The 49,984-nt window shown below is 33.0% G+C and carries 50 protein-coding genes; 14 read left to right on the top strand and 36 right to left on the bottom strand.

All coding sequences use genetic code 11. From position 1 onward, the window contains the following. The first annotated feature begins 244 nt into the window (after window positions 1–244). Window positions 245–1,309 carry an archaeosine biosynthesis radical SAM protein RaSEA gene (locus tag ASJ80_RS13075; protein WP_069581824.1) on the top strand — a complete coding sequence of 355 codons (1,065 nt, stop codon included), beginning with the start codon at window positions 245–247 and terminating at the stop codon, window positions 1,307–1,309. A 134-nt stretch (window positions 1,310–1,443) separates the two neighbouring features. Here ASJ80_RS13075 and ASJ80_RS13070 read toward each other — a convergent pair whose 3' ends face one another. The 8 genes from ASJ80_RS13070 to ASJ80_RS13035 all read right to left on the bottom strand — a co-directional run bounded on the left by ASJ80_RS13070 (window position 1,444) and on the right by ASJ80_RS13035 (window position 14,724). Next, window positions 1,444–1,623, bottom strand: coding sequence for a GNAT family N-acetyltransferase (locus ASJ80_RS13070; protein ID WP_069581822.1), 180 nt, complete (start codon window positions 1,621–1,623; stop codon window positions 1,444–1,446). A 287-nt stretch (window positions 1,624–1,910) separates the two neighbouring features. Beyond that, on the bottom strand, window positions 1,911–3,236 hold the full coding sequence (locus ASJ80_RS13065) for a sensor histidine kinase (protein ID WP_069581820.1): 1,326 nt from the start codon (window positions 3,234–3,236) through the stop codon (window positions 1,911–1,913). Between the two features lie 175 nt (window positions 3,237–3,411). After that, window positions 3,412–8,070, bottom strand: a complete 4,659-nt coding sequence (locus tag ASJ80_RS13060) for a PAS domain S-box protein (protein ID WP_069581818.1) — start codon at window positions 8,068–8,070, stop codon at window positions 3,412–3,414. A 299-nt stretch (window positions 8,071–8,369) separates the two neighbouring features. After that, window positions 8,370–10,385: a PAS domain-containing sensor histidine kinase gene (locus ASJ80_RS13055; RefSeq protein WP_176720164.1), complete on the bottom strand. Its 2,016-nt coding sequence runs from the start codon at window positions 10,383–10,385 to the stop codon at window positions 8,370–8,372. Between the two features lie 65 nt (window positions 10,386–10,450). After that, a complete protein-coding gene (locus ASJ80_RS13050; protein ID WP_069581815.1) occupies window positions 10,451–12,139 on the bottom strand; it encodes an alpha-keto acid decarboxylase family protein in 1,689 nt (562 codons plus the stop codon). Between the two features lie 336 nt (window positions 12,140–12,475). Next, window positions 12,476–12,799 carry a tetratricopeptide repeat protein gene (locus ASJ80_RS13045; RefSeq protein ID WP_069581813.1) on the bottom strand — a complete coding sequence of 108 codons (324 nt, stop codon included), beginning with the start codon at window positions 12,797–12,799 and terminating at the stop codon, window positions 12,476–12,478. Window positions 12,800–12,981: 182 nt separating this feature from the next. Beyond that, window positions 12,982–14,079, bottom strand: coding sequence for a hypothetical protein (locus ASJ80_RS13040; protein ID WP_069581811.1), 1,098 nt, complete (start codon window positions 14,077–14,079; stop codon window positions 12,982–12,984). Window positions 14,080–14,100: 21 nt separating this feature from the next. Further along, window positions 14,101–14,724, bottom strand: a complete 624-nt coding sequence (locus tag ASJ80_RS13035; protein ID WP_069581810.1) for a TetR/AcrR family transcriptional regulator — start codon at window positions 14,722–14,724, stop codon at window positions 14,101–14,103. An 895-nt stretch (window positions 14,725–15,619) separates the two neighbouring features. Here ASJ80_RS13035 and ASJ80_RS13030 point away from each other — a divergent pair. Further along, window positions 15,620–16,906 (top strand): nucleotidyl transferase family protein, encoded by a 1,287-nt coding sequence (locus tag ASJ80_RS13030; protein WP_069581807.1) that lies wholly within the window; start codon window positions 15,620–15,622, stop codon window positions 16,904–16,906. Between the two features lie 18 nt (window positions 16,907–16,924). On the opposite strand, the gene otsB is transcribed toward ASJ80_RS13030, so the two are convergent. From otsB to ASJ80_RS13010, 4 genes are all read right to left on the bottom strand, one after another. Next, entirely contained in the window at window positions 16,925–17,731 is an 807-nt protein-coding gene (gene otsB, locus ASJ80_RS13025; RefSeq protein ID WP_069581805.1) for a trehalose-phosphatase, read from the bottom strand. 254 nt (window positions 17,732–17,985) lie between these two features. After that, complete coding sequence (gene rnc, locus ASJ80_RS13020; protein WP_069581802.1) at window positions 17,986–18,639, bottom strand: ribonuclease III; 654 nt, start codon at window positions 18,637–18,639, stop codon at window positions 17,986–17,988. Window positions 18,640–18,809: 170 nt separating this feature from the next. Beyond that, window positions 18,810–19,016, bottom strand: a complete 207-nt coding sequence (locus tag ASJ80_RS13015) for a hypothetical protein (protein WP_069581800.1) — start codon at window positions 19,014–19,016, stop codon at window positions 18,810–18,812. A 298-nt stretch (window positions 19,017–19,314) separates the two neighbouring features. Then, window positions 19,315–19,539, bottom strand: a complete 225-nt coding sequence (locus tag ASJ80_RS13010) for a hypothetical protein (RefSeq protein WP_069581798.1) — start codon at window positions 19,537–19,539, stop codon at window positions 19,315–19,317. Window positions 19,540–19,822: 283 nt separating this feature from the next. Between ASJ80_RS13010 and ASJ80_RS13005 the strand changes: the two genes are divergently transcribed. Next, window positions 19,823–22,021, top strand: a complete 2,199-nt coding sequence (locus ASJ80_RS13005; RefSeq protein ID WP_069581796.1) for a PAS domain-containing sensor histidine kinase — start codon at window positions 19,823–19,825, stop codon at window positions 22,019–22,021. 3 nt (window positions 22,022–22,024) lie between these two features. On the opposite strand, the gene ASJ80_RS13000 is transcribed toward ASJ80_RS13005, so the two are convergent. The 7 genes from ASJ80_RS13000 to ASJ80_RS12970 all read right to left on the bottom strand — a co-directional run bounded on the left by ASJ80_RS13000 (window position 22,025) and on the right by ASJ80_RS12970 (window position 28,550). Further along, on the bottom strand, window positions 22,025–22,864 hold the full coding sequence (locus tag ASJ80_RS13000) for a DUF1932 domain-containing protein (protein ID WP_069581793.1): 840 nt from the start codon (window positions 22,862–22,864) through the stop codon (window positions 22,025–22,027). Between the two features lie 36 nt (window positions 22,865–22,900). Beyond that, on the bottom strand, window positions 22,901–23,761 hold the full coding sequence (locus tag ASJ80_RS12995) for a damage-control phosphatase ARMT1 family protein (RefSeq protein WP_069581790.1): 861 nt from the start codon (window positions 23,759–23,761) through the stop codon (window positions 22,901–22,903). An 89-nt stretch (window positions 23,762–23,850) separates the two neighbouring features. After that, entirely contained in the window at window positions 23,851–24,864 is a 1,014-nt protein-coding gene (locus ASJ80_RS12990) for a site-2 protease family protein (RefSeq protein WP_069581788.1), read from the bottom strand. A 135-nt stretch (window positions 24,865–24,999) separates the two neighbouring features. Next, on the bottom strand, window positions 25,000–25,200 hold the full coding sequence (gene thiS / locus ASJ80_RS12985; protein ID WP_069581785.1) for a sulfur carrier protein ThiS: 201 nt from the start codon (window positions 25,198–25,200) through the stop codon (window positions 25,000–25,002). A 1-nt stretch (window position 25,201) separates the two neighbouring features. Then, window positions 25,202–26,134 carry a TIGR00269 family protein gene (locus ASJ80_RS12980; protein WP_069581783.1) on the bottom strand — a complete coding sequence of 311 codons (933 nt, stop codon included), beginning with the start codon at window positions 26,132–26,134 and terminating at the stop codon, window positions 25,202–25,204. 67 nt (window positions 26,135–26,201) lie between these two features. Further along, the gene (locus tag ASJ80_RS12975) at window positions 26,202–27,770 is read right to left on the bottom strand and encodes a dihydropteroate synthase-like protein (protein WP_069581781.1); all 1,569 of its coding nucleotides are present in this window, start codon (window positions 27,768–27,770) and stop codon (window positions 26,202–26,204) included. A gap of 261 nt (window positions 27,771–28,031) precedes the next feature. After that, a complete protein-coding gene (locus ASJ80_RS12970) occupies window positions 28,032–28,550 on the bottom strand; it encodes a hypothetical protein (RefSeq protein WP_069581779.1) in 519 nt (172 codons plus the stop codon). Between the two features lie 511 nt (window positions 28,551–29,061). Here ASJ80_RS12970 and porC point away from each other — a divergent pair. The 7 genes from porC (at window position 29,062) to ASJ80_RS12935 (ending at window position 33,622) form a co-directional block, all read left to right on the top strand. Beyond that, a complete protein-coding gene (gene porC, locus ASJ80_RS12965) occupies window positions 29,062–29,592 on the top strand; it encodes a pyruvate synthase subunit PorC (protein ID WP_069581777.1) in 531 nt (176 codons plus the stop codon). Between the two features lie 8 nt (window positions 29,593–29,600). Then, window positions 29,601–29,843 (top strand): pyruvate synthase subunit PorD, encoded by a 243-nt coding sequence (porD, locus tag ASJ80_RS12960; protein WP_048082852.1) that lies wholly within the window; start codon window positions 29,601–29,603, stop codon window positions 29,841–29,843. A gap of 1 nt (window position 29,844) precedes the next feature. Continuing rightward, entirely contained in the window at window positions 29,845–30,996 is a 1,152-nt protein-coding gene (gene porA / locus ASJ80_RS12955; protein WP_069581775.1) for a pyruvate synthase subunit PorA, read from the top strand. A gap of 1 nt (window position 30,997) precedes the next feature. After that, window positions 30,998–31,864: a pyruvate synthase subunit PorB gene (gene porB / locus ASJ80_RS12950; protein ID WP_069581773.1), complete on the top strand. Its 867-nt coding sequence runs from the start codon at window positions 30,998–31,000 to the stop codon at window positions 31,862–31,864. Between the two features lie 12 nt (window positions 31,865–31,876). Further along, a complete protein-coding gene (locus ASJ80_RS12945; RefSeq protein ID WP_069581771.1) occupies window positions 31,877–32,368 on the top strand; it encodes a 4Fe-4S dicluster domain-containing protein in 492 nt (163 codons plus the stop codon). 10 nt (window positions 32,369–32,378) lie between these two features. Continuing rightward, a complete protein-coding gene (locus tag ASJ80_RS12940; RefSeq protein WP_048082856.1) occupies window positions 32,379–32,810 on the top strand; it encodes a 4Fe-4S dicluster domain-containing protein in 432 nt (143 codons plus the stop codon). A 233-nt stretch (window positions 32,811–33,043) separates the two neighbouring features. Continuing rightward, the gene (locus ASJ80_RS12935; protein ID WP_069581769.1) at window positions 33,044–33,622 is read left to right on the top strand and encodes an MEDS domain-containing protein; all 579 of its coding nucleotides are present in this window, start codon (window positions 33,044–33,046) and stop codon (window positions 33,620–33,622) included. Between the two features lie 100 nt (window positions 33,623–33,722). Here ASJ80_RS12935 and ASJ80_RS12930 read toward each other — a convergent pair whose 3' ends face one another. Continuing rightward, entirely contained in the window at window positions 33,723–33,977 is a 255-nt protein-coding gene (locus tag ASJ80_RS12930; protein WP_176720163.1) for a hypothetical protein, read from the bottom strand. 521 nt (window positions 33,978–34,498) lie between these two features. Then, window positions 34,499–35,578: an acyltransferase family protein gene (locus ASJ80_RS12925; protein ID WP_069584166.1), complete on the bottom strand. Its 1,080-nt coding sequence runs from the start codon at window positions 35,576–35,578 to the stop codon at window positions 34,499–34,501. A gap of 383 nt (window positions 35,579–35,961) precedes the next feature. On the opposite strand from ASJ80_RS12925, the gene ASJ80_RS12920 reads away from it, so the two are divergent. Then, a complete protein-coding gene (locus tag ASJ80_RS12920; RefSeq protein WP_069584167.1) occupies window positions 35,962–36,801 on the top strand; it encodes a fumarate hydratase in 840 nt (279 codons plus the stop codon). Window positions 36,802–37,203: 402 nt separating this feature from the next. On the opposite strand, the gene ASJ80_RS12915 is transcribed toward ASJ80_RS12920, so the two are convergent. From ASJ80_RS12915 to ASJ80_RS12895, 5 genes are read right to left on the bottom strand one after another with little or no spacing between them, the layout of a single operon-like run. Further along, the gene (locus ASJ80_RS12915; protein ID WP_069584168.1) at window positions 37,204–37,590 is read right to left on the bottom strand and encodes a roadblock/LC7 domain-containing protein; all 387 of its coding nucleotides are present in this window, start codon (window positions 37,588–37,590) and stop codon (window positions 37,204–37,206) included. A 45-nt stretch (window positions 37,591–37,635) separates the two neighbouring features. Next, the gene (locus ASJ80_RS12910; RefSeq protein ID WP_069584169.1) at window positions 37,636–37,986 is read right to left on the bottom strand and encodes a roadblock/LC7 domain-containing protein; all 351 of its coding nucleotides are present in this window, start codon (window positions 37,984–37,986) and stop codon (window positions 37,636–37,638) included. Further along, a complete protein-coding gene (locus tag ASJ80_RS12905; RefSeq protein ID WP_069584170.1) occupies window positions 37,976–38,497 on the bottom strand; it encodes a GTP-binding protein in 522 nt (173 codons plus the stop codon). The genes ASJ80_RS12910 and ASJ80_RS12905 overlap by 11 nt, the downstream gene beginning before the upstream one ends. A gap of 55 nt (window positions 38,498–38,552) precedes the next feature. Further along, window positions 38,553–39,062, bottom strand: a complete 510-nt coding sequence (locus ASJ80_RS12900) for a hypothetical protein (protein ID WP_069584171.1) — start codon at window positions 39,060–39,062, stop codon at window positions 38,553–38,555. A gap of 13 nt (window positions 39,063–39,075) precedes the next feature. After that, window positions 39,076–39,450: a roadblock/LC7 domain-containing protein gene (locus ASJ80_RS12895; protein WP_052376113.1), complete on the bottom strand. Its 375-nt coding sequence runs from the start codon at window positions 39,448–39,450 to the stop codon at window positions 39,076–39,078. Window positions 39,451–39,864: 414 nt separating this feature from the next. Here ASJ80_RS12895 and ASJ80_RS12890 point away from each other — a divergent pair, with 414 nt between their 5' ends. Then, entirely contained in the window at window positions 39,865–40,407 is a 543-nt protein-coding gene (locus tag ASJ80_RS12890; RefSeq protein ID WP_069584172.1) for a hypothetical protein, read from the top strand. Between the two features lie 64 nt (window positions 40,408–40,471). On the opposite strand, the gene ASJ80_RS12885 is transcribed toward ASJ80_RS12890, so the two are convergent. The 10 genes from ASJ80_RS12885 to ASJ80_RS12840 form a co-directional block, all read right to left on the bottom strand. Continuing rightward, window positions 40,472–40,717, bottom strand: a complete 246-nt coding sequence (locus ASJ80_RS12885; protein ID WP_069584173.1) for a PRC-barrel domain-containing protein — start codon at window positions 40,715–40,717, stop codon at window positions 40,472–40,474. Window positions 40,718–41,000: 283 nt separating this feature from the next. Then, entirely contained in the window at window positions 41,001–41,291 is a 291-nt protein-coding gene (locus ASJ80_RS12880; RefSeq protein ID WP_245837578.1) for a MarR family transcriptional regulator, read from the bottom strand. A gap of 512 nt (window positions 41,292–41,803) precedes the next feature. After that, window positions 41,804–42,487, bottom strand: a complete 684-nt coding sequence (phoU, locus tag ASJ80_RS12875; protein WP_069584174.1) for a phosphate signaling complex protein PhoU — start codon at window positions 42,485–42,487, stop codon at window positions 41,804–41,806. A 2-nt stretch (window positions 42,488–42,489) separates the two neighbouring features. Continuing rightward, the gene (locus ASJ80_RS12870; protein ID WP_069584175.1) at window positions 42,490–42,942 is read right to left on the bottom strand and encodes a DUF2226 domain-containing protein; all 453 of its coding nucleotides are present in this window, start codon (window positions 42,940–42,942) and stop codon (window positions 42,490–42,492) included. 45 nt (window positions 42,943–42,987) lie between these two features. Next, window positions 42,988–43,656, bottom strand: a complete 669-nt coding sequence (locus ASJ80_RS12865) for a phosphate signaling complex PhoU family protein (RefSeq protein ID WP_069584176.1) — start codon at window positions 43,654–43,656, stop codon at window positions 42,988–42,990. A gap of 63 nt (window positions 43,657–43,719) precedes the next feature. Then, a complete protein-coding gene (gene pstB, locus ASJ80_RS12860; protein WP_069584177.1) occupies window positions 43,720–44,475 on the bottom strand; it encodes a phosphate ABC transporter ATP-binding protein PstB in 756 nt (251 codons plus the stop codon). Window position 44,476: 1 nt separating this feature from the next. Beyond that, window positions 44,477–45,331 (bottom strand): phosphate ABC transporter permease PstA, encoded by an 855-nt coding sequence (gene pstA / locus ASJ80_RS12855; RefSeq protein WP_069584178.1) that lies wholly within the window; start codon window positions 45,329–45,331, stop codon window positions 44,477–44,479. Between the two features lie 39 nt (window positions 45,332–45,370). After that, the gene (gene pstC / locus ASJ80_RS12850) at window positions 45,371–46,243 is read right to left on the bottom strand and encodes a phosphate ABC transporter permease subunit PstC (protein ID WP_069584179.1); all 873 of its coding nucleotides are present in this window, start codon (window positions 46,241–46,243) and stop codon (window positions 45,371–45,373) included. A 409-nt stretch (window positions 46,244–46,652) separates the two neighbouring features. Further along, entirely contained in the window at window positions 46,653–47,468 is an 816-nt protein-coding gene (locus tag ASJ80_RS12845) for a phosphate ABC transporter substrate-binding protein (protein ID WP_369802126.1), read from the bottom strand. A 135-nt stretch (window positions 47,469–47,603) separates the two neighbouring features. Beyond that, the gene (locus ASJ80_RS12840) at window positions 47,604–48,428 is read right to left on the bottom strand and encodes a phosphate ABC transporter substrate-binding protein (RefSeq protein ID WP_069584181.1); all 825 of its coding nucleotides are present in this window, start codon (window positions 48,426–48,428) and stop codon (window positions 47,604–47,606) included. 190 nt (window positions 48,429–48,618) lie between these two features. Between ASJ80_RS12840 and ASJ80_RS12835 the strand changes: the two genes are divergently transcribed. Continuing rightward, window positions 48,619–49,404, top strand: a complete 786-nt coding sequence (locus ASJ80_RS12835) for a citryl-CoA lyase (RefSeq protein ID WP_069584182.1) — start codon at window positions 48,619–48,621, stop codon at window positions 49,402–49,404. Window positions 49,405–49,678: 274 nt separating this feature from the next. Beyond that, entirely contained in the window at window positions 49,679–49,954 is a 276-nt protein-coding gene (locus tag ASJ80_RS12830) for a 2TM domain-containing protein (RefSeq protein WP_338036876.1), read from the top strand. Window positions 49,955–49,984: the final 30 nt, after the last annotated feature.

Below are 49,984 nucleotides of genomic sequence, written 5' to 3'. Positions count from 1 at the left end.
GACCTGACAAAGAAAAATCCATAAAATTACTTGGAGACGTAATTAGCTCATTCTAATTCTCCATACTTATTTTATTTTTAATTTTTAAGTCATTAAAGCTATTTTTTAAGTGTGCTATTTTTCAACAAATTAATACTATACTTCAACATATTTAATTCAAGTACAACAAATTCAATGTTATCTACTTATTTTATGATAAGTTACACAACTTCAAAAATTTTTTAAATTTACAAACGTGAAAATTATGGAAATTCAAAACTTAATGTCAGACATCAGAAAAAATGCCATTAAAAGAATGGATAAACAATCACCATCTGATCTTGCAGTAACCTGGACCTCAGAAGACCTGCTCTACTCTGGAAAAGGAAACGCTGTTTTTATAATTATACCAACTTCAGGATGTGCCCATGCACTTTCAGAATCTGGCGGATGCACGATGTGCAGTTATATTGCAGATTCACCTCTTGAAGAGGTATCTTCAGAGGAGTCGGCTAGAATATTCAAAAATCTCATGGAAAGACATGAAATAAAGCCAAAAACTGCTGTTAAAATCTTTGTATCAGGAAGTTTTTTAAATGAAGAGGAATTACCTAAAGAAGCACGTGATGAAATTCTCAAAATCCTGAATAATGAAGAGAATGTAGAAGAAGTTATAGTTGAATCCCGTCCAGAGTATGTAACTGAAGAAGTAATCAGGGAGTGCTGCAGTCTCCTGCCGGATAAAATATTTGAGGTAAGTATGGGGCTTGAAAGCAGCAGCGACTACATTAAAAAATACAGGATAAATAAAGGCTTTTCAAATGAAGACTTCAAAAGAGCCGTTGGTGTCATTAAAAAGATGAAAAATAATTACAAAGTTACATCCAAAGCCTATCTTTTTGTTAAGCCAATTTTAACATCTGAAAAAGAAGCCATTGACGACGCAGTTGCTTCAGCACAATATGCAGAAAAAGTTGGTGTTGACAGGATATCATTCTGCCCAGCAACAATTCACAAAGGAACTCTTATGGAACTTCTATGGCGCAGAGGTTCATACCAGCCGCCGTGGATATGGAGTGTGCTTGAAATCATAAAAAGAGTTCGTAGTTCATCTAAAATTCCTGTGATAATGGATACTTCTGGTTTTGGAACACGGCGAGGGCCTTTTAACTGTAAAAAATGCAATAAGAAACTCAAAAGTTTAATAATTGAATCCAATCTTAACCAGACCATTCCTGAAGAATTTGAATGTGAATGTAAAAACAGATGGGCTGCAAATGTTGAATTTTGTGATGTGACCAGATCAACATGCAATATAACAAATAAATGATTAAATTTTTTAAATTACTTTCTTCATTTTATAGTTAACAAAATCAACACCATTACAATTTTTAACTTATTTTTTATTACTTTAAAACCCTGCTCTTCAAAAAAGGTTTAGCTGTTATACTCGCTTCAGTAAAATTAAGTTTTCTGGCTTTTAATGAGACATTCCAGTAACATTTTCCCTATTTTTTGCCTTAAATAATCCATATGGACATAAATCATATCAATACAGCCTAAAAGAAATAATTCAGCGAAGCCTACAATTTTATTTTTATATTCTCCCATAATTACAAAGTTATTTTTAATTCTATTTTCCATTTTTCAATTTCGATTTGCAGAGGGGCCCCATGTATCCAGCTGGTTCTTTGTATAATCATCTGCATTTACTTCCCAAAAAGACGGGTTAAATCTGAAAAATACTCCCCACCAATTCTCTAATTTTAATTTTCATCTTATCCCCACCTATATAAATTCCACGAGAAAACAATAACAAGAATATATAATACAAAAATAGTTATAGCCACTTTTAAAAACCATGTATCTGCAGATAATATAATAAATACAATTAACGTTAATCCAGCTGTTCCTGTTAAATATTTATTCTATTAAATCCTTTCCCTGTATTTTAACTCCTCAAACTCAATTTTAAATTCAGTTCCAGTTTCTGAGTTAAGTTCTATAGATCCATCTACCTGATTTATTAAGAGATTAACTAGTTGTAGGCCTAAAGATTCAGTATTTTTAAAATTTAAGCCTTCAGGAAATCCAATGCCATTATCTTTTATTATAATGCGGAATTTTCCATTATCAGAGTATAATTTTATCCAAATTTTGCTTTTTTCATTTTTTTCTGTATCTAGAACTGTAAATCCTTCAAATCCATACGTCCTCAAAACTGGAGATTTTGACACTTCAGAAATACAATTTCCTTTTGTTCTGGAGTCATAATCTTGTTTTTGTTGTAAGTGCTGAATTTCATTTCTGGACCGCAAATCAGAGATCTGCAGACCACCATTTCCAAATTCACTTTTTTCAGTTGTTGAAATAGTAGATTCTGAACATGACCCATAATCTGTTGGAAATGCGTGCTTAATCGAATTAGTTACAAGTTCCGTTATAATAAGACCGCATGGAATAGAAGTTTCAATGTTAAGTTCTATACTATCCAAATTCAAATCATATTCAATTAAATTTTGATTTACATCATAGGTCTGAAATAAATTAGTTACAATATTAGAAATATAACTACCAAAATCAATTTTATCAAGATTTTTGGACTGATAAAGTTTTTCATGAACCATTGAAATAGATTTAACCCTATTTTGGCTTTCTTTAAAAAATTCAACCGATTGTTCATCTTTAATATAAGGAATCTGGAGATTAAGAAGACTGCTTATTATCTGCAGGTTATTCTTAACACGATGATGAATCTCCCGCAGAAGCAGTTCCTTCTCTTGAAGCGTTGCTAAAAGTTCACTGGTCCGTTCCTGAACTTTAACTTCCAGTTCATCGTGTGCATTTCTTAAATATTGTTCAGCTTTTTTCTGTTCTGTAATATCCGTTGTAAGTGTTACATACAAATCATTAGCAGGTGCAAAAGCTGAAAATGAAAAATAACTATCTATAGTTGGAGAATAAGTCTCATACTTTTTAATTTTCCCAGTGGAGACTATTTCATTCACTTCCATTATCAAAGAAGAAACAGCATTAGATCCATAGAGTTTAGTAATGCTTTTACCTCTAAAATTTTTATTAATGAACACTCTACTGGTTGAAGACGCAGGATTAGCGTACTTAATAATTAAATCAACTACATTTCCATTTCTATCATACACTATCCTGTAAACAGTTATGCCTTCCTGCATATTTTCAAATATTGTATAATAATCTTCACTGGTAAGTGAAAATATATCTAAACCCGTATTTTTCATAAAAATCATTGTAATTTATTCATATTATTTTCTAAATATGTATTAGAAGAAGGTATAAAAAAAGTTTTCTTTAAGAAGTTTTGGAGAACATAACTAATAGCTCAAAATACACTAAAAATATTTAATAACAACTCAATTATTTCACTTTAAATTGTTATTCTAAAATAGATCTTGATTAAAAACTAGATATTTCAGCCAATCTAATGGGCAAAGTGAAATAAAACGTAGATCCTCTATCTAATTCGGATTCAACCCAAATCCTGCCCCCATGACGTTCAATAATTCTTTTACTGATTGCAAGACCTATCCCCGCTCCTTTATATTCATCCATAGTGTGCAGCCTTTTGAATACCTCAAATATTTTGTCTTTATACTGAGATTCTAATCCGATTCCATTATCTGAAACCGAAAATATAAATTCTCCTTTTTTTTCATCCTTTCTTGCAGATATATGAATTTTTGGAGTAACATCATTCTTTTTAAATTTAATGGCATTTGATATCATATTCTGGAATAGTTGAATTAACTGGTTTCTATCAGCAATAACTGTTGGAAGTTTATCATAAGTAATTTTAGCTCCACTTTCAACAATTGCGGCATGGAGATTAGATAAAACGATCGTTAATACCTCTTCAATATCTGTAAAATTAAATTCACCTCCCCTTGTGCCTATTCTAGAATAATCAAGCAATCCTTGAATCATCTCTTTCATTCGTGTTGCAGCATCAATTATAAACTCAATAAATTCATCGGCATCAGTATCAAGTTTGTTTTTATAACGTCTTTCTAAAAGCTGTGTGAAACTTGCAATGGTTCTAAGCGGTTCCTGTAAATCATGGGAAGTAATATAAGCAAATTGTTGTAATTCCTCATTGGAACGTTTCAATTCATGTATTGTTTCTTTTAATTTTTCCTCGGATCTTTTACGCTCGCTTATATCTCTGGCCATTCCCAGAACTAATTTTTGACCCCTTATTTCTATTGGATATCCAGTTATCTCAACTGGTAATTTTTTACCGTCTTTTCTAGTGAGAATAAATTCTTCAGGACCAGTAGCACGACCTTTAATGTTCTTACTCAATAAATCAAATGCTTTAACTATTTGTTCTCCAGTAATTAAGCCTAATTCAACAAGATTTTTACCTATAATTTTCTCCTTTTTAAAATTTACAAGTCTTTCAGCAGCTTTATTGCCATCTAAAAAGTTTCCTTTCATGTCAGTGAGGAAGTATGGATCAGGAGCATATTCAAATAATATTTTAAACCTTTCTTCACTTTCTTTAAGTGCTCCTTCAGCATTTTTACGTTCAGTAATATCTTCACATACAACATAAACTATTATCTTCCCATTAGGCCCTTTAACAGCGTGTGAAATCTCTTTTACCCACATTAAACTGCCGTCTCTATGGATTTTACGGATTTCCCAGTAAAACACCTTTCCATAGTTTTCTATACTGTATCTCAAATTACGTGCTGCATATTTCCTGTCTTTCTCGTAGAATACCATTGATATCAATGACTTACCAGTTAATTCCGAGACAGTGTAACCAAGTCGTTCAGCTCCAAACGGGTTCACAGATAGTATAGTGCCCTCAGTATCCACTGTAAAATACATAGAGGGATTATCATCATATAAAGCACGATAACGCTTTTCACTTTCCCTTAGCGCTTCTTCTGCCTTTTTACTCTCAGTAATATCCCTTGAAATTACAGATATTCCAGTAACTTTTCCCTCAACGTTTTTGACAGAGAATAGATTCATAGATACATATATCTCAATACCGTCTTTTCTCAGCCGTTTGGCTTCATAATGTATTATATTTTTTCCTTCTTTAAGTTCAGATATATATTCATCTACTTTTTTAAACTGAGAAGGATCAAATAAAAGAGAATATCCTTTTCCAACCATTTCTTCGGCAGAATAACCATATACTTTTTCAGCTCCCCTGTTCCAGCTTGTTATAATCCCATCAAGTGTTAAACTAATTATTGCATCATCTGAAGATTCAACAATATTTGCCAATCTCAGGATCTTCTCATCTGCTTTTTTACTTTCAGTAATATCCTCTCCAGAAATAAGTGCATTTATGAAATTACCATCATCATCTCTAAGTACAGCAATATTCCATGAAATAAGTCTTTCTTCACCATTTTTTGCCAAAATAGGACCTTCATAATGCTTAAATTCTTTTAAATCGCCAGATATTATACCGATAGCAATATCTGTTAATTCAGACTTAAATCTTTCTGGAATAAAGTCAATAAAGCTCTTTCCTATAATTTCATCAGCACAGTACCCTACAATTTCAATACCCTTCTTATTTATTAAAGATACAGTTAAATCCCTATTTATCGCGACCAGAACAACCCCTGCGATATCAAGATATGTCTGCGCTCTTACTTTTTCCCTATATAACGCCTTTTCTGCATTTTTACGCTCTTCTATTTCCTGTCTTAATTGCTTATTAGACTCGTTAAGTTCTTTTGTTCGTTCCTGAACTTTAAGCTCCAGAGTATCGTGTGCGTCTTTTAACTCACCTTGAGCCTTTTTCTGTTCAGTTATATCAGCTGCAACTGAAAGTACTGATTTTACATTTCCATTTTTATCAAATTCAGGGATATTCCGAGAATCATAATATTTTAACCCTTTATGACCCCGTATTATAAATTCTAGATTTTCAGGCTTTCCAGTTTCAAAAATTCTTTTTAAGAGGGATTCAATAGTTTTGGATAGCTCTTCAGGTATTCCAATTTCTGCAGGAGTTTTACCAATATAATCTTCCTGTGGTAATCCCATTACTTCAGCCCCAGCAGGATTAATGAAAACATGCCTTAAATTCTGGTCGTACCTTGTTATACCTAAAGGTGAATTTTCAATCAGGGTTTTGAATTCCTCCCTACTATCTTTCAGGGCATTTTCAATTTTTTTACGACCTGTAATATCTAAAAATGATGCTATACTCATTTTAGAGCCATGAATCATAGATACAGTACCAAAAACGTTTCTAATATTCCCTTTTTTATTAACAGCATGAAATTCATATTCTTTGGGGGCAGATTCTGGATTCTCCCTACGAAGTTGATGGTACATTTTCATTCGTTTTAAGTCATCATCACTGGCTACAAATTCTGTCCATTTCTTTTTACCCTCTACTTCTTCCTTTAAAAAGCCGAAAATTTTCTCAACTTCTTCATTTATCAAAGATATGGTCATATCTTCTTCAATAAGCATGAATGCAATGCCTGTATTTTCAAAAATAGTACGATACCTGGCTTCTGACTCCTTCAAAGCCCTTTCAATATTTTTACGATCTGTATTATCTAAAAAGGATGCTATAGTCTTTTTTGTACCAGGAATCATAGAAATAGTGATGATTATGTCTTTAATACTGCCCCCTTTAGTAACAGCTTGAAACTCATATTTTTTGGGCGCTGCATCAGGATCAGCTCTCCGGAGCCTGTGATATTCTTCCATTTTATTTAAATCATCCTTTTTAGATATAAATTCCGTCCATTTTCTTTTTCTTTCTATTTCATCCTTGGAATATCCCATAATTTTTTCAGCTTCAGTATTCATTAAAGATATTGTTGTATCCTCTTCCATAATTGCAAAAGCAATTCCTGTATTTTCAAAAATAGTACGATATTTAGCTTCCGATTCCATTAATGCATTTTCCGCTTCTATACGTTCAGTTATATCTTTAGCTATACCAAAAAGGCCCGCTATCTTTCCATTATGATCCCTGTAAACTCCTTTAGTTGACAGATAAATTGTTTTTTTCCCACCAGAAATGGTAAATTCGTCATAAGTTTTTGTCTGCCCACTTTCGATAACTTCTCTATCATCTTTGATAATATTTTCAGCAGTCCCAGATGAAAATAATGCCCGATCGTCCTTACCAATGATTTCTTCTATAGATTTATTAACTAATTTAGCTCCTGCAGAGTTAATCATCAAATAATTACCATTTAAATCTTTTAAAAAGATAGCATCAGTGGTATTTTCAATAATTGAATTAAAAATATTATAATTATCTTTTAATTCTTTTTCAGCTTTTTTACTTTGGGTAATGTCGGTGTTAATTTCCATAAAATTCAGGAGTTTATTATTTTCATCCTTTTGCAGCGCCCACCTGCTTGCGACAATGATCTTTTCACCACTGCGCTTTGTATGAATTAATTCACCTTCCCAGTATCCATTCTTAATGAATTTTTCACAGGTTTCTTTTAGTGAATCTGGAAATTCAGTTTTAAGTAGATCATGAGTAATTTTTCCCAAAACCTCTTTTTCACGCCACCCATATCTCTTCTCAGCTCCACGATTCCAAAAAGTAATTTTATCATCCATATCATGGACGATGATCGCATCACGGGTAAGATTAAGTAAATCGGCCTGTTTCTTTAATTGCATTTCAGTTTCTTTTTTTCGTGTAATATCTACGTCTATAGTTACACACAGGTTTTTATGTGGAGAAAAAGCAGTTATTAAATAGTGTTTATTAAATTGTTGAAAGTGAAATTCATACTGCATGCTTTTTCCTGTTAAAACCACATCTTCAGCCATTTTCAAATAAGATGAAACATTATCAATTCCACATAGTTCAATTAATGTTTTATCAATAATTTCCTCGCGAGATCCAAATTTATTAAATATAGAGGAAAGATTTAGGTATATAAAGCGTAAATCAGAAATTTTATCTTCCTTGTTTAATATTACTTCAAAAATAGAAACTCCTTCACCCATATTTTCAAATATATTACAGTAACCATTAGTTAAATTACATATAGGTGGTGTAAATATGCTTTTTTCTTTTTTTTGTTCTTTGTCTCCCATAAAATGCTTCCTTTACTTTTTAAATTTAAGATAGAAGCTCACAAAGATCGATTATTCCAGATATAAGTATTATTACTTTATTTAGTTAATTTATTATAAATATTTATTTTAAAATTAAGAACTATTCCCGATTGTAGTTTAAGCTTTTAAAAAAAAATAGATTATCAAAAATTCAAGATTTTAAATTATCAGGATATAACAAATTATTAAAGTTACACATTCATAGCTGCATATCTCATATAAAATCGCGTTTAATCAAGTATTTTCATTATCTAGAGAATTTAATTTAAGACAGACATTTATTGTTTCACATTGTTAATTGGTAAAGTGAAATAGAAAGTCGATCCAACGTCTGGCTCTGATTCAACCCATATTCGTCCACCATGGCGTTCAACGATCCTTTTAACCACTGATAATCCAATACCAGTTCCTTTATACAGTTCCATTGTATGCAGTCTTTGAAATATTACAAAAATACGTTCCATATACTGTTCTTCAATTCCAATACCGTTATCCTCAATGGAAAACATGTATTCTTCTTTATTTTCACGTGCCGAAATATCAATTATAGGATAAATATCCTGTTTTCTAAATTTAATTGCATTCCCAAGCAGATTCTGGAAAACTCTTCTAAGCTGATCATAATCCCCCATTACAGTAGGAAGAGGACTATGATTAATCACAGCCCCATTTTCTTCAATTAAAGATCTTAAGTTTTCAATTACTTGACTTAAAACAGTACCCAAATTTACAGGTTGAAATCCACTTTGATCTGTTTTAACCTTAGAATATTCAAGAAGGCCCTCAATTTGCTTCTTCATTCTAAAAGATGCACCTATAACATAATCCATAAACTCATCTGCATCTTTATCAAATTTACCCTTATAACGACGTTCTAAAAGCTGAGTAAAGCTTGCAATAGTTCTAAGAGGTTCCTGAAGGTCATGAGAAGCCACATAAGCAAACTTTTCTAATTCTTCATTGGAACGCTTCAAATCTTTAACAAGTTTTTCAAGTTCTTCCTCATGCTGTTTGCGTTCAGTAATATCCCTTGAAATAGCAAGGGATACCTTTTTCCCTCTTAAGGTGAAAACGTGATTAACAACCTCAACAGGTATTCTTTTACCTTTTTTGGTTTTATGGACTATTTCAAATCTTACACAGTCATTTTCGATCAGTTTAGCTGCATTTTCTGGGATTTCCATTAACTTTTCAGGGGCAACTATATCTGCAGGAGTCATATCCATAAATTCTTCCCTTGTATAACCTAATCTTTGACTTGCAACATTATTTACCTCAATAAATCTACCTGGAATTCCTTTTTCATTCAATTCTACCAGAGTAATCATATCATCTGCCTTGTTAAATAATTCACGGAACTTTTCTTCACTCTCAACCAATGCCTTGTTGACCTCTTCAAGTTCTTCTGTTCTTTTTTCTACAATCTCTTCAAGATGAGTCCTATATTTCTCTAATTCTGCTTCATCTTTCTTAATTTCTGTTATGTCCATAAATGAGACTATACTCCTATTTCTTTCTGAAATAAGCCCAATAGTCATATAAACATCCATTATTTCTCCATTTTTATGTACTAAATGGGCCTCATATCTTCTTGGAGCAGCATCTGGGTTTATCCTTCTTAAACAGTGATATTTCATCATCATGCCAATATCTTCTGTAGCTATCATTTCAGTCCAGTTAGTACCTTCTATTTCTTTTTTTAGATAACCTGAAACTCTTTCAAATTCATCATTTACCATGGATATAGTCATATCTTCTTCAATTATCATGGTGGGATTTATTGTATTTTCAAAAATAGTCCTGTATTTTTCTTCACTTTCTTTTAAATCATGTTCTAATTTTTTTCTTTCACTAATATCATGGAAATAAACAGATGCACCGTCTTCAAAAGGGTGAATATGCATTTCAAACCATTTATTTGAAATAGGAGAATACGCCTCAAATTTTATATGTTTCTTTTCCTGTTGGGCCCTACGAAAATTATCCCAAATTGGCTTGTTTGGAGGAAATTCATTCCAAAAAACTTTTCCAATTAATTCTTCCTTTTTTTTATCAAATTCAATCTCTGCATTATGATTTAAATCTAGAATATGCCACTTGTTATCCATTTCAAAATAGGATTCCATTATATTTTCAAGAATTTGTTTAATTCTTCTTTTAGATTCTTTTTCAGTTGTTATATAATACCTGAATTCACTAACTAAAGTTTCATTAACTTCTTCAAGCTTTTCCACTTCTTTAAGTAAATCCTTTTCTTTAATTTCCACCACGCCATATTCTAATTTTATATTCATTAAACTGGATTTATTCATGCTAATCCATTTAGTCTTCAAGTTTAACCTGTAATAAAAAAATTACATTAATGCATGGGCGGGCGTTGATTTGCAATGCCTACCTTAGTTCCCCATTCCAAAAGTTCACGGCTGCAGTCTTCATGTTCAATCTGGCACTCTATTAATACAGAACCGCCTTTATGGGCCTTCGCCTTTTTAATTGCCTCAGCAAGTTCACCACCAGTACTGGCAGTTAATCCTAACCCATGACCATCATCAGCGTTCAATACTTCAATTAGTCCTGCATAATCCCAATTTTTGAAGTAATTGTATGGGCCCTCGTGGATTTCAGATTCAACAACGTAACCATGATTATTAACTACAAAAAGAATCACATTGTCAAGTTCATAGCGGATCATGTTAGCAACTTCCTGTGCAGTAAACTGAAATGAACCATCCCCAATTAAAGACAACACCTGTTGATCTGGTTCAACAGCTAAAGCATAACCAAATGTAGACGCAACTGACCACCCAATGGATCCCCACTGCATTTCAATCTCAAAGCTCGCATTTTCGGGTAGCTCCATGAACATTCCATTGAACCAGGAATCCCCACTTTCAACAAATAATGTCGTTTTTGGGCTGAGTAAATCTTGAATTTGCCTTATCATTTCCATACGTGTCAGAGGTTTCTTGGGATTAGCCGGTTTAATTGGTTTTTGATCACGGCGAGTTTTATTAAATTTCATCAATGAAAAATCATTCTTCTTAACCTGTTTAGCAATGGCATAAAGAAAATCATGTAAATTTAGTCCATTATGATCAGAATTAGGAGAACGTACTCTATTGGGCTCAATATTAATTGTTTTTCCATCAGGCGGCTGTGCAGTCCAGCCAACAGTGGAGTAATCTGTGTATACTGCACCTGCAGCAATAATCAAATCCGCCCAGTCTACAATCTCTTCGCAGCCCGGACTGCTTACTGAACCCCAGTAAATGCCAATGAATTGGGGGTGATTTTCAGGGAAAAAACTTTTTGCACTTGGTTGAACTGCAACAGCACAACCTAATGCTTCAGCTAGTTCTCTAAATGCATTGATTGCCCCATATGATCTTAAGTTTGGCCCTGCAAGAAGAATAGGCTTATTTGCATTATTTATTGCCTCAGCGGCAGAATTAACTGCTGCTTCAAGTACCTTTGGATCACTGGCAGGAGGTTTAAATAATGTTTCAAAAGGCGCTGGATCAAGGCACGGAGCATCTGCTATATTACATGGGATCTCGATATATCCAGGTAAACGGCGGCTTAGTGCGTTTAGTATGACCCTATCTATTAAATAAGGAGCATCCGCCTCATGAGTAATTTGTACTGCATCACATGTCACTTTACTGATCATTTCACACTGATAATTCAAATCTTGAATACCTAAACTATGATGAGGAATGTGACCTGCACTTGGATCATTTGTATTATAACTTCCGGAAACAAATATTACAGGTAAGCGCTCGGCATAAGCACCTGCAATACCATTAATAGCAGAAAATGCACCAACATTAAATGTAATAATTACTGCACCTGCACCCTTTGCCCTTGCGTATCCTTCAGCGGCATAAGCTGCATCCAACTCATTACAACAACCTACCTGTTCTAAATTCTTATTTTTTAGAAGCTCATCCAGCAGAACAAGATTGAAATCACCAGGAACAATAAAATTATGCTCAATTCCCATTTGTTCAAAACGTTTTGCAAGATAGCTTCCTACGGTATATCCCATTTTATAAACACCTTCCGAATTAATACATTTGATTATAAATATTGGTTTTTTAAATAATAATATTTTTATATTAAAAATTATTAAAATTAGACATAATAATTAAACTAGTTTTTAACTGTAAAAAATAGAATTATAACAGTATTTTTCTCCACACACCACATTATTCCAAAAAACGTAAAAACCGCACCATATAGCACGCCTTAAAATATTAATTAATGAGGACATTCAGTCCTTTTTTGAGGAATACACAAATAACACACCCCATGCCACCATTCATTTTTAATTAGGGGAGTATAACAGATTTAATTATAATAATTAAAAAATAATTAAATTAAGTTAAACTAAAGTATCTTCATCCTCCGTTAACAATGAACCCGTTGGAGTATTTGCAAACTGTGCTGCAAGATATGGATCAAGATCTTTAAGTTTTTCGTAGTATTCACGAGCAGTACCTAAATCCATTACACCCGAATAAGCAATACATAAACCAACATATGCTTTAGCTTCCTCTGGATCTTCTTCAATGCATCTTTTAAAAGATTCTATAGCAGGTTGAAAATCTTGATTTTCAACATATTCCTTACCTTTACCAAAATATTTTTCAATATCCGGATTCTTTTTATTATCTTCTTTAATTTTACCTAGCAGTTTATCTAACATTTCAACACTCCTCACAACAATCATTCATAATATGTTTTTATTACTAATTATTACTTATTAAAATTATCTCCCAATAACCTCTGTAAATTGCAAATTATTCAAAAACACCTAATTAATATTTTAATTAAAAATAAAGAGAATATAATGCTCTAATTTTAAAAATAAAAAAATTAGCTAATAATTTATCTAATGCGTTCCCATGTACCAGACATAGCGATTTTTTCTCCAAGTTCAATTATACTCTTCCATCTGTAAGTTGTAGGCCAATTACGGAATGAACTGACCAATCGAGTAAAAATTCTGAAACTAAGTGGTAGATTAGATGGTTTCCAACAGTCGTTGACGTCAATTTCAATATTTATTTTATCCCCATCCCTTAGTAAGTTATAAGAACCCCCAGTCATATTTTCTCCAGATATTCGATATTTCCAACGACCATTTTCGTTTTCTCCATCTTTTAGGTCAAGCAAATTTGGAAAACTTGGTATAAACTCTACTTCAGCTTTGTTAACTCTTTCTCCTGCACTTATTTTGTTAATTTTACTATCTTGATCAACACTTATCTTCATACCATCAATTTCAATTTCTCCGGGTAATTCCATGTTGAATACAAAAGGTTCGGATATTGGGGGGTTAAATGTACCTATTACTGGTTGTGCAGAATAGCGGGTTAATAAAACCCTTCGATTATTACGAGGAATCGGAAATGATTTTGGATTAAGAATTCTATCACCTATTTTAGCGAAAAATTCTGTTCCAGATCTATAAACAAAGTCAAATTCATGCATATTAACAAGGAATAAACGCAGAGGATTCTCTATGTTAGTTCCTACAGGGGCAAGTAACGACATTCTGGAGTTATTACTAGTATCTTCTTGAATTTTAAGCTCTACTTCACGACCTTGGGCATCGGTAAACACAAAATGAACGTCTACACCACGTTCTGTAACTTCAAAATGTGCTGGTTCAATAATTGTTTCTTCAAAGTCTCCAATTCCTGCACCAATTGTGATAGTACTTGGATCTACATGGACACCTGGTTCCCAGTATACATCTACTCTGTTATCTTTTCTATAACGCAGTATTCTCATTCCTTTTCCATTTATAGGATCATCAAAAATTTGAGGCTCTAACTCTGTAAATTCAGGATCATTTTTGAAGCTTGCTACTAAAAGGCCTTCCATTGGGTCAATTTCAACTTTAAGTGGAAATACTATTTTATTAACGCTTTGATTTGGAGTAAAATTTTCATCCACATTTTTTTTACTTTCAATTTGCATTTAATCATCTCTTTAAAAATACTACTTTAATGAATGTATCATCATGTCCATAGTGTACTCAATTAGTTCTTCATGAGTTAGATCATTATTTTTCATATGCATCTCAATTGTTGGGGGAAGATTGAACGCGTTTTGCATAGATGAAACTAAAACAAGATTTGATTTTACTGGATCTATATTATATCTAATGGATTTATCTTCTATACCTTCTTGAAGTGCTTTTTTAAACAATGAAAAACCTTCTATCCTGATTTTCTTTATTTCTTCAATTTTAGATGCATCATAATCAAGTGAAACCTTATATGAAGACCAGTTCACATCATAATAATCAGGGTATTCTTTATAAAACTTATAAAATGCATTCATAAGCATTTTGACCTTTTCAATACCTGTTTCACCTTTCTTATAATATTCCTTAAACATTCTGTTTAGAATTTCTGTACCCCTAAAAGATATTGCCAAATATATCTCTTTTTTATTTTTAAAATAGAGGTATAGCGTACTTCTAGCCAATTCAGCTTTTTCAGCTATATCAGCCATAGTGATGTTTTCATAGCCATTTTTAAAGAATAATTTCTCGGCTGTGTCGATTATATCCTTTCGACGCCTTTCTTTTTCTCTTTCTTTTCTATTTGATATTGTCACTTCATTCACACCATGATGACGTATTATCATTAATTGTCATTAAATATACATTTTCATAATAATGTTATATAATGACATTATATTATAAAATGTCCGAATTATTATTTAAAGGTTTTCATTTAATAAAAATAAAATAATTAAAAAAAATACTTGAATTATACAATAACTCACGTTGAATCAATATTTAATAAATAGTAGCAATGCGTAAAGGTGAAACTTTCAGGCTTGATTGTATTGGACAGAGTAAGATTTCAAATATTAAAAAATAAAAATAAGAAGCATTAGTATTTTAAGAGTTAACATTCTCCATATAATTAAGTATAGCTTCAAATTCTTCTTTATGAGCACTATAATCTTTAATGAGGTTTAAAAACTCAATAGCTTCTTCTCCTTCTATCACCCGAGCTACTTTAGACTCATTATCATCTTCAATAATGCTACCTCATTTGTATTCAAATAGTAATTCTCCTTCTTTAGGATCCTCATTTATATTTAATACACCCTTTTTATTACCGATTTTATTTTTTAATTCTTTTAACATGGTATTGGTCTCCTTCTTTAGGAGGATAAATAAGACCTTTTATTGTAAGATTTTCCCTATTAAGACTTTCAAGATGTTCAGCATAGTCTAAGAGATAACCGTTTATTTTTCTATAAAGAGATCAATTCCTTCTTCTTCCCTTTCAGCTTCTTCAATGAATTCGGAGGGTGTTTTGTTGATGAAATTACTATAATATTTTATTCAATATAGGTACCTTTTTATGCTGCTATCCCGTAAATCTCTTGATCTTAAGAAATCCTTAACGCATAAATCATTTTTTATGTCATCAAAATCCATATGCATATAAGCACTAATTATATACGGTATCATAAAAGTGTGCATTAAGGTGATATTATGATTGGAATAAGCGCTGATTTTGACCCAGTACATAACGGACACGCTAAACTCATAGAAAAAGGAAGAGACATTGCAGAGAAAACAGGAGATGAAGTTGTAATTTATTTAAATAAGGGTTACAGTGCTAATCATGCCCCATTTTTTGCAAGTTACGAAGCAAGACGTGAAATGGCACTTAAAGCTGGTGCTGATAGAGTCGTGCCCATTGAAGGGCTGCACCACAGGTTGACCCTCGCATACACCGTTCCAATCAGGATAGCAATGATGATTGAAGATGGTGTTGTGGACTACGTTGATGCAGCCAATGTTTCAACCAGTAAAATCCAGAAATACGCAGCATCATTTGCAAAACGAGGTATATTCAGCGGGATTCCACGGAGCCTCCCAAACCGTAACGTTATAAGATGGTTTGCAGTGAATGATTTCCTCTACAAAAAGTATAAACGAAAAATGAAGTTCCATATAATTCCTGAACTGCAGATGGACGGTAAAATATCAGGCAGGGAAATCAGGGCAAAGATAATTGAGAACAACTTCGAAATACCTGAAGATGTAAAAGAAGTCCTCCCTGACTCCACAGTAAAGATCCTTCAAAAAGAGATAAAAAAAGGAAATATTCCGGGAAAACGGGACATTGGAGCCATTACAAAACGGCTTAATAAATATTCAAGGGCAAAATTGCTTAATATAGCTAATATAAACGCTGACGCTGCAGAGGCCATCATTAAAGGCAGACAATACCGAAACGAAGATCAGATTTGGGCAGCACTAAGAATGGCAGGATACGGCCCAGTTCTCACAAGGCTTGCAATAAGTTCAGTTGAGCAGGATGTGACACGTGAAGAGGTATTTGATCTTATTAAACATTATGAAGCAGAAGGAATTATTCCTCCAGATCAGACTGTAGAAAGCGTAATTGAAAGGGCATGGTTTGTATCGTCTAATGTTGAAAAAGGAGTTAAATCCTCCGATGCCCATGAAATGTTTAGAAAAGGGAAAAGAGGTGTAAAACCCCAATACACTATTGATGCAGGGCTTCACCTTAGAAGTTTTGAGGTTGAAGATTTAAAAGAAGGGATTGAGGCTTCTTTATTTGTTGATAAAAGGGAAAAATTAGCCTGCCAGATACGTACAGAAAACCGTAAAATAAAAAGTCCCCTGAAGTTGCCTGCCCAATCTGCAACATACCTGAGGCTTCTTATTGATTCTCATTTTATTCCATTAAGCGCAAAGTTAGTGCATAAAAAAGAAGGTTGGCGGGTCAGGATATTTATTGGAAAATGAAAATATTTTAATTGTAATTTAATTTTCCAGAAGCCAGTTAAAGAACTTCTGTACCTCATCAACTCCATTAACATAAAAAGATGCATTTTCTTTAACAAATTCAGGGACTTCCTCCGAAACTACGACTATTCCTGCACCATTGACTTTACCATTTTCTTTGAGTTCATTTAGTTTGTTAAATGCATCAACATCAGTTACATCATCGCCTAAGTAAATGATCTTTTCAACATCATTTTCAAAAATGAGTTTTTCAAGTATGGTTCCTTTGTCATGACCAATTTTAGGCCTTATTTCCACAACTTTACGTCCTTCTGTAACTTTAAACCTTTCCAGTCCTTCCAGTCCATTAATGACATCTAAAATTTTTCTGTGCGTTCCTTGAGGGTCTTCACATTTCCGGTAATGGACTGTAAAACAAAGCCCCTTTTCCTGGAATAGAATATTTTTGATATTACATAGTTCTTCTTCAGCCTGGATATTTTGAGCAATTTTCTGTATGAGAGGCAAATATTCCTCTACTTCGCCTTCAATATGAATTTCATCATCCTTTAAATATTCAAGCCCATGGCTCCCGATATAAAGCAACCCACCTACTTCAAGCATCTCTTTAGCGTTTTTAACGTTTCTTCCAGTTATAATGCCAACTAACTGGAACTTATCTACAAGTTTTTCAAGTGTAGCCCTCATGATCTGAGTTATAGTGGCTTCATATGGATCTAAAACTATTTTACTTATAGTACCATCTATATCTGTTATAATTGCTGTTTTTTCATCTTCCCGGAAGTCTTCAAATTCATTTAAGTAATCAAAAAGGTATTTCGGCAAGTTTTTCCTCCATCAAACATAATCATATTGCATCCCCCATATAGTATTATTATTTGATTAAAAATTATTTACAATTTTTCTTTTTAAAAACAGACCATCCCCAAAGATTAAACTAATTTGAAAATTATCTATATAAATACTGATAATTAAAAAAATAAATAATATAAAACACTTTTATCTATCAAATTAAATCAAATACACACATATTATATAAAAATAAACAATATTACGCAGGACAACATAAATATAATAATTTAAAGATTATCCAGTGCAATTTTGGCAGCGTTTTGCTGGGCTTCTTTTTTACTTCCACCGGTACCTGTTCCATAGTTCTTACCGTTGATAACTGCAGCCATACCAAATGTCTTATCATGAGGTTCCCCTTCCTCCAGTATTAACTCATAAACCACATCGACACCACTTTGATCACATAACTGCTTTAATTTAGATTTATAATCACAAAAAAAGATGTCCTTATTTTCTATATGCGGCATAACTGTTTTGGAGAGGAATTCCCTCACAGTACCCAGGCCTAAATCAAGATATAAAGCCCCTATAAATGATTCAAATACATCGCTGATAATTGAATCAACTTCACGACGGGTTAATTCTTGACCAGCCCCTAATTTTATGTACTGATCCAGGCCCAGTTCCATAGAATAAACATGAAGTGCTTTTTTACATACATAATTTGAACGTAAACTGGTTAATTCACCTTCAGTTAAATTAGAATCCATATTGTATAAAAATTCAGAAACCGCTATCTCAAGAACAGCATCACCTAAAAATTCTAACCTTTCATAACATTCATCGATGCCGTTTTCATTTGAATAAGACTCATGAAGAAAAGCCAGCTCATAAAGGCTGGTGTTAACAGGTTCAATTGAAAATGTTTCTAGTAATTGCATATTATCTTAATTAATATTAAGACATGATAAAATTTTAGTTATCCACTTTTATAGAAAAAACGTAGAATTTATCACGATAACAATTATTAAAAGTTTTAATATGTTTATTTATGATTAAAACCTTTAAATTTAGTATATTGCATTTTTGATATTTTAAATCAGCTTTCATATTATATATTAGAATCCGCATCCCTGTATTGAGTAACTGGGCACTTCCAGTCTTTACAAAATATCATAACAAGCTCATCTTTATCTGTAGTTATAAAAAGTTTCCAGCAGTCGTGATTATATGGCTTAAATTTAATTTCAACAATTTTTTTACCTATAAGCTTTTCTAAAGCATTCTGACATTCCTCTACTTGTTCATCTACAACCATAAAAACCCTCTTGAAAACTCATGATAGCATTTTAAGCAATACATTATATAAAAAGCAATTCTTTTTGTTATTTATATTTAAACAAATTAATAAATTTTTTCAATGTATATTCCACATTACTGGCTGATTCAAAATTAATAAAGCCTAATCTTATTTTAAAAGATAGCACAAAATGCATGGGTTACTTTATCAAATTTAAATAATAAAAAGTAAAAAATAAGGATTTTTAAATTAAATAATGAAAAAATTAATTATATAGATGTGTAATTTTCCGCCCCGATATCCAAAAGCAACTGTCCTATCTGTATTCTTCCAGTATTTTTTTATAAAGATCAATAATTTCATTTATAGCTGAAGACATGAAATTATCTGAAATTCCATCTACTTCGGCATTTAACTTATCCAGAATTTCATTTGCCTGATCCAAAGATTCATCTGATGGTTTTCCAGTATTTTTAATATCACTCTCTATTTCTTTTAAGTTACTTTCACTCTCCATTATCACATTTCCAATATTTTCCATTTAATCACCCTTACCTATAATTTAGTATTACTCACGTTTATATTTAGTCATAATAGTGCAACAGGTATGTAAATACATACAGCTTTAAAATAAAAAGTACTGACAATTCAAAAATAGTAATAAAAAAAAAAAAAAAAATTAATAAAGTTTTTATACATTCAAAAAATGAATGCTTGAAGAATATATAGAAAAATAAATATACATAAATCAACAATTCTGAATTAGTTCAATCCTAATTCGTATATTGGGCTCTTTAAAATTTAAAATTGAGATAGGGGATAATATGAATTTATCAAATGAAATCTCAGGAAATGCTTTGATGCTGGAAACTATTTTTGACCATACACATTTTATGATAGCTTATCTAGACAAGGACTTTAATTTTATTGGAGTAAATAAAGCATATGCTGAACGCAGCAATAAAACTCCCGATTTTTTTGTGGGAAAAAACCATTTTGACCTGTACCCACATAAAGGGAACGAAAAAATATTTAAAAACGTAGTTAAGAGTGGTAAGCCATATTTTGCATATTCCATGCCGCTTGAACATCCAGAATTAGGAATAACTTATTGGGACTGGGTAATTAAACCAGTTAAAGATGACAATGAGGTAACGGGAATATTACTTAGTTTAACAGATGTCACGGATTATAAACGAAATGAGGATACAATTAGTGAAAATCAACGAGATTTCCTGGATAAACTGGTAGAAAATCGTGCGCAGGATTTATTATCTAAACAAAACGAACCCGAAAATTCTATCTTAGAAATTGAAGACCTTAATCAACAAATTAATGAACTCAAAAAAACCAACCAGGAATTTAAAGAAATTATTTCAAAATATGAAATTTCTGAAAGTGAGGAATCTGTTGGAAAACAGGTTAATGAAATCCTGGAGAAGCAAGTAGCAGCAGAAGAGTTGTTAAATATCAAAAATTTGGAAGCTAAAAAGAAGGATCAAAAAATTGCTGAGCTTGAAAAAACCAATGATAAGTTCAAAGAGATTATTTCAAAATATGAAGACTCTAAGATAGAAAATGAGAAATTTATTAAGAATTTAATTGAAACTCACGCTAAAGAGCTGGAAACTACTGAAAATGAAAATATATCACATCTCAATGAGGAAATCATCGATAATGTCAGTGATGCAGTAATTAGGGTTGATGGTAAATTACGCGTAAAAATGTGGAATGACGCCGCCCAAAACATATACGGCTGGAAAGAAGACGAAGTAATTGGAAAAGTTGTTTATAATGTATTTAAATCCAAAGAAAGTCCTATAGAACGGCTAAAAGTTTTAGAGTACTTGAGAACTAATGAATATTTAAATTCTGAGTTTATCCATTACAGTAAAGAAGGCAGCCCTATCCATATAAAGAGCATAATTATAGCTAAACGCGATAATAACAGCCCATCCATAGAATATATACTCATAAATCGCGATATTAGTGAACTCAAAAACTCTGCAGAACTAGTAGCTATCTCAAATTCAGAAATTGAAAACTTAAATCAAAAAGTTATTGAACTTGAAAAATCCAATGATGAGTTCAAGGAAATCCTTTTAAAGTATGAGAATTCTGAAAAATTATTTGAAAAACGCGTTAAAGAAGTTCTAAGGAAACAAAAAGAAGCCAAAGAATTATTAGGCGCTAAAAAATTGAGAGTTGAAGAATTAAATCAAAAGATAATCAACTTAGAAAATACCAATGAAGAATTCAGCATATATATCTCAAAATTAAAGGATTCTGTAGAATCTCAAAAGGATATTTATGAAAAACAGTTGAAAAAACTTACCGCTGATTTAAACCGTTCAAATGAAGAGCTTCAACAGTTTGCATATGTAACGTCACATGATTTACAGGAACCGCTTAGAACCATTGCAAGTTTCACACAGCTTTTAGCAAAACGATATAAAAACAAAATCGACGAAGATTCTGATGAATTCATGGAGTACATCGTTGACGCCTCAACCAGAATGCAGGAAATGATTAAGGATTTACTGCAGTATTCAAGAGTAGTATCAAGAGGAAAAGTGTTTAAGCCAACAAACACTGAAGAAATCATCGATTATACTACTTCCAGTTTAAAAACCTTAATTGAAGATAATGATGCAGAAATAACCTATGATAAACTTCCAAAGGTAAATGCAGATTCAGGTCAGCTTTTACGGTTATTCCAGAACCTGGTTGAAAATAGCATTAAATTTAGACAGTTTGCAGTTCAGCCCAAAATCCACATCTCATGTAAGGAACATGGAAATGAATATGTATTCTCTGTTGCTGATAATGGTATTGGAATTGAAGAAGAGCATTTTGACCGTATTTTCACCATATTCCAGAGATTACATACAAAAGAAGAATATGAAGGGAGTGGAATTGGATTACCTGTGGCCAAAAGGATCGTTGAACGCCATGGTGGACAAATATGGGTTGAATCAGAACCCTATGTTGGATCGACTTTTTACTTTACTATTCCCTATTAATTTCTAATTTTTTCGGTTTTTATTATCTATAATTTCAAAAATTTCTTTATAATCCTCAGGCCGCTTGTAAATACCGCTAATTTCAGCACAAAGCTGTTTAAAAAATTCACCTGCTGCTTTACTCATTTTAGCATCACTGTTTTTTGAAATTAACTCAATAACTTCTTCCATCTCCTCAGCCCTTCGCCTTGAGTGTACTGCACTGCTTATTATACGGGATACTGCAGACTCCATGAAGCCTTCACCTTCAGTTTCTGCAATGTATTTTAATGTTTCTTCATCAATTCCCATCTTATAAGCAGAATAAAGCGTTTCAAAAAGTAATGCAGAAATTCCTTTAGTAAATGAGCTTCTAAATAGTTTAATAGCAGAAGCCCGCCCTATTTCACTACCTATAACAGATATATTCATCCCATATTGGTTTAATTCTGCAAATTGTTTTGAAAATGGTCCCGATACAAGTATATGGGCATTCAACCCATTTTTTCGTACACTGCCTATTATTGAAGCATCTGCTGTTTTTCCATTTTCAATGTGTGACAACGCTTCTTCAGCAGTTGAAGGCGAAATATTATTTATATCGATATAAATCCCTTTAACATATTTTCCAACTTTTTTAGATACTTCAACTGCTTGAAAGGGAGTAACTGCCGAAATTAAAACGTCACAAGATTCAGCAAGTTCTCGATTTGATTTACATAAGTTCAATGCAGTTTCTTCGGCTATTTCCTTTGTTTTTAAACTCCTGCCTTCAACACATGTAAAGACATCGACACCATTACTTAAAAGTCCTGCTGCCAGAGTCGAAGCAACTTCTCCAAACCCTAAAAATCCTATTTTCATCAAATCACCCACTACAGTATCTTGATAATTTTACAATTAAAGTTCCAAAACAACGTTGTCCCCTACGTTAGCACCAACGCTCTTTGCAACAGCATTACATTTAACGTTGAACAGACAGAATACTGGTTTATCCCCTAATTCCATTTCAGTTATACCTTCATAATTTCCAAGTCCTTTGCTGATTACAAGATCTGCTTCTTCAAAAATTTTTTTGAATTCTTCAGATATATCTGCATATAAAATACCTATTGAGTCCGTACCTGTTGATACAAGTTTTGCAACTTCATCAAGCCCAATTTGAACTGCATCTTCAATACATGCATCGTTAAGTATAGGTTTTTCTTTAAGAGCAACTGTAACATCTACATTGTAATCTTTAAGCTTTTCTATAAGCAATTTATCAAAGACTATTTCTCCACTGTTATCTGCCAGGTAAAGGACATTTTTTGCAGATTTGAGTTCATTTTCAAGCTCATCAATTTGATTTAATGCAATTTCTTTTTCCATATTCTTGCAGATAGCTTTTTCAACATCAAAGTTGACCCCAAGTGCCCCAAAATCTATTAAATTACCGGTAATAGCAGCTTTTATATATGTTTCAAGCCCATTTCTCCCAATTAATATTTTCTTAATTTTTGGGAGGAATTTTAATGCTATCTCATTCCCTTTCCGCTTCTCTAAAAGATATGGGTCTTCATTTTCAGTTCTATCTTTAATAATTCGGTGTATCCTAGTTCCAACAACGTTAGAAACCGCTCCCTTATGAAAATCATTATACACAACTCCTACCAGTTCTTCCATGATCTCCATTTTAAGTGATTGATTATCTGTTGCAAGATCCAGTGCTTCTTTGGCCTGTCTTAAAAAACAGGGCGCACATTCATAGTAAACTTTCATTTAAATTCCTCTTATTATTTTTTAATAAATATTAACATATATATTCTGTAATTAACTTAAAATACTGAATTTTTAATTTATGAGTTCTATTAAAATGTTCGGGGTGCAGGTGTCAGGCAGAGAATGAAAATAGCAATTGTCAATACTGCAATTATCTTTCTATTTCTGCTGAGTTTAGAAACATTATCTAATGCACCAGGATGTGTTTTTGCCATAAATAAAATAAATACTGCCATTAATAATGCCATTGCATACCATCCGAGGAATACTGTTACGACTATGCCTGCTATAGATACATAATGATGAATTTTCGCATTGAAAATGGACCTTGAAATGTGACCCCCATCTAAAACTGCAACTGGCATTAAATTGAGCATAGTAATGATTGTCCCTACCCATGCAGCAAAAGCTACTGGACTTAATATTACACCATACCCGTTAGGTACAGCAGGAAATGCAAGGGCCATTGGGACATATATAAGAAGAGATGGAAACATCTGCATGGTTGTACTACTCATAGGGGCCAGATATGATAATAAAATACCAATTACAAGCACTGGAATTGTTACAATGAATCCTGCAATAGGCCCACTGACTCCAAGGTCAAAAAGGGCATTTTTATCTGGTATCGCAGATTTTACATTTATGGCTGCTCCAAAAGTACCTATTGGAGGTATACCTGGTATAAAATAAGGTAATGTAGCCTTCACACCATGTTTTCTTGCTGCAAAGAAGTGTGCAGTTTCATGTGATCCAATTATGGCCAATAATGCTATTGAAAAAGTTATTCCTTCCCAAATGTTCCCTCCAAGCATATATCCTGCAGATACAGTAGTAACAATTGTTACTAAAAAAAGGAAAATATTGAGATGAACCTTTGATTCAGCAGATTCAGGCTTATTAACTATATTTATTTTATAATTCTCCCCATATTCATCAATAAAAGGTAGGTATCCTATTTTATCAAGATCTTCTACCAGCCGGAGAAATTTCTCTCTGCTGTAATCATCAACTAAAAAATAAAATGATTTTGGCTCTCTATAAACACTTTTTACAGTGAAATGATTTGAAACGCAGTTTTCAATGGCATCAGTTGTTTCCACATATTCACATCCAAGTTAGGATCAAACTTTGTTATCTATATACTGGTTTTTATTATTTATACATTCTATAAAATTTAAATTATGGGAGAAGAAACATTGAATTCAACTTAGTACGCCCTAAAACCATGAGAAATATTATCCCCCATATATAACACGTATAACTTCAATTACATCCCCATCTACAAGGAATTCTTCTTCTATCACAATTTCATTGTTCCTTTTAACAACAACTGCCTCAGAAGAGATATCCATTGCATCAAGTACTTCCTTAATGGTTGTTTCTTCCGGAATTGCTCTGTTTTCTTCCTTTTTTCCAAAGATCACCTTTACTTCCATGTTACTGTTCTCCATTTAATGATTTGGCAAACAAGCACGCCCTGCACAATTCATGGGATGCTGGCTCGCCGCATTGTATACAATTTCCCATATTTACTTTTTTGCCTGAAAATTCTTTTTTTATGGCAGGTTTTATCTTATCAAAGCCTTTAAGGGTTGAATACATTATAGTAGGGTGATTGGCAGATAGTTCTTTTACAAATCTTCCAACTTCTCCCCTGAATGATTCCCTTGAATAAGGGCACTCATCAAAATGAACATCCAGCTCACGGGCAATTACATATAATGCCACTTCTTTTTCTGGAATTTCCCTAATTGGTTTTATCTTGATGGTGAATTTATCATTTTTAGGTTCTGATTTTACCCCAATTCTTGTGAGGTTATCTATGTTACCTTCAAGATAATTCATCAGTATTGCTTCAGTTTCATCATCTAAATTATGGCCTGTTGCAATTTTAGTGGCATTTTCTTCCCTTGCCACCCTGTTAATGATCCACCTTCTAAATACGCCGCAATAGGTACATGCACCGTGCTGCCTTGACTCATTATGCATAATTTCATCGAGTGTTTTTCCAAAGTAATCCTTAAATGATGCTATCCTATGATCTATACCCAATTTTTTGGCATTTTTCGCTGCAATTTCCACCCCATGTTTTCGGTATCCTCCTATACCTTCATCAATGGTTATGGCGAAAAGATCTATTATATTTCTTTCATGGAGTGAATTAACGATATCAAGAACCATTACACTATCTTTTCCGCCAGATAAAGCAACTGCAACTTTATCTCCACGTTCTATGAGCTTATTTCTGCGAATATTTTTTAAAACTTTTTCAGTTGCTGATTCAATGAAGCAGTCTTTACACAGCATTTGCCCCGAGGCTTTTCTATGTATTATTACAGGCGTCGCGCCGCATTTAGTACATGTTTTCATGATTATAACCTAAAATTAACTTGTAATGTACATCTTGAATTATTGCTTTAAATAATTGCAAATTAAATTAATAATCTAAATTTTTAAATAATGGAAAATCCTGAATATAATTTTTATTAAGTTTGGCTGCTATTTCTGCCTTTTGAAGCTCGGCACCAAGGTATGTTGCGTGTTCAATTCTTGAAACAAGTTCCTGCTTAATTATTTCATCATATACACTTTTTGCAGTCTCACCTTTAATGACCATATCCGGCTTCAAATGAATATAGTGCACCGCCTTTATAAAACCATTTTCGGCTATTATTTTAAAGCTCCCTTTAGGGTCCTGAGTGAATTTATAGTTTTCTGCACCTTCCAATACAGGTGCATCAACTTCTTCAATTAATGTTTCTCCCCTATGTTTATCCTTTAAAATTATAAGGTTTATACCCAGATCTTTTGCTGTAGAACCCCTGTGTTTTGAGAGAAACATCATTTTTGACGAAACTGAAAGTTCATGGACACTTCCAAGTGTTTTACCGCTTTCTTCAGGTGTAAATAAAATACTCGCCCCAAGTTCCATTGCAATTCCAGATAACAGAGCATTTACCCCAACAGAATCTGTATCCAGGAGCTCAGTGACATTTCCGACTCCAAAGAATAAAGGCGCTTTGTTTCGTGCTTTGAAATCATGGCACGCTATTATTGACTCAACTATGCTCTTACTGTTAATAGGGTCCAGAATTAAATCAGCTATCACGTCGATTTTTCTACATTTTTTTACGAGACTTTCCAGTGAGTTAACACGTTCTTCCACAGTATGAGGTACCCAGTTCTTTCCGAAATCTGTTGGCAGTATAACTGCAGGAATCTGTTTTTCTTCCATCAAAGGCAGTACTCCCTCACAATTGCCGTGATCAAGGCTTAAAACCATATCAACCCCTGATTCAATCCCTGCTTTAATTTCTACAGGATTCAAAGTATCAACACTTATAGGGATGCCATTTAGATTTTCTTTCAATAATTTTACCATTTCTGGAATTTTATCGGCCTTATTTTCACCGGCAATCATTCCAATATCTATCATCTGAGCCCCGTTTTCTACAAAATATTTTGCCCGCTTCAGGAGTTCATCTTTACTGAGTAAAGGTGCATTTGCAATTTCAGCCAGTACCCTCATTGGAAAGTCTTCACCCACAGGCAGGTTACCTACAAGGATATTTTCAGGCTTTTTAAGAAGTTTTTTAGTGTTTTTTTCATCCTTCTCAAAGTCATCTATAAACTTCAAGGCCCGCTTCTTCAGTTCTTCTTCAATTAATTTATCTGCAGGTATCTGAGATGAAAGTTCCAGTTCATCCACCATTTCAAGGATTACATTTAAATCTGCAGCGTCTTTTGGGCCTTTATAGGTTGGAATTCCAGTTTCTTCACATATAACATTTACATCTTTACGTATAAGTCCAGGAGTTATAATTACATCATAAGACTGAACATCAACGTTTTCCAGGTTGTTCAGTTCTTTCAATATTTTCCGAGGAGTTAAAAATGCTGCAATTGGTGTATCTACTACATGAGTATACACTTCTTGCTTAGATTTGCTTGAAATATCCTTAACCAGCTTACCTGCAAGTTTACCTGTTACTATTAAGATTTTCATGTTACCACTTACAAATTAATTGAGAAGTATCGATAATCGCTCACGACCCAAATACACTTTAAATTTTATAAATCATTGATTAACTGGTTTAAATCTCGTTTAAAATTAACTCGAGATACCCTTAAGGCAATGCCAAATGTCCTGGTCATGAGCTAACTGTTAATTAAATTCAATAAGTAGTTTATAATTATTAGATTTAACTCTTAAAGATATGTCAGAAAACGGCAACTTAAAAGAAATAATAAAAAAAATAAATAAATTTTAACTGGTACTCCCTAATTCACACAGACTTTCTATTCCTGCTTTTAAAAGAAGCATAAGTACCCCAATAGCTATAACCGTTATTACAGGAGCTCCTAACCCAGATACCCCCATTGCGATCAGTACAGTTGGAACTATCTTTTCCAGTGCTTCATTTATTTTTTTATCTTCTAAAAGTTTAACTATGCCACTGTTTCCACAGATATTATCCTTAGCTTTCTTTTTAAAAATTTCCCAGAAGTCTTTCCCTGCCTTTTCCGCATTTTCAGCAGGGATTTCCTGAGATATAGTATTTACAAACCTGTTTGTTGAATCAATTGGTTTTTCTTCAAAGTTAAAGGTTTGTTTCTCCTTTAATAAACTCCTGCTTCCCATATCATGATCAGCTTCAAGGCCCATTGAAATTAGAGATGCCCCAATATTACGATAAATGTCCTTTTTAGGTACCTTATCATAATTTTTTACCGCACTATCAATCCATATACCTAACTGATCTCTATCTATTTCTGTTGAATCCATTACTTTGCCTCCACTAAAATACAAGCAATTTCTAATGGTAATATAATACTTTTAATTAGTATAAAGTTATCTAAAAATTAATATCCCCAAAATTTTAGATTTATTAACAGTCATATTATAATAATAAGACAATATTATCGATTATTTATCCAAAATAAATTTATTATAGTCCTTTTTTCATATATACAGAATTGAATGCCTTATGTTACCCCCAATATATTTTCATCTTCAGATAATTTATTCTTTAAAAAAGTTAACAATTGCTATAATTTATAAAAAGATTGTATAACTATGACTAAAAATAGTAATTAGATATTTTTTATTAGGACTTCACACCTGTTTATTTTCATTTGACAGTTCTCTATTTATATTAAGAAAATATATTTAAGAATTGAATTTTTTTATCCTCTATCTATAATCAAATAATATTACAAAAATAAAATTTGTCATGATTAAAAATATATATATATCCTAATTTATAATGATTATACATGAGGAATGGAGGTACAGTATGATCGAAATTCGATTTCATGGACGTGGTGGACAGGGTGCAGTGACTGCTGCTGAAATTTTAGCAAAAGCAGCTTTTGAAGATGGAAAGTATTGTCAAGCGTTCCCGTTCTTCGGTGCTGAACGAAAAGGTGCACCAGTCATGGCTTTTACAAGAATAAACGATAAACCAATAAGAAGAAGATATCAAGTTTATAATCCTGATCATGTTATTGTATTGGATGAAACTCTCTTAGAAGCAGTAGATGTATTATCAGGGCTTAAAGATGGTGGAAAAGTAGTTATAAATACCACAGATGACGTTAATCTTGGAGAAAATGTAGACTCATATAATATTGACGCCACAGGAATTGCTCTGGATATTTTAGGAGTTCCAATTGTTAATACAGTTATGTTAGGAGCATTCGCAGGAGTAACTAATATAGTTTCACTAGATTCCCTTATTAAAGTAACTAAAGAAACTTTCCCCGGAAAAATAGGTGAAAAGAACGCTAATGCAGCTAAAATAGCCTATGAAAAAATTAAAAAATAGGTGATTTCATGACAGCCATAGGAGCAACTGTTAAAGAACCTGGAAGCAGTGTCAAAAATAAAACAGGAAGTTGGAGAACATTTAAACCTGTTTTAGATAAAGACAAATGTATTAATTGTGAAAATTGTTTTTTATTTTGCCCAGAAGGGTGCATAACTAAAGAAACTGATATAGATTATGATTATTGTAAAGGATGCGGGATTTGTGCCCATGAGTGTCCTGTAAAAGCTATTAAAATGGAGAGAGGATAAGATGAAAGTTATTACAGCAAACAGGGCTATTGCAGAAGCAGTTAAACTTGCAAAACCAAAAGTCGTACCTGTTTATCCTATAACTCCACAAACAACCATCTCAGAATATCTGGCAACCTTTGTTGCAAATGGAGATTTAAACGCAGAATACATAAGAGTTGAATCAGAACACAGTGCAATAAGTGCTGCAGTAGGTGCATCCGGTACAGGTGTTCGAGTATTTACTGCAACATCCTCCCAGGGTTTAGCATTAATGCACGAGATCTTATTTGCAGCAGCTGGTTTAAGAAACCCAATAGTAATGGGAAATGCAAACAGGGCATTATCAGCACCATTAAGCATATGGAACGATCAACAAGATTCAATCTCACAAAGAGACACCGGATGGATGCAGTTCTTTGCTGAAGATGCTCAAGAAGCTCTTGACTTTGTATTACAGGCTTACAAAATTTCTGAAAACGAAAAAGTCTTACTTCCAAGTATGGTCTGTGTAGACGGATACTATCTCACCCATACAGTTGAACCTGTAGATATCCCAACACAGGAAGAAGTAGATGAATTTTTACCTCCATACAAACCAACACATTCCTATCTTGATCCTAAAGATCCTATGTCACTTGGAACATTTACAGATCCTAATTACTACATGGAAGCAAGGCATGACATGGAAGTAGCTATGGAAGGAGCTAAAGACATAATAAGGGATGTAAACAAGGAATTCGCTGAAAAATTCGGTCGTGAGTACGACTTAGTTGAAAATTACATGTGTGATGACGCTGAAGTGATCATCATAGCCATGGGATCACTTTGTGGTACAATAAAGGCAGTTATAGACAACATGAGAAAAGAAGGACATAAAGTCGGTCTTCTCAGAGTAATAGCATTTAGACCATTCCCTAAAGAAGATATATACAATGCAATTAAGAACGCAGATAGAGTAGCTGTTCTGGATAAAAACATCTCACTGGGTATTGGAGGAGTCCTGTTCAACGAGATCAAAGCTAAAATGGATGTAGATGCGAGAGGCTTTATATTAGGTCTTGGAGGGCGTGACGTATCCAATGAGGATATAAGAAATATAATTGAAATTACCAAAAATTCTACTGAAAGCGATACAATTAATTGGATCGGCTTAAAAGAGGAGGAAGCATAAAATGGAAGTACCTGAAAAAGAATTTCTTGCTGCTGGGCACAGAGGTTGTGCTGGATGTGGTGCTACCATAGGCGCAAGACTTGCACTTAAAATGCTAGGTGAAAACACTGTAGCAGTATCTGCAACAGGCTGTTTAGAAGTTATTACAACTCCATACCCTGAAACATCATGGAACATCCCATGGATCCATGTAGCATTTGAAAATGCTGCAGCGGTAGCGTCAGGTGTTGAAAGAGCTCTCAAAGCACAGGGAAAAGATGATGTTAATGTAGTAGTATTTGCTGGAGATGGTGGAACAGCAGATATAGGGCTTCAATCTCTTTCAGGAGCTATGGAAAGGGGACATAATATAATTTACATATGTTACGATAACGAAGCTTACATGAACACTGGAGTCCAAAGAAGTGGTGCAACACCATATGGTGCATCAACAACCACATCACCACATGGAAAAGAGAGCTTTGGTGAAGATAAGCCAAAGAAAAACATTCCAATGATAATGGCAGCTCATGGTGTTCCTTACGTTGCAACAGCATCCATTTCATATCCTGAAGATTTCATGAAAAAGGTTAAAAAAGCAACTGAAATCGATGGACCTGCTTATATCCACCTCCATCAACCATGTACAACCGGATGGGGGTACGATCCATCAAAAACCATAGAACTTGGAAGATTAGCTGTCGATACTGGTTCATGGTTGCTTTATGAAATTGTAGATGGGGAATTTAAAGTAACATACAAACCACTGCAGAGAAAACCTGTAAATGAATATTTAGAAGCTCAAAAAAGGTTTAGACATCTTGCGGATGAAGAAAAAGAAAAGATCCAGAATTATGTGGACAGTATATGCGCTGAACTTAAAATATAGGGGGATATATTCTTGGAAAAAGTATTGATTCAACCAGAGATTTGCGATGGATGTGGAGATTGTGAAGGAGCATGTGAAAAACTTCACGGCACATCAAGAATCATGGTAAGAGAAGTCGAAGGCGCTTATTACCCCATTATTTGTCAGCATTGTGAAGACGCTCCGTGTATGAAAATCTGCCCTGTAGATGCAATTGATGAGGGATCAATTGATTCTGAAAAATGCATAGGATGTTCTCTATGTATGCTCATATGTCCATTTGGGGCAATTTCAATACATGAAAAAAAAGCACACAAATGCAGCCAGTGCCCTGATCTTGATACTCCAGCATGTGTTAAAGCATGTTCCAAAAGAGCCATTTCCATCGTAGATACTGAGAAAATGAAGCTAATAAAACAGGCTGAACACATTAAAAAGTTATCAGGTATCGGTAAAAAGTCTAAAAAGAAAGGACTCGTAAGTGTTTTAACACACGGTACAAGGGCAAAGGATGCTCTTAAATAGGAGGCATGAAATGAGAGAATTAATTTCACGACCAGAACTCTGCGAAGACTGCTCAAAATGTGAAAGGGAATGCCCTCAAAATGCAATAAGAGTTATAGAAGGAGTTGCAATCCACTGTTTACACTGTGCGCCAGATCGGGCCCCTTGTTTAAACATATGCCCTGAAGATGCCATAGAAGAAATAGACGGTGCAATTGTAGTTGATGAAGACGCATGTATAGGATGCGGCCTCTGTAAAACTGCCTGCCCTATTGGAGCCATCTACATAAATGAAGAAGGTATTGCAAAGAAATGTAACCTGTGTATTGATCAGGAAACACCTCGCTGTGTACTCACATGCCCAACCGGCGGTCTGAAAGAAGATTCATCAGAAATGATATTAGATAAGCGTGAAAAAGTCGCTAAGGAACTTGAAAGACTTAGGATGATCATGAGGTACTGACTTATTCAATAATGCTTAATCAGAATTGATTAAGCTTACTCTTTTTTATTAAAATTTATTTTATTTTAAAATAATTTATTATCTGCAGATTAATTAAAATCATGCTATTTTATAATTATAGAATCCCTAAACAAGTATTTACTGCCTATTTTAATATCTTACTATAATCAATAATTATATTAAAGTTAATAACCTTATTTAAGAATTGATTTTACTTTGTGGAGAAGATATGAATGAAAGACCAATTAAGGAAGTCAGGTATTGAACTTATTGGAGAAGTACCGTGGGGTACACATTTTTGTCAATTTTATCAAACTAAAGAAAATTTAATAGATATATTGATCCCTTATTTTCAAGCAGGGCTTGAAAATAATGAGTTCTGCATGTGGGTTACCTCACAACCCTTAACTACAGAAGAGGCTGAAGAAGCATTAAAAAATGCTGTTCCTTATGCAGATAGTTATCTCAAAAAGGGGCAAATTGAAATTATCTCCTACAAAGACTGGTATCTTAAGGAGGATGCCTTTGATTCAAATAGAATCTTAAATGGATGGGCCAAAAAATTGAATCATGCTTTAAAAAATGGCTATGATGGTTTAAGGCTAAGTGGAAATACGTTCTGGCTTGAAAAAGAAGATTGGAATGAATTCAGCCAGTATGAAGAAGAAATAAATGATGTATTTGGTAAATCCAATGTACTTGCCATTTGTACATATTCCCTTGATAAATGTAATGCAGATGATGTAATCGACGTAGTTAACAATCACCAGTTCGCCCTAACCGAGCTTGAAGGTGAATGGGCACTTATGTAACGTGTAGCACCTGAAATTTAAAATAGAAGTAACAGTGATTTATCATTCGTTAAAACATCGAATGGATTATATAACTTAAAATTATTAATTTGCCAATAACTTATTCATTTACATCATTTTGAAGTTCTTTTAAGTCTCCGTGAAGTAATTCTTCAAGTTCATCTGCCATTATGACCATTTCCAGATATTTATCAGTGTCATCAATTGTATAAATAATATTTCTTATTGCGGGAATAAATTCCAACATATTTTGTGCATCTTTAACTGTTTTAGGCTTATGTTTAGGGTTTTTATGTAATTCCAATACAAATTTAATTACTTCAGTCCAGACTTCATCGTAATTATATTCTTTCATGTTACTAATTATATTGAAAGTATTACATAAATAATTTTCAATAATTTTTACTTTCCCATACAATATTTTAAACGCTTATGTCTGGAGTATTGTGCAAATATTACGATTTAAATTATTATGTAATTTTTGATTAAATAAATAGAATTTTTTAAAACAAGTCCACCTAAATTAACCAGTATGGAAAAATTTTTTATTTTTCCGATTGAAAAAAACTTTCAAATCCAAAGGTTCTCAAAATCTAGGATTTTGAAACCTGGAAAATAAAGCTTACAAACATGAAACTTACAAAAAACCACAGGTTTTTTGTTGCATCAAAATCGTAGATTTTGACAGTGTTTGTGCATTCGAAAATCAATGATTTTCGAAAGTTTTCCAAGGATTTGAATGCACAAAAATCAAAGATTTTTGCAAGCTTTGTTTTTTTCAATATAATAAATGAAGTATAAACTGTGCACATGATATGGACATGAGCGTAACAGAAATCAAATTACTTGCTATAATTCATATAGGCAGTAACCACGTCAATGAAATATCTTAGAAATATCAAATGTGGGTTTTTGAATTATTTTTTTAGAAATGTATTCTTTGAATTTTATTTCCAGAATGAAAAATAAAGAACCTACTATAGTCAGGATAATTATATTACTAATTAAAGAGGTTATTCCATAAATATGCTGTAATCCAAATTCTTCAATAATTGAAGCCATTGAAAGTCCTGAACCAAAAACTATTATCTGCACTAAAAAAATGTGGTAAGAAGCTCTGCCAATGAACCCCAATAAACCAGAAATTTTTTCTGAAACTAATGGTAAATATCTCAAGCCGACTAAACATATAGTTAATGGGTAAAAAAAGGATAGAACATTACGAGGTTGCCATGCAGACTGGAAGTGTATAAAATTCCAATTAAAAACCGAAATTGATATCATATAAACAACACTTACAATTAGCCCCATTATTATAAATTTTCTTTTAAACACCGTCTTTAAACTGTTAATATCAAAGTTATCTAAGGTCCAAACACCCAATGCTATTATAAATAAATACCTTAAGATACACGCTCTATAAAGATATGAATTATTTTCTAAAACCGGAATTTGATTGGCTAATATCTCAAAAACAAAGGTTAATACAAAGCTTAAGACTAAAGTAAATTTGGGATTTTTCTTGTATAAGCAATATAATATAGGAAAAACAAAAACAAACTGGAATATAATGGATACAAAATAATTACCCGGCCCAGATAATGGTAAATAACCTAAAATGCTTAAAAATCCTATGTAAAGATCTCCCTTAAATAAAAGACCTAAAATTGCAGACAATATGAAAATAACAATGAAGGGATAGAGTAATCTTTTAAAACGACTTTTAATATAGTTCGTATTATATATTTGACTTAAAGTTATATATCCCCTTCTTTTAAAGGACATTGCTGCATTTAAACCCATAACAACAAGAAATATTGGTACTGCTTGTTCTATAGTGAAAATAGATAGTGGAATTTTAGCTAAGTTTCCAGGTAATACATGTAAAGTTATAACTGCGATTATTGCAAGTCCTTTTATAATATCTATTTGAATGTAATGCTTGCTTTCATCCAATTTAAGCACCCATTAGTAATATTAAACCAGTAGTATTTTGAAGGTTTCCAGGATAATTAAACTTTATAAATCTACTAAAATGACTTTTATGAGAGTTTATACATCCTATTAGTTTGTTGAAAGTCTTTATAACCTGAAATTTCAATAATACTTGCAATTAAAATCAAAACTAAAAATAGTGTCGTTCCCTTCAAATTATCCGCCCCCCTTATGCTGATTCAATATATTTATGGAGGATAATAATAATAGTTACTATTACAATCAAACAGAAAGGATTATGTTTAGTTATAAGAAATAATTTAATATCTTCGTTTTTTTAATACGTTTGAAAATAACTGATTTAAATAACAAAACATAATATTTATTTATTAGAGAGGTTTATCATGATTACTCAAAGTACTATAGAAGATACAATATTTAACTTATTCAAAGAGGCCGTAATCAAGTTGCCCGATGATGTCAAGAAAGCGCTTGAAGAGGCATATAAAAATGAAGATGATGAGATTGCATGTCTAAATCTTAAAGCTATACTCGATAATATTGAAGCTGCTGAAGAACTTGACGTTCCAATGTGTCAAGATACAGGTCTCCCAATTATTTTTGTTAAACTTGGTAAAGTAGAAGTTGAAAACCTCTATGAAGGCATAAGAAATGGGGTCAAAAGGGCCACTAAAGAAATACCACTACGGCCAAACGTGGTAAATCCACTAACAAGAGAAAATACAAGTACAAATACAGGCAATTTGATTCCTCAAATAGATATAGAACTTATTGATGAAGAAAAAATCGAATTTACAGTTTTTCCAAAGGGTATTGGATCAGAAAACAACAACGCCCTCAAAATGGCTTTGCCAGGAGAAGGTATCGAAGGCATTAAAAAGTTCGTTCTGGATACAGTAATTGCTGCCGGTGGAAAACCATGCCCTCCAATAATTGTGGGAGTTGGAGTGGGAGGACTATCGGATATGGCCATGAAACTTGCAAAAAAAGCGCTGCTTGGAAAAGTTGGAGAGCGGAATCCAGACAAGATGATTGCAGAACTGGAAGAGGATCTTTTACGCCAGATAAACGAAACTGGAATTGGTCCAATGGGGCTCGGAGGTAAAACAACAGCACTCGATGTGAAAATTTTAACTGCAGATACCCATACTGCAGGACTTCCAATAGGAATATGTATTCAATGCTGGGCAGGAAGGCATGCAGAAGCTGTTTTACGGCCTTAAAATAAGATTTAAAAATCATTTACTCTTTTTTGTTTTACTTTATAAAAAGTATCTTTTCCATAAAATGAGAAAGTTTAAAATTTCTAATCACAAACAGGCGATAACCTTACAAAAATTACTGCAAAACAGGCGAATAATAGCTAGAAAGTAGATTTTGGTTCAGCATATATCCTGGAATTCCAACGTCATCATATCAATCTCCAGGAAGTTTCAAAGACAATATACAGGATGTTCCAAGTGATAGATAACAAACAGGTTAATTGAACCATAATAGACACTCAAACTGGTGCAAATTATAGAAATTTAAGTTTAGTTAAATAGCCACAAAGTAATTAATGATTTAACTGTAACAAATCCAAGCATACATAATATTTCACAACAAAACAAAAAGATATATAAATATTATATTGCATCAGATCCGTAAGCTTCCCGCATTATATCATATATTTCTTCTACTGCTTTTTTCATCCTTAAAAAAACCATACCCGTATTAGTATTTGAATTCATGGAACATACCAAAGCTACAGATGAGAAACCCATAATAATTATCTGTATTTTATCTCCAGTTATCAAAAGACGTTTTAAATCATCGTTACCTACATCTTCAAGGGTTTTTTTACCAATTTCCAGTAAAGATGCGGACATTGCAGCTATTCTCTGGTTTTTAACATGGGGGTTACTTGAAGTAAATATCAGTCCGTCCTTCCGGATAACGTAGGACTCCTTGATATCGGCACGCTCCTGCATATCCTCAAGAACTTCACATATTTGCTCTGAAATTGGCCTCATTTTTAAATCACTGGTTTAATTGATTTTAGAGATATAAAAATAGGATTAATTATCCATACACTCTCTAACTACTTTTTTAAGAGTTACCCTGATCATTCCAATATTAGCATTATTTTCTGTTAATACTATTATAACATGCTTGTTCCCAAATTCTTCTATGACAATCTTTCCCGAATCTGTTTCAACAATTAATTTCTCTAAATTACCATAACTAATGCTTCTAATCATTTCTCTAACTGCGCCAAGTGCTGCAGCAGTTGTAGCGCTCAAAATAGAAGTATTTTCATCTAATTTACTCACAGGAATACCATCTAACCCTGCTAAAATAGAGTCTTTTACTCCAGTTATCCTATTTATAGAAATTAAAGCTTTTTCAAAATTTGTTTCAAGTTTCATTGGATTTACCCAAACTATTTAATTTTTTTTCAATATTTTTTATAAGACTGCCCATTATATTTCCAAGATCTTGATTTTCAAGTGCTGATGTGTTAACTACTGGGATTTCCTCAGGTATACTAAGTTCTTCCCGAATTTGAGAGTCTTTAATTTCACAGATATCAGTTTTATTGGCGGCAATTATATATGGTACATTGTAGCCAGTTATAAACTTTACAAGTTCATGGTCAACGGGTGATATCCCTACAGTAGAGTCAATTAGAAGTATAGCTCCATCCATTCCAGTAGCAAGAGTATTCCACATAAAAGAAAATCTTCTATGTCCAGGACTTGCAAATAGATGTATTAAGAACCCCTGCTGCTCAATCTGGACAAAATCAAAGCTGGTTGTAATGCTATCAAAGTCTCCTTTAAGAAGCAGATCTTGCCCGCTTAACTTTTCGACAAATGTGGTTTTCCCTGCATTAAGAGCACCAAATACAACTACTTTAAGGATAGATCCCGCTGCCATTAATTATTTACTCCCCTTTTTTAGCTACAATTTATATCTCAAATTTTTTAGATCCCTAAAATTTTTTAAGGACAATTTTACTGTTCCCATCTTTAGATTCTATACTATCCACTATGAAAGGATCCCCTGTAACTTCTTCCATCATAGCTGCACATCCTAAAGCCAGTGGACATCCAACAGAACGAGGTACATCATTTTCTTCCAGATAGTCTGTGTAATGATGAGCGCGGCAGTTTTTAACCGTAATTTCTATGCTATCATCGGTTACATCATAATCCATACTATCTGCTACATTAAAACGTCCGATGAGATAACTGTCATAAAATTCCATCGCTTTCTGAGGATTGCTTGTATCTTGATCTGCTTTAAGCAGGGTTGATCCTATTTTAATAAGACGCCATATATCTTCTCCAAAAGCTCTAGTAACTCCTGCTGAACCTGCCCCTGATACTTTCCAGAGACCTTTAGTTAGTCCCATTAATGATACTGCGTATAAAACATTTATAGGATCTGGCTGATCACGGAGTAATGCTACCACTGTATCCATCTTCATATCTTCTGTCATTTAAAATCCCTTCTTATTTCTCCATTACTTCTTTCACTTTATCTGCTGTTCTTTCTACTTCCATGAGTACTAAACCCAGATTCACATCTTTAGGTGAAAGTACAGCTAAAATGCCTTTAGTACCTGCAAAAGAGAATGTGGCTTTCCCAACACTTCCTTCAATTATAATTTCGCCCAAATCTCCTCTACTCAATTCATCACAAGTCCTTTGAGAAGTACCTACAATTGCTGCACCCATTGCAGCTAAACGTTTTTCATCAGTGTCTTGAGGTAAAACAGATGCTATCATTAAACCATCCGGCCTTAAAAGGGCAGCACCAGTAACATCACCAGGAGCTCTTTCCATAAGCTCATTCAAAATTCCACCTACGTCTTCACGAATACCCATATTAAATTCTCCTAAATTTTCGTTTTTGTTAGATCCACTTTTATCCATTTATTTTTAATATTTCTCATGCGAATATGGATTATATCTAAATTCCATAGTCATACAGCTGTATACGTGATTATTAATTTAATCAATGGAAATAATTAATTAAAATGTGAACATGTGCATTTTTACATTATATAAAGTACGCATTTGCAAAAAGTATAAATATATAAAGTAAAAATTTCGCAATTTTATTTTATAAATCGTATTATTAGCAGTGTACGTAATAATATACATAATATATTAATTTAATTAAAAATATTTATACTTGATATAATTAACCATATAATTACCGGAATAATCTCAATTAAAGGAATAATTAATTAAAATATTCCAATTACGTGGCTAAAACATATTATTTAAAGTGATGTTATGACTGAATTTACCAATCTAAAAAGAGCAACCGTATCCATACCCCAAGACTTAGATTACAAATTCAAAAAGGTAGCCTCTCAAAAATTCAAATTTGAAAAGGGATGGTACAGCAAAGCAATGATCGAAGCTATGAGAATATGGTTAAAATATAACAATCTTATTCAATTAAAAAATGGAACTGATTCCATTGGCCGTTTCTTAGGTAAACTAATATGGGATGAATGGAAACAAAATTTTCAGGATGTAGATTTTCAAACACCCAATGAACCTACAAATCAGATTTTAAATAATTTTAGTAATAAATCAACATATGTGGAAAATATAGACTACCATATCAACAATGATGACCTAAAAATCTATTTAAAAAGTTACGCTGTAAAAGATAAGCCATATATGGTGGAAAACCTGCTAACTGAATATCTTCAACCAATTACAATAATTACCCGAGCAGGAATAGAAGAAGTTACAGGTGATGACTATAAAATAAACGAGTTTAAAGTAGGAAAATCCAGCAAAATACATTTAAAAAAAGTAGATTAAATAGCAGGTCTATTATTAAAAAGTAAAAAGAGGTAATGACGAATCAGCGATTCATTTTAATCAATTACATTATTCCTTCTCTTCTTTCTTCAGTTTCTCCCGATTTTTTTAAGAGTATCCTTTCGCCCACAGTTTCAATCATGCTGTAAGGAATAACTCGGTCTCTCCCCCTAATGCGTCCTCCTTCATGAAGAATAATAGAGTCTATCCTGTCGGAGTCAAAATCAACGTCAATATCATCCACTTTACCAAGTTCGTGGCCTTTTGAATCTAGAACTTCTTTTCCAATTAATTCATCTTTTACTTTCAATTAAATCACCTCAAACTCATAACAAAGAACTATAATCACTGGCCATCAAAACCAGTGAAATAATTCACCCTATCTTTAAAAAATTTAATGGAATAACTGAACTGTATTATTACTATATTTGAAATTAGTAATATATTTTGTTATAAACTATACCTAAACTAAATTAAATAAATAAAATTCATTTAATTTGTAAAAAAAAACCCATTTAAATGCCTATTTCTATAAAAATAGACGTGTTAAAATTTATTAAATTAAGATTAAAAAAACAAGATTTAGAGTCTTATTATTTTGACTCATTCTTTAAATTAAAAACTGTTTCTGATTTTATAAGGCCTTTATTTTCCAAATCATGCATTAATTGAGCTATTATTGCATATTCCTGGCCAGTATAATCAGCTAACTCCTCAATAGACGCGTTTCGCTTTCTGCTTAGATAATCTAATGTGTTCATCATTAATTCGCGTCTTAACTCCTCATTTTTCCATTTGAACATCAAAATATCAATCCTCACATTTGGAATATGTATTGTGGCAGCCCAAAAGCAAAGCTTTTGAAAGTTTGTAACCTCTGCCATTTATTCACTTTTAGTGTTTTATTTTACACTTGAAGTGTATGTCTTACTCCAATATATAAATTTTGTTGATTAGAACATATTGTATGAATAAATTGTAATTATTGTATTATAGTTAGTATAATAAAAATTTTTAGATCGCTACATACTCCACTTTTAATATTAAATACTAAATCAATGAAAATCGATTATTATCCTACTTATAATATTAAATTAGTTAGAATACAACAAAAAAAGGATATACTCTAAATTTCAGTATTTTTACCACACATTATGACTTAATAATTAGTATATTTTACATAACCCTATTCTAAATTAATAAACTGTCCTCATTTAAATAAATATAGTAAATAATTAAATAGAGGCAATGAAAATTACTAGTTTAGATGATTAATTTAGAGAATAAATACATTTAAGAGCCTATTTTAAATATAGTTGGTGTAAATTAAGTTATAAAAAAAATGAAATATGTGCCTAAAGCACATATATTTAGACAGAAAAAACTCTTTTCGATCTTATTTTTTTAATTCAAGTCTTTTAGGTTTTTCACAGGTTATCATAAAGATTGTTCTATCCCCGAGACTTACCGCACGATCAGCAATTCGTTCAAGGAATCTTGCAATGAACAATAAATATATCATATAAGATATAGAATCCTTATTTTGAAACATACTGCTTGTAACATTCTCAAGGGACTGATCAAATAAATCATCCACTTTATCGTCATCATGCCTCAGTTCTCTTGCCATGTCCATGTTCTGATCGATAAATGAGTATAAACCTTTACTGAGCATCATCTGCACAAGGTTAGCCATATGGTTAAGATCTTCCATAGACCTCGCTGGAATTTCTTCACCTTTTAAATTTTTAGCGGCTTCAGCAATATTTACTGATAAGCTACCTATCCTTTTCAAGTGACTACCAACCTTAATACATGCTTCAATAAATCTTAAATCCATTGCAACAGGCTGTTCTGAAGCAATGATACTAATGCATTTCCTTTCTAAATGAAAACTCAATTCTTCTATTTTATCACGGGATTTAATAACACCATCCAACAGATCTTTATCATAGTCATTAAAAGCTTTGATTGCATCTTTATGTGCCTGGATTGCTATCTGTCCAATTTCATTTACATCTTCTTTTAGCTCTTTTAGCCTTTTTCGAAACAGTATCCTAGGATATTTTTTTCTTTCCATTTTTAATCCTCCGTCTTGGACTTATAATCTTTTATTAAATTATCCACATCAATTACAGATGGTTCATTTATCCTATACTTAGACAACAGTTCTTCACGAGAATCGGTGGTATTTAATCCAATTTTATCCCAAAACATATCAATACGTATAGGTAATGATAATTTACACTCCTCATTCAATTCAAGAATAGTTTTAAACAGTTTTTCACCTGTTTCATATATCTCAATTTTTGACTCGTCGAGGATTTTAACTTTTTCCATTGCATCGTTTTCATAAAGTTCATTTAAAGATTTAGCATTTAGATACCAGGCACCTACAACTAGATCATCACTTAAAAATAATATAGACTCATAATTTTCATTTAAAACTCTCATATAACCTGATAAAGGTAGATATGATTTATCAAGTTTGTTTCCGCACAGTTTATTCTTAGGTTCATCTGATGGGAGCCACATCTAAATCATCACATACTATTTTGTATAATTTTTAAATATTAATTTTTACTTCATTAATACATTGTAGAATACTTTATGGTGTACAACCTTCATTCCTATTATAGAGTAAGCTATCCTGTCATCCATCCCCATTATATGATGCCCCATACTTAAGAGATTCCTTCCAATAAGGATTGAGTACATTGCAGCAGTTGAAGAATTGTCATCACCATATTCTAAAAACATCTGATTATAAAAATCCTGAAGAGCAACGAAATTTTTAGTTGAACGTTTTAGAAGCTGTATATCCTCACTTAAAAGTGATCCAACTCCGTCTTTTAGCATGTTTTGCACTGTTTGAGACATGAATTTAATATGGGGCGGTTTGTATGAATCTGAACTTTTTTCTGCTGCATCTATAGCGTATCTGGATATATATGCTGAGAGAGTGTTTATTCTCTCAAGTTCAGTAGATGTTCTTAAAATTGCAGCCCCCAGTCTTAAATCTCTAGCAACTGGTTGATGCAATCCAAGTATTTTCAAACATTCATATTCAATATACTCGCTCTTTTTGTTTACTTCACTGGTAGCTTCAATTGTTTCTTTTGCTAAATTAATATCTTCCTTTAAGAAACTGCCAGTAGAATTTTTAATCATATCTACTGTTTCATTGCTGTAATCTAAAAGATCACCGCTTATTTTTTTTAATTTATTCTCCAGTATCATCCCATACATTGCTTCACCTTTAGTGCATACCCCATTAAAGAGATGGGCACATTAATTAAATAAAAAATTTATTTAACCAAATCTACCAGTTATATAATCTTCTGTACGCTTATCTTCAGGCTCTATGAATATTTTATCGGTGAGTCCGCTTTCTACGATTTCTCCATGTAAGAAAAATGCTGTGTATTTAGAAACCCTTGTAGCTTGCTGCATGTTGTGTGTAACAATGATTATGGTGTAATCATTTTTCAGTTTGTGAATTAAGTCCTCTATTTTTGTTGTTGATATAGGATCAAGTGCTGATGCAGGTTCGTCCATTAATATAACTTCCGGATTTACTGCAATGGTCCTTGCTATACATAGTCTCTGCTGCTGACCTCCTGAAAGTCCCATAGCTGATTTATCCAGCTTATCCTTGACCTCATCCCACAGTGCAGCACCTTTTAAACTTTCTTCAACTCTTTCAGCCAGTACTGATTTATCTTCAATTCCATGTACCCTGAGACCATAGGCTACATTATCAAATATAGACTTTGGAAACGGATTTGGCTTTTGAAATACCATTCCTACCTTTTTTCTTAAGTCAACCACATCTAACTTTGGATCATAAATATCCTGGCCGTCTAAAAGAACACTTCCATCCAATTTGAATGTATCAATAAGGTCATTCATACGGTTTAAAGTACGTACAAATGTTGATTTTCCACAACCAGAAGGTCCTATAAGTGAAGTAACAGTATTTTTATGGATTTTAATGTTGATATCCTTTAAAATATGTGCTTCGTCAAAGTAAACGTTTAAGTCTTCAACTTCAATTCGATAATCCATTCTATCGCCCCATCATCTTTTTAGAGTATCTTTCAACTAATGTATTTGTAACAACGGTTATTATGAGAACTATAAGCACCAGTACAGCTGCAGTTCCATATGCATTGTCAAGGGATATACCCTCAGTTGCTAAAATATAAAGGTGCAGTGGAAGAGGCCTTGCTGGATCAAAAATGGAAATAGGAACAGATAGTGCCGCGCCTACTGCAAACATAATTGCGGCTGCCTCTGAAATAGCCCTTGCAAGTCCAAGTATCACACCAGTAGTAATCCCTGGAACTGCTGCAGGCAAAACAACATTATAAATTGTTTGCCACTTGGTAGCACCTATTGCAAGACTTCCTTCCCTGTATGATGCAGGTACAGCTTCCAGTGAAACTTCAGCTACCTGTAATATTGTAGGGAGCGCCATAATTGCCAGTATTAAACCACCAGATAGTACACACCATCCAAGTCCAAGATAGACAACAAAAAACGCCAGCCCAAATAGCCCATATACAATTGAAGGAATAGATGCCAGTGTTTCTGCTCCAAATCTTATGAGTTTAACCAGATTATTTTCTCCAGCATATTCTGAAAGGTACACTGCTGCCCCAACACCAAGAGGGGTCGCAATAATAACTGCTAAAAATGTCACGTATAAACTTGACACTATCATTGGGAATATACCTCCAGATTTACCAGAATCTACAGGGTTACTGAATATGAAACTCATATTTACAACAGGTAACCCCTTATAAAGTATATACCCTATAATAATGAGCAATAGAATAACTGTTAATATCCCTGATGCCCAAAAGACTCCTTTCATAATCCTTTGAGACATTTTAGGAGACATTATTTTAATATTTAACATTTAAACCACCTAAATAGATGTATAAATCCTGATTAAGCATTATAAATATCCTCCCCCGATTACAACCTTCTTCTTATAGTGGAAGTAGTTAGCTATTATAAGAAGGATGATTATCATGATAAACAGAACTATTCCTGTTGCAAACAGTGCACTGTAATGTAATCCAGTTGCATAACCCATTTCAAGGGCTATATTTGATGTTAATGCTCTTACTGGGTCAAATATTGAATTTGGAATCTGTGCAACATTTCCTGCAACCATAATCACAGCAAGTGTTTCACCAATTGCCCTGCCCATTCCAAGTATTATTGCAGTTATAATTCCAGGAATAGCTGCCGGAAAAATAACATTCCTTATTGTTTGCCAGTGAGTTGCACCAAGTGCAAGAGATGCTTCTTTATATTCTACAGGAACAGACTTTAATGCGTCTTCAGATATACTAATTATTGTCGGAAGAACCATTACTGTAAGAATTAAAGATGCAGCAAGCATGCTGAAACCAGTCCCCCCAAAATATACCCTCATAATTGGGACAAGTACTATAAGCCCAAAGAATCCGTATACAACAGAAGGTATACCTGCGAGAGTTTCAATAACTGGCTTTAAAATCCTTCTCACTGTACGAGGTGCAAGTTCTGCCAGAAAGATTGCACAACACAATGATAATGGCACTGCAAATAGCAGTGAAAGGGCAGTTATACCCAATGATCCAATGATCATTGTAAAAACACCGTACTGATCCTCAGACGGCGACCAGTTCATTCCAAATATAAACTTCAAGATTCCAATCTGATCCATTGCTGGGAAACCTTGCTGGAATATAAATCCTATGATCAGAACTATCACTACAATGGACAAAATGGCCATTATGAAAAGCCCCTTTTCCACTAGAAATTCTTCATATTTCTTCATTTCTTCAACCTCAAAAAACCTGTTAAAATCTCTCAAAATCTTTGATTTTGGGATTCAGGAAAATTACATTTTCCTTCAACTCTCAAAATTCTTTGAATTTTTCTCCTGCTATGTTCCTCAAACATCGAAATTACAAATTTCGAATGTTCAGAAAAATGTTAACTGATTTTTGACGTTTGCGAAATCTTTCATTTCGCAACTGTAAAATTTTCAATTTTTACACAGCAAAATTAAAAATTTTGCATGTTCAGCATTTTTCTTCAACCACAAAAATTTCCAATTTTTGTGTTGGGAAAACTACATGTATTCTCCTCAACTCGGAATTTAACTTAAATAAATTTGACTATTATTTTAATTTTTTAGTATTCTACAAACTTCTTGTAAGCACATTCCAGATTACCATACAAATTTACATATTAACCGGAACAATATTCTGGCTCTTTACTATAGCCTGTCCTTCAGGACTTAATGTAAAGTCAATGAAGTCTTTAACTGTTCCCTGTGGTTCCCCTTTAACCACAAAAAGGAATGCAGTTTGTAGTTTATAAGATCCATTTGCCACGGTTTGTGTTGAAGGGCCAACTCCATTAATTTTTAAAGCTGTAACATCGCTGCTCATATGAGCTAATGAAACAAATCCTATTGCACCTGGATCCTGTTTAACTACCTGTTTAACAGATTCAGTTGAACTCTGGACCACTGCATCAGACTTGATTTTCGTATCGTCCATTATTAAATTCTCAAAAGATGACCGTGTACCTGATCCTTCTTCCCGGGTTACAACATGGATCTGTGTGTCAGATCCTCCAACCTGGTTCCAGTTTGTAATAGCACCGTTGAAGATACCTCTAACCTGTTCGGTACTTAATGTGGTTACATTGTTGTTGTTATTAACAGCGATGACAATACCTTCTTTTCCTATTTCATATTCTATAAGCCCTTCTTTTTCCTGTGGCGTTAAATCTCTTGAACTTGTACCTATTTCAGTTATACCTTGTGAAACACTGCTTACACCTAAACTGGATCCTCCACCCTGCACGTTTATTCTAACGTTGGGATGCTTTTCCATGTAAGCATCAGCTAATGCCTCAGCTACAGGTTGTACCGATGTAGAACCTGCAATTTGTATTCTTTCATATTGACTTGATGGGATAATTGTTAGATAAGCGATAATTATAATGATGGCAATTACTATTCCATACTTGTATTTCCGATTCATGTTCATCACCTTGAGTTACTCTTCTTCTTTGGAGTATTTAAATATGAAGTGATGAAGCAACGAATCAAATTTACATGATAAACTTCTCTTTCATGCCTTTAAATTATAAATAAACAAAAAAGTAGTGGTTTTAAAAACCACTTAGCTAGAAGTCATTGGAACTGCTCCAGCTTCTTTAACTATTTTTTGACCTTCAGCACTCATTGTAAAGTCTATAAAGTCTTTAACGATGCCAGTAGGTTCGCCTTTAGTTAAGAAAATGAAGGGTCTTACTATTTTGTAAGTATCATCACTTACTGTTTGTTCTGAAGGAGCTACTCCATTGATTGTAACTGCTTTAACATCGTTGCTAAGGCTTGCTAAGGATATGTATCCTACAGCGTTAGGGTTTCCTTTAACTGCCTGTAAAACAGCTTCTGTTGAACTCTGAACAATTGCATCGCTTACAATTTTAGTTCCATTTTTACCGCCCATTACTATGTTCTGGAATCCATCTCTGGTACCTGAACCATCTTCTCTGGTTATAACACTGATGGTACCTGATGAACCACCTACTTTGCTCCAGTCAGTGATATTTCCACTGAATATATCTTTTGTCTGGTTAACTGTAAGTGCACTAACATTATTATCGTTGTTTACCACAACAACAATTCCATCTTTTGCAATTTGAGTTTGTACTAATCCTTGTGCATCACTATCTTTAGGTTTGGAAGATGCTGTACCGATATCCGCTGTCCCTTGCTGAGCGCTTGTGATACCTACAGATGTACCTCCACCCTGTACATTTATTTTAACATCAGGATGTTTCTCCATGTAAGCTTGAGCTAACTTCTCTGCCACTGGTTGTACGGAAGTAGAACCAGCAATCTGTATTGTTTGTTGATTTGAGCTTCCTGCAAGTGCAAAGTAAGCACCAATTATTACTACTATGGCTACTATTATTCCAATCAAATATTTTGAATTCATTTGATTCACCTCATCCTATAATAAAGGTTCCCCCCTATTTAAAGGTTCCTATTTGTGTATAAGTTATCACATTATAGGAACTAAGCCATTTTAGGCCCCAAGAATTATCCCCACAAATATCACTAAATGTGTCCCATATTGCACTAAAAGCGTTAAATTTAAATAAATTCATATTGTATAAATATCCAACATGATAACGGAAGATGTGTTAAAAGATATATTCAAACCGAGGATTCTAAAATGGAGAACCTCCATAACAAAAGTTGAGCCCAATAAATTAACCACAAGGGGTTATTTACAGGAAGATCTTATAGGAAATATATCTTTTGCCGAAATGATACACCTGCTCATAAAAGGAGAGCTACCTTCCAAAAACGAAGCCCAAATGTTAGGGGCAGTTCTGGTATCATTTTGTGACCATGGCGTTACTCCTCCAAGTACACAGACTGCTAGGATCATGGCATCTACAGGATCTCCGCTGCATGCATGCATTGCTGGCGGCCTTCTTGCATTTGGTAAAAACCATGCAGGAGCAATAGAACATGCCATGAAAACTCTCCAAGACGGAATTAAAAGAACAGAAGATGACATTAATAGAATTGCAGAAGAAATAGTGAGCCATTTTTTAAAAAATAATGAAAAAATATGTGGTTTTGGACACAGATATCACAATGAAGACCCAAGAGCGCCAAGGCTGATAGAACTTGCAAAAAAATACGGGTGCTTTGGTAAACATTCTGAACTTGCCACTGTAATTGAAGATCTGCTCTTTGAAAAAAAAGGTATTCGAATGAATATTGATGGGGCCAACGGGGCAATTTTATCAGATATGGGGTTCAACTGGACAGTTGGAAGTGGTATGTTTATGATTGGCCGATTACCTGGTATTTTAGCACATGTAAATGAAGAAAATACAAGAGAATCCCCATTTAGAAAATTTTTTGAAATTGACGAAATTTACTACGACGGAGTATAACCCGATCAAAATCACATTCTTTTGTCAGTTAAATATCCAGTTTAGTAAAGAAATCCCTATTTTTAAATACCGGCACCTATTTTGATTTTTTTAACCCTACAACACATTATATTATTTTTAATCAGACTATAAAACTTATTTAACAAAATAATCTTTTTAATAAACTCCCTTTTTTTTAAAACAAACTTTAAATGCCTTGAAACATATATAATAAGTTGTATACTACTCCATAATTTGTACAATTCAAAGAGGGGGTTTACAAAATGGTTGATGAATCATACAAAAAGATGCATATATCCGAGCTAAAAGAAGAGTTGAAGAAGTGAGAGGTTTTTACTCACATTTACTTAGTTATATCGTTGTGAATACATTCCTGGCAATCATTAATTTCTTTACAACTCCCGGTTTCTGGTGGTTCCTATTTATATCGTTTTTCTGGGGAATAGGTCTTGTTGCACATGGATCATCAGTTTTTATGAAAAGAGGAATCTTCTCTAAAGAATGGGAAGAGCGAAAAATCAAAGAATACATGGAAAAAGAGAAAGAATAATACACATCTCTTTTTTAATTTAAATGAAAA

Origin of the sequence: Methanobacterium bryantii, from assembly GCF_002287175.1 — an archaeon.
GTDB lineage: Archaea > Methanobacteriota > Methanobacteria > Methanobacteriales > Methanobacteriaceae > Methanobacterium_D > Methanobacterium_D bryantii.
This window is presented reverse-complemented; position numbering and strand designations above follow the sequence as displayed.

What these genes read in the sequence shown, in the direction of transcription:
- ASJ80_RS13075 (WP_069581824.1), top strand. Translation starts at nt 245, where the DNA reads ATGGAAATTCAAAACTTAATGTCAGACATCAGAAAAAATGCCATTAAA.
- ASJ80_RS13070 (WP_069581822.1), bottom strand. Translation starts at nt 1,623, where the DNA reads ATGGAAAATAGAATTAAAAATAACTTTGTAATTATGGGAGAATATAAA.
- ASJ80_RS13065 (WP_069581820.1), bottom strand. Translation starts at nt 3,236, where the DNA reads ATGAAAAATACGGGTTTAGATATATTTTCACTTACCAGTGAAGATTAT.
- ASJ80_RS13060 (WP_069581818.1), bottom strand. Translation starts at nt 8,070, where the DNA reads ATGGGAGACAAAGAACAAAAAAAAGAAAAAAGCATATTTACACCACCT.
- ASJ80_RS13055 (WP_176720164.1), bottom strand. Translation starts at nt 10,385, where the DNA reads ATGAATATAAAATTAGAATATGGCGTGGTGGAAATTAAAGAAAAGGAT.
- ASJ80_RS13050 (WP_069581815.1), bottom strand. Translation starts at nt 12,139, where the DNA reads ATGGGATATACCGTAGGAAGCTATCTTGCAAAACGTTTTGAACAAATG.
- ASJ80_RS13045 (WP_069581813.1), bottom strand. Translation starts at nt 12,799, where the DNA reads ATGTTAGATAAACTGCTAGGTAAAATTAAAGAAGATAATAAAAAGAAT.
- ASJ80_RS13040 (WP_069581811.1), bottom strand. Translation starts at nt 14,079, where the DNA reads ATGCAAATTGAAAGTAAAAAAAATGTGGATGAAAATTTTACTCCAAAT.
- ASJ80_RS13030 (WP_069581807.1), top strand. Translation starts at nt 15,620, where the DNA reads ATGATTGGAATAAGCGCTGATTTTGACCCAGTACATAACGGACACGCT.
- rnc (WP_069581802.1), bottom strand. Translation starts at nt 18,639, where the DNA reads ATGCAATTACTAGAAACATTTTCAATTGAACCTGTTAACACCAGCCTT.
- ASJ80_RS13015 (WP_069581800.1), bottom strand. Translation starts at nt 19,016, where the DNA reads ATGGTTGTAGATGAACAAGTAGAGGAATGTCAGAATGCTTTAGAAAAG.
- ASJ80_RS13010 (WP_069581798.1), bottom strand. Translation starts at nt 19,539, where the DNA reads ATGGAAAATATTGGAAATGTGATAATGGAGAGTGAAAGTAACTTAAAA.
- ASJ80_RS13005 (WP_069581796.1), top strand. Translation starts at nt 19,823, where the DNA reads ATGAATTTATCAAATGAAATCTCAGGAAATGCTTTGATGCTGGAAACT.
- ASJ80_RS13000 (WP_069581793.1), bottom strand. Translation starts at nt 22,864, where the DNA reads ATGAAAATAGGATTTTTAGGGTTTGGAGAAGTTGCTTCGACTCTGGCA.
- ASJ80_RS12995 (WP_069581790.1), bottom strand. Translation starts at nt 23,761, where the DNA reads ATGAAAGTTTACTATGAATGTGCGCCCTGTTTTTTAAGACAGGCCAAA.
- thiS (WP_069581785.1), bottom strand. Translation starts at nt 25,200, where the DNA reads ATGGAAGTAAAGGTGATCTTTGGAAAAAAGGAAGAAAACAGAGCAATT.
- ASJ80_RS12980 (WP_069581783.1), bottom strand. Translation starts at nt 26,134, where the DNA reads ATGAAAACATGTACTAAATGCGGCGCGACGCCTGTAATAATACATAGA.
- ASJ80_RS12975 (WP_069581781.1), bottom strand. Translation starts at nt 27,770, where the DNA reads ATGAAAATCTTAATAGTAACAGGTAAACTTGCAGGTAAGCTGGTTAAG.
- ASJ80_RS12970 (WP_069581779.1), bottom strand. Translation starts at nt 28,550, where the DNA reads ATGGATTCAACAGAAATAGATAGAGATCAGTTAGGTATATGGATTGAT.
- porC (WP_069581777.1), top strand. Translation starts at nt 29,062, where the DNA reads ATGATCGAAATTCGATTTCATGGACGTGGTGGACAGGGTGCAGTGACT.
- porD (WP_048082852.1), top strand. Translation starts at nt 29,601, where the DNA reads ATGACAGCCATAGGAGCAACTGTTAAAGAACCTGGAAGCAGTGTCAAA.
- porA (WP_069581775.1), top strand. Translation starts at nt 29,845, where the DNA reads ATGAAAGTTATTACAGCAAACAGGGCTATTGCAGAAGCAGTTAAACTT.
- porB (WP_069581773.1), top strand. Translation starts at nt 30,998, where the DNA reads ATGGAAGTACCTGAAAAAGAATTTCTTGCTGCTGGGCACAGAGGTTGT.
- ASJ80_RS12940 (WP_048082856.1), top strand. Translation starts at nt 32,379, where the DNA reads ATGAGAGAATTAATTTCACGACCAGAACTCTGCGAAGACTGCTCAAAA.
- ASJ80_RS12935 (WP_069581769.1), top strand. Translation starts at nt 33,044, where the DNA reads ATGAAAGACCAATTAAGGAAGTCAGGTATTGAACTTATTGGAGAAGTA.
- ASJ80_RS12930 (WP_176720163.1), bottom strand. Translation starts at nt 33,977, where the DNA reads ATGAAAGAATATAATTACGATGAAGTCTGGACTGAAGTAATTAAATTT.
- ASJ80_RS12920 (WP_069584167.1), top strand. Translation starts at nt 35,962, where the DNA reads ATGATTACTCAAAGTACTATAGAAGATACAATATTTAACTTATTCAAA.
- ASJ80_RS12915 (WP_069584168.1), bottom strand. Translation starts at nt 37,590, where the DNA reads ATGAGGCCAATTTCAGAGCAAATATGTGAAGTTCTTGAGGATATGCAG.
- ASJ80_RS12910 (WP_069584169.1), bottom strand. Translation starts at nt 37,986, where the DNA reads ATGAAACTTGAAACAAATTTTGAAAAAGCTTTAATTTCTATAAATAGG.
- ASJ80_RS12905 (WP_069584170.1), bottom strand. Translation starts at nt 38,497, where the DNA reads ATGGCAGCGGGATCTATCCTTAAAGTAGTTGTATTTGGTGCTCTTAAT.
- ASJ80_RS12900 (WP_069584171.1), bottom strand. Translation starts at nt 39,062, where the DNA reads ATGACAGAAGATATGAAGATGGATACAGTGGTAGCATTACTCCGTGAT.
- ASJ80_RS12895 (WP_052376113.1), bottom strand. Translation starts at nt 39,450, where the DNA reads ATGGGTATTCGTGAAGACGTAGGTGGAATTTTGAATGAGCTTATGGAA.
- ASJ80_RS12890 (WP_069584172.1), top strand. Translation starts at nt 39,865, where the DNA reads ATGACTGAATTTACCAATCTAAAAAGAGCAACCGTATCCATACCCCAA.
- ASJ80_RS12880 (WP_245837578.1), bottom strand. Translation starts at nt 41,291, where the DNA reads ATGGCAGAGGTTACAAACTTTCAAAAGCTTTGCTTTTGGGCTGCCACA.
- phoU (WP_069584174.1), bottom strand. Translation starts at nt 42,487, where the DNA reads ATGGAAAGAAAAAAATATCCTAGGATACTGTTTCGAAAAAGGCTAAAA.
- ASJ80_RS12870 (WP_069584175.1), bottom strand. Translation starts at nt 42,942, where the DNA reads ATGTGGCTCCCATCAGATGAACCTAAGAATAAACTGTGCGGAAACAAA.
- ASJ80_RS12865 (WP_069584176.1), bottom strand. Translation starts at nt 43,656, where the DNA reads ATGTATGGGATGATACTGGAGAATAAATTAAAAAAAATAAGCGGTGAT.
- pstB (WP_069584177.1), bottom strand. Translation starts at nt 44,475, where the DNA reads ATGGATTATCGAATTGAAGTTGAAGACTTAAACGTTTACTTTGACGAA.
- pstA (WP_069584178.1), bottom strand. Translation starts at nt 45,331, where the DNA reads ATGTTAAATATTAAAATAATGTCTCCTAAAATGTCTCAAAGGATTATG.
- pstC (WP_069584179.1), bottom strand. Translation starts at nt 46,243, where the DNA reads ATGAAGAAATATGAAGAATTTCTAGTGGAAAAGGGGCTTTTCATAATG.
- ASJ80_RS12845 (WP_369802126.1), bottom strand. Translation starts at nt 47,468, where the DNA reads ATGAACATGAATCGGAAATACAAGTATGGAATAGTAATTGCCATCATT.
- ASJ80_RS12840 (WP_069584181.1), bottom strand. Translation starts at nt 48,428, where the DNA reads ATGAATTCAAAATATTTGATTGGAATAATAGTAGCCATAGTAGTAATA.
- ASJ80_RS12835 (WP_069584182.1), top strand. Translation starts at nt 48,619, where the DNA reads ATGATAACGGAAGATGTGTTAAAAGATATATTCAAACCGAGGATTCTA.